This is a genomic window from Aliiglaciecola aliphaticivorans, from assembly GCF_054782055.1.
Map to the genome: position 1 here is coordinate 57,672 of NZ_BAAGTF010000021.1, position 57,671 is coordinate 115,342.

Sequence of the window (57,671 nt, forward strand, 5' to 3'; positions counted from 1 at the left end):
CTTGGCTCTTGTTTTTTGTTTCGGGCATTTCTCGGGGCATTTCTCGGTTTTGTAGCATGGTCTTTAGGCCATGGGTTTTCTCGGGGCATTTCTCGGTTTTGTAGCATGGTCTTCAGGCCATGGATTTTCTCGGGGCGTTTCTCGGGGTTGTAGCATGGTCTTTAGGCCATGAAGTTTCTCGGGGCGTTTCTCGATTTTGTAGCATGGTCTTTAGGCCATGGGTTTTCTCGGGGCATTTCTCGGTTTTGTAGCATGGTCTTTAGGCCATGGGTTTTCTCGGGGTATTTCTCGAGGCATTTCTCGGGGCTAAAGCACCCGACTACAGGATTTTTGTATAAAAGTTGTATTTGTAGGGATTCTAATGATAATTTCGTTTCTGGAATAGAAATCACTAGAAAAATTGTATGTACTAGTGATGTTGGGAATCTACAGAGGAATAAAAAAATGGATAATAATGAAAATAGCCCGTATCAAGCGCCGGAGTCTGATCTCACTTCGACCGAGGCACCTTCTGGAGAGTGGGTTTATACTGGGCCATCAAATAAAGCTGTTGGCGATGGAATGACATGGATATCTGAGGGCTTTAGTTTATTTAAACAAGATATAGGAATGTGGATAGTAACAATGATTGTTGGCTTTATTGTTGCAATCGTTATCAATATCATTCCGTTTGTTGGTTCCCTTATTAGTATGTTTTTAACCTATATTTGGGTTGGTGGACTAATGCTGGGTTGTCAGGCTGCCGCAGAAGGCAAACCCTTTGATATTAAATATCTGTTCGCTGGGTTTTCTTATCGCGCTGGCAGGCTGGTGGGACTATCTGCAATTGGCGCCGTTATTAGTATCGTCGTTATGTTTGTTGCTATGGGGTCGGTATACATGGATATCCTTGCAGGAGAAAGTAATCCTGAAATGATGGGTACCCAATTTTGGTTATCATTTTTAGTCGCAATGGCATTAATGTTACCAATGGTCATGGCGGTGTGGTTCGCCCCTGCTTTAATCGTTTTACAAGATATGCCGGTTTTCGCAGCAATGAAAGCGAGCTTTATCGGCTGCTTTAAAAACGTGATGCCATTCTTAGTTTACGGCATAGTGATGTTAGTGCTGTATATTTTAGGTGCAATACCGCTGGCGCTAGGATTGTTGGTTGTTATTCCTTTGTTGTTTACATCCATGTATGTTTCTTATCGTTCAATCTATCTAAGTAAAGCGGTTTAAGTCACTAGTTATCATTGGATTCACTAGCAGCTAGTGAATCCAATGTTTAATATTAAGACAGGTAAGCCCCCATTGAAGCGATGAAAATGAGCATTAAATGAGGCGCTAAAACTGTCGGCGTCAAAGCATTGGTTAGGTAACTAGCCGCTAATTTCGTGCTGCTAGGACGATTAACTTCCCACAAACTATTATATTGCATGCCATCGTCTTGAATTGGATTCAACAAACCTTTTTCAACGATTAACAGACGATCCGATATTCTGCCTTGAAACGTTTTCCAAATGCCGTCCAACATCCAAAATACACCACATAGCAATGGGATGATAAAGTCTAGTTGTACATGCAAGACTAAAAAACTGCATATCACTCCACTAAACACCTTAATCAATAAAGAAAACTTCTCATAGCTGTCGTACTGATACTGTAATGTTGTCCATTCTTGATGAAGGGCGTTAGGTGTCATTGTATTCAACGTTCTTTCCTTATTATGAATGGGTAAAGTCAATGGTTTGACTGTTAGATATCAGTATTGCAGACAAAAAAACGGCTCACAAGGAAGCGTTGTATATTTAGAGTGCTCCCCTTCATTTAAATGCGTAAATCAAATCTTTTCAATTGGACCTAATCTTAATTCTGATAGTCAGTTTAGGAGATTGAAAACTGTCTTTATATACAGCTTTTGTGTTAACATTATTGCCATTGAAGGATTCAATTTGAGACATGGAAATGCACAATCTAAAAACTATTTTGGTGATAGCAACTGCCTGTTTTATAGGCTTGATTGTTGTGCCGTATGCGCAAGTTATTTATTCAGGAGATCCAAATTTGAACACTGAAATGGTCAAAGGCAAGTTCGAAGTCACCATGCAACCACAAACCGACGTAGACTTTTCAATGGGCAGAATGACCTTGGATAAAACTTACTATGGCAAGCTTGAAGGCAAATCGACAGGTCAAATGCTAAGCCATATGACAGAAGTGAAGGGATCTGCTGGTTATGTGGCAATGGAATCGTTCACTGGCACCCTTGAGGGCAAGACGGGTGTTTTTGTTTTATTGCACAAAGGTGTTATGAACAAAGGCGAGCAGTCTTTAGAGATTATAGTTGTTCCAGACTCTGGCAGTGGTGACTTGTCAGGTATAATAGGCACAATGAATATTGAAATTGAAGACGGCCAGCATTTTTATATTTTTGATTACAAATTGCCTTAGTGATTTAAAGGGCTGTTGAAAGAGTCTCTTTCAATATAATAAAGTGGCACACCCAGCCGCGACGTTCTAATCCTTAATTTCTATTTAAGTAAAATAATAAAGTGAATTGATTTGATTGTTTTACTTGCATTTATATATAAGCAGTTATATAAATGTTTATATAGAGAGGTTTGTATGAACGAAGATTTTTTAAATGAATTAGGTGAGCTAGCATTAGGCAGTCGTTTAAAGCGGGTCAGCGAAAGAATGATGGCTGATGCCGCGGCGGTTTATCAGCATTTTAATATGAATATCCAGCCCAAGTGGTTCACATTGCTGGCTTTATTAGACAAAAAACAACAGGTAAGTGTGGTTGAAGCCGCCAATTTATTGGGCTTAACTCAACCTGCTCTGAGTCAATTTAGTCGACAACTTGCATCTAAAAAACTCATTAACATTACCCTAGACAGCGAGGATTCAAGAAAAAGAATACTTAGCTTGTCACTTTTAGGCCGCCAAAAAGTAGACGAAATGCGTCCAGTGTGGGTGGCTGTTGATAAAGCGGCTAAAGATCTATGTGCAGAATTTGAAAATCACTTTTATGGCTCATTACAAACTTTCGAGAAAGCTCTTAAAGAGCGTTCATTGCTTGAGCGTAGTAAAGATCATTTCGAACAATTAAATTCCTTAGAAAATACCAATATTGTGGATACTGACATGAGAACAAGCCCCCTCACCTTTCTAGAGTTTGAACCTGAATTAGCGCCATTCTTTGAGCAAATTAACCGTCAGTGGATTGAAAAAATGTTTGTTCTCGAGGACGTCGACAAACTCGTTTTAGGTCGGCCTCAGGAATACATTATCGATAAAGGTGGCAAGATTTGGTTTGCTAAGCATGCACAATTAGGAGTTGTTGGCGCTTGCGCATTATTGAATAAAGGGGATGGTGCATTCGAGTTGACCAAAATGGGCGTATTAGAGAATGCACGTGGCTTAAAAGTAGGTGAGAAACTTTTACAGCACGTGATTGCCCAAGCGCAATTGCTAGCAGTGGACTGTTTGTTTTTATTGACCAATGGAAAATGTGAAGCCGCTATTCATCTCTATGAAAAAAATGGTTTTCAGCATGACCGCGAAATTATGGAAAAGTATGGGAAAAGTTATCAAAGGTGCGATGTGGCGATGCGCTGGGTTGGCACATCGCCAGAGTCAAGTTAATCCTATCTAAGCCAAATTTTACTTAATTATAGAGTTTCACACCACTGTGCTAGCTCTGTACTTACGGGCTTATTGTGTTCGGCTAAAAACGCTAAATAGGTTTTTGCATCACGATTGATGATACGCTCAATTGGAAAGCCAATGGATTGTGCATGGGTAATACATTGTTCATAGTTGCCTAAATTGTAGGCAATGTGCGCATCACTTGAAAACACTACTTTCCAGTCGTGTTTATCCACTAATTCCAATATGCGAATACAGTTAGGTTCACTGCCTTGGCGAGATTGAATAAAAGAGCTGTTATTTATCTCAGGCACCACATTATGCTCTTTAGCCGCTAGGATCACCGCCTCATAATCTAGAGGGAAATTTGGATTACCAGGATGGCCTATGATCTGACAATCTCCCGATGCTATGGTGTTAATTACAGCTTGAGTGTTAACGGCTTGCGTTCCAGAGGGAAAGACTGGTTCATGAAAGCTAGCAATCACAAAGTCTAAAAATGGTTTCATTCCTTCTGGCACATCTAAACCTCCCTCTGGCGGTAATATATTGGCTTCGATTCCTTTTAAACACGCCACTCCATCAATTATTCTGGGGATAACGTTACGATTACCAAAATGCCAAGGATGAGGGGAATCGGGCATTTGCGGGCCATGATCCGTTAGTGAAAACATTTGCATCCCTTTTCTTTTCGCTTCAACAAAATACTCATTGACTGTGCTGTAAGCATGAGTGCTGGCGATGGTGTGAGAGTGGGTGTCTACAAGTATTTTCATACGGGTTCGTTTCCTTTAGAAATTTGACGGCATAAATGTTACCGATTAGGGAGTTGAGAATGTGATCTAAGTTGCCCATGGGGTAGTTAACGTTAGAGCAAGTTTATAACTTATTTATATTGCGCCTCCATGACAGGATTTGATTCATAGGAGCTTTGGCCAATGCAAGAGGTGTGTTGCAAAACTATACACAAACAGTATATCAATTTATGCTAGTTTGGTGAATCAAAGAACAAAAAATCAACTTGATAAACACGAAAATATTCAATCATGCAGTTCGTAACTGGTTTTAATACGAACACAACAGTGACGGAGATCTAAATGGATAAATTCATGGCCGCAGCCATTGATGAAGCAATCAAAGGCAAACAAGAGGGGGGGATCCCCATAGGTTCTGTCATTGTTTATCAAAATAAAATAATCGGCAGAGGACATAATCGCAGGGTGCAATCAGGCAGCCCCATTTTACATGGTGAAATGGATGCCTTTGAAAATGCGGGTCGACAAAGCGCTAGTGTTTACCGTGAATGTGTTTTGTACACAACTTTATCGCCATGCTCAATGTGTTCGGGTGCCATTTTATTGTATGAAATCCCGAAAATTGTAATAGGTGAAAATCAGACCTTTATGGGGGAAGAGCAATTACTTCAAAGTAGAGGGGTCGAACTAGAGGTTCTTCAAGAGCCCAAATGTATTCAACTTATGGATCAATTCATAACTGAGTCTCCTGAATTATGGAATGAAGATATAGGTACTGATTAGTAATTATAATTGACAAATAGTATTTTATATTTAACCTGATGTTAAATATATTTGACATGGGGTTTGTTTGAGTATACATTTTATCCAATTAGTCTTGGAGAAAAATGTATGGATATGTCATTTAAAGAAAAAAGTCATTGGATTTCCTTAGTTAGCACAATCTGCATATTTGGTTATTACTTTTACAATATCGTGATGCTTGAAGGTGTTCCTGCGGAGGAAGCAAAAGACGTTGCAAAAACTCTACTCTTACAGGCAATTGTTTTGAGTATTTTAGTCGAGGCAGTGTTGCACGGCATGTTGGCAGCCACTAATCATAAAGCCGCCGAAATGGGAGCCGATGAAAGAGATAAACTGTTTGAGTATCGCGGTAATCAGGTTGGTTATACTATTTTAGTGCTCGGGGTTGTTATCACCCTCGGGAGAATTATTACCCTAGAATATAACCCTGAACTGTCGAATTTCTATCCGTCCAGGCAAATTCCGCTGTTAACGGCGCATATATTGATGTTTAGTTTTATTTTGTCAGAGGTCGCTCGATTTTCTGTCACGTTATTTAATTATCGTAGAGGATATTAAGGTGGCAGGTATACCCATAGTTAATCGTATACGTGAAAAGCGCTTCTTTGCAGATGAAATGACCCAACAAGCGTTGGCCGACAAAGTGGGAGTAACCAGACAAACCATCATGGCCATTGAAAAAGGTAAGTACTCCCCTTCGTTAGAGGTGGCCTTTAAAATGGCCGAAGTGTTTGAATGTCACCTTGAAGATATTTTTCAATATCAACCTGAATAAATTAGTACCATTTTAGAACATCAGCAAAGTATAATACTGCCTATTAACAATGAATTTAAGTTGTTTGAGCAATATTAGAAATGGGGCAATTCCTTTTGAATTGCCCATTTTTTCAAATATTGGCAAACTTCGGAGTAGATAAATGAGCAAGCCCGATAATTGGACAATTGAAGACGCAGAGAAGTTATATGGCGTTAAGCGCTGGAGCGGCGATTATTTTGAGATTGGTCCAAACGGAAATTTGCACGTTACACCTGATGTAACCAATGCTGAAATGCGCATAGATTTTAAAGATGTAATTGAAGAAATCAAAGAAGAAGGTATTCAGTTTCCTGTGGTGCTTCGATTCCATGACATTCTGCGCTCACAAGTTGCACTATTAAATGAAACTTTCATCAGAACCATAAAAAATGCTGACTACGAAGGACAGTATCGTGGTGTTTACCCGGTGAAAGTGAACCAGATGCGCGAAGTGGTTGAAGAAATTGTCGATGCGGGCAGTAAATACGCTTATGGTTTAGAAGCCGGCTCTAAAGCGGAATTGCTCACTGTTTTGGCGTACAACACTAACTTAGATTCCCTCACTATTTTGAATGGCTATAAAGATGAAGAGTTTATGCGTCTTTCACTGATGGCCCGTAAGCTGGGACGCAAAATTATTGTCGTCATTGAAAAGTATTCGGAACTTTTATTATTGGTAAAATTAGCCAAAGAACTGGATATTGAGCCTATCATAGGTTTGCGCTCTAAAATGACCGTGAAAGGCCAAGGAAAGTGGGAAGGTTCCGGTGGCGATAGAGCTAAATTCGGATTAACCAATACAGAGATTATTCAAGCTGCCCGTTATCTTGAGGCTCAAGGCATGGGGCAGTGTTTTAAATTGCTGCATTTCCACATTGGTAGCCAGTTAACCGACATACGTGCGGTGAAAGACGCAATTAGTGAAGGGGCCATGATTTACTCTGAATTGCATCATATGGGCTTCAAACTTGATTATGTGGATGTGGGCGGTGGTCTTGGAATTGACTATGACGGCAGTAAATCCACCAACGATTCCTCACGCAATTATACCATTGGCGAATACGTTGCCGACGTTGTATTTGGAATGAAAGAAGTCTGTGATCTCGAAGGTGTGCCTCACCCAACCCTAGTGACCGAGAGTGGCAGAGCGATTACTGCCCACCATAGTTGTGTTGTTGCTGAAATTGTCGGAGAAATACGCTCCAATAGTGCTGAAATGGAAACGGGTTTTGAAGAACACGAGCATATTCTCGTCACTAATATGCGCGACCAGATACGTTTGTTGGAAACCCAGGAAAACCTCCAAGAAATTTTTAACGACGCATCACAATATAAAGAGCAGGCGGTGTCTGCTTTTAAACTTAGAGTCATTAGCTTTGAGGAATTAGCTAAAATTGAAACCTTGTATTGGCAAATTATGGTGAGTCTGCAAGAGCGTATGCAAACCGCAGATTTTGTACCAGAAGAAATGCAAGAATTGGATTACAACTTATCATCTCAGTATTTGTGTAATTTCTCGGTATTTCAATCGGCAGCAGATACCTGGGCTATTGACCAAGTTCTGCCAATAGTGCCACTGTCCAGAATGAATGAGCGCCCAAATGTAAATTGCTCATTGGTGGATATTACCTGCGACAGTGACGGTAAAATTGACAAGTTTGTGTTAGGTAAAGGGATTTCAGATGTCTTGCCCATGCACAAATTGAACAAAGGTGAAGATTACTATTTGGGTATGTTTCTAACCGGGGCGTATCAGGATGTGATGGGCGATATGCACAATTTATTCGGACGTCTAAATGAAGTGCATATTTTCAGTCATGATGATGATCCCCTCGATTTTTATATCGAAGAAGTGGTGAACGGCTCCTCTGTAGATAATGTGTTATCGATTATGCAATACAATCCTACCTTTATGGCGGCATCGGTTAAGAAGTTAATTGACGCGAAGATTGCTGAAGGAGAAATTAAGCCACGAGAGGGTGTGAAGTGGACAGATTTCTATGAAAACTGCTTGAAAGGTTATACCTATTTAAAAACCTCGTAATACTTCACCAAGGCGGTATTTTGAATGCCGCCTTGAGTTTACTCACCCGTTTGTTTTGCCAGTTGTTGCTTTTGAACAGCATCGTAAGTTTCAAAGTACGCCTGCCAGAATTTGGCGGTAAAACTGTTGATCAGATTTGATTCTGCATTCATCAACATTGCATAACCTACTTCCTGATCGGGTGCGAAAGACACATCGGCGCGATAGCCTTTCACCCAACCACCATGATAATTCAACTTGTGACCGTTAAAGTCGTAAATTCGCCAACCCAATCCATAGTGAGCATCTTTTAAAAATCGCCGCCAATCTCTTCTGCGTAATTCACGTTTTGTTTTAATTCTTTCTGCGGTGACGGTTTTCACAATCTCTGGGGAAATAATCTCTGGGTATTCCCCTAACATTGCGCGTACCCAAATGGCCATGTCTTCTATACTGGCATTCACGCCCGCAGCAGGTCCGAAACGGTAATAATCATCTTGTACTTTGGTTTCACGCCATTTAGAACGAGTAATTGCCACATGGGGTTTCGCCCACTTTGGCGAACTCTGTAAACCTTGTCTACCTGTGCTGGCATGGGGCATCTTTAATGGTTCAAAAATGCTCTTACTCAGCTCTTCGCCATAAGTGCTTTTTTGATTAAAGTAATAATCTTCAAGGACACCAAACAAGGCGTTTTGATAGGTATAACATTTCCCCGGAGAACACAGTGGTTCTAACTTTGCCAGTTGTCCTAGAACGCGTTTTAAGGAGTAATTGGCTTCTATTAAATTGTCGTAAGCATTAGGTATATAGCCACTTGACTGACTCAATAAATGCCCAAGGGTAATGGGGTTGGGATCTAAACGATTAAAACCATATTCGGGTACAATTTCCAGTATGGGGGTTTGCCAAGTGAACTGTTTTTCAGCGACTTTTTTGGCCATCAATATACCGGCGAATGTTTTCGACACAGAAGCCAATCTGAAAACCGTATCGCCGTCGATTTTCTCACCAAAATTTTCTGTTAGGCCATAGCTAATTACTTTGGCTGGTTCGCCTTTACGTACAAAAACCAGAATATAACCAGGAACATTATGCTTCATAGCTTGTGCTTGGGTTTTTGAGGCAAAGTCGTACAACCAACTATCTTCCTTTGCAAAAGCAGAGGGGCAGGTAAATACGGTAAACCAAAAAAGGATAATTAAAGTTAAGCTTCTCATCCCTATAAGGATACTAGGTGAAGGAAGGCGAAACAACAGACAAATCCATTCACAAGATTGATGAACCAAAAATATATCAGTTCCGTTTTCAGCGCGTGTTATTCAACTTTTGCAGGTACACTTGGGATATATAAGGTAAAAGTGGCGGTTATGGATACAATTCAAATATATCAACAAGCGCGTAAATCACGTGATCCTCGTTTTGACGGTCAATTTTATGTTGCTGTAAAAAGTACCGGGATATTTTGTCGACCAATCTGTCCCGCACCTTCACCGAAAGAAGAAAATGTTGAATATTACCAACTTGCACCGCTGGCCATGCAAGCTGGTTTTCGGCCTTGTTTACGCTGTCGACCTGATAGCGCGCCAGGGTCCTGTGCATGGAAGGGCACTACCACAACACTTGAGCGGGGTATTAAATTGCTGCGTGCTCACCCAGAATTAACAGTGTTGGACATTTGTGGCAAACTAGGCGTAAGTGATCGCTATTTGCGTGAGCTTTTTCAGCAAAAACTCGGAATATCACCGAAAAAGTTTCGTTTGTTTGATCAGTTGTTGATAGCTAAAAATCTGCTGCATAATAGTGAGTTAAGTATCGAAGATGTTGCAATTGCCAGTGGCTTCTCCAGTGCTCGTCGATTACAAGCTCACATGCACGCTACTTTGCAGCTTACGCCAACACAAATCCGCAAAAATGGGCGTACCAAACCGCTTTCTTTGAATAAGAGTGAGGCTGCTTCACTGCACATTCAGCTGGCTTATCGAGCGCCCTATAACTGGACGCATTTAAGGGACTTTCTAAAATTACGTGCCATTGCTGGTATCGAGACAGTAACAGAAAATAGTTATACAAGGAGTTTAACTTACGGTACAGCAACGGGAGTATTTACTGCCACACATAACTCAAATAGGCATTGTTTCGATATTGAACTGAGTATCAGTGATTTAAGTTGTTTCCAAGGTGTTGTGCTGCAAATCCGCCGTTTATTGGATTTAGATTGCGATCCTCAGGTCATTTATTCACGTTTACTCGCAACAGGTTTACCGCAAAACGTGATTGCTTCAGGAATACGCATTCCCGGAGTTTGGAGCGTTTTTGAGGCCAGTTGCCGTGCGGTTTTGGGCCAGCAAATTTCAGTTAAAGCGGCGGTGAATTTGGTTTCTCAATTAGCTCAAGAACTGGGTGGAACGTATAACCAACTGCGTCTTTTTCCGACCCCAGAGGCTATAGCAGAGTCAGATTTGAGCTTTCTCAAAATGCCCGACAAGCGCCGGCAATGTCTGCGAGACTTAGCTACGTTTTATAGTCAAAAAGGTGAGTGGCAAGATATGCAAAGCATTAAAGGCATTGGCCCTTGGACTGTGGCGTATGCCGAGATGCGTGGGCTATCTAATCCGGACATCTGGTTAGATTCTGACTTGATAATTAAAAAGCAAATTCAACAACATTCATTAACACCCCAAGACGCCGCACCTTGGAGAAGCTATCTTACTTTTCAATTATGGAATATGGCATGAATAATATCAGTGATTTATATTACAGTTACTTAGACACACCCATTGGGCAAATAGAAGTGTGCGCCAATAACAGCAATATTGTTTCCATATATTTTTCTGATCTTAAGCAAGATTTTTATCAGGGCAATCCCGTTACAACGGAAGCTGTTACTCAATTGAAAGCCTATTTTAAAAGACAGTTAACACGCTTTGAGTTGCCCTTGAGCGCCAAGGGGACAGATTTTCAACTTCAAGTGTGGCAGGCATTAGCCACTATTCCCTATGGCGCGACATGCAGTTATGCCGATATAGCCAATACATTACAAAACCCTAAAGCCGTGCGCGCGGTTGGGGCGGCGAACGGCAAAAATCCACTTTCTATTGTTATCCCTTGCCATCGTGTTATTGGCAAAAATGGCACCCTCACAGGTTATGCTGGGGGCCTAGCGCGAAAATCATGGTTGTTAGATTTTGAACAGCGCTCCTAATCTCAGTAGTTCAAGGAAAGGTAAATGAAACAATGCGATTGAAAGACATTTTTGAACTCGTACTTTTGGGGGCGCTTTGGGGCTCGTCATTTTTATATATGCGTTCTGCAACGCCAGAGTTTGGCGCGTTTGCCCTCGTGGCGGTGCGGACGGGGATCGCGGCATTGTGTTTACTTCCCATACTATTTTTGCGTAAAAAAGCCTTTGTGGTTAAGCAATATTGGCGACCAATTTTATTTGTAGGCCTGGTCAATACTGCCATTCCTTTCGTTATGTTTAGTTATAGTACGGTGTTGTTGGGTGCAGGTATGGCTTCTATTCTAAATGCTACCGCTCCTATGTTCGGTGCCATAGTTGCGTTTTTGTGGCTTAAGGAGAGATTAAACGAACTGGCGGTGTTTGGATTGTTTATCGGTTTTAGCGGTGTCGTGGTCATCAGTTTAGTTCGTACCGGGGTTGAATTGCACATGTCTATCTTGCCTATTTTAGCGGCGTTAGGCTCAACCTTTGCCTATGGAATAGCCGCCTGTTATACCAAAAAACACCTTACTGGTATTAATACTCTTGCTATCGCTACTGGCAGTCAGGTATTCGCTACCCTAGCTTTAATTCCCTTTGCTGTGGTGCTTTGGCCGCAACAAATGCCTTCTACCCATGCTTGGCTACAAGTAGTCGTATTGGGAGTGGCTTGTACTGGTTTTGCCTATATTTTGTATTTTAGATTAATTGCCAATATAGGGGCATCAAAAGCCATTACCGTTGCTTATTTAGTGCCGGTTTTTGGCGTACTTTGGGGCGCACTGTTTTTACAAGAAGTAGTAACGCTAGGAATGCTGCTGGGAGCGGGATTAATTTTGCTTGGTGTGAGCTTAACAACGGGCGTTATCAAATTTAAATTAAAACTGGCCTAGGTTGAGTTAAACGAATAGTAAGTACTCACACTTACTACTCGGATTTTGATAGCTGCATTCTCACAATGTTACGCCCATCTCGTTTGGCTTGATATAAAGCGTCGTCGGCGTAGCCTACCACTTCGGTTAGAGGACGTTGGGTATCGGTATGTGAAACGCCGAAACTAGCGGTAACTTGAAGAGAAGCAGAACCCGTAGAAGCAGTCATTTGCGACATATATTCACGTAGCTTCTGAGCAACTTCGTAGGCCTGTTCAGGGCTGGTATCAGGTAATAAAAGTAAAAACTCTTCACCTCCCCATCGGCCTACAACATCGCCATGACGCAAATGGTTATTCAACATATTAGCAATTTGTTTAAGAACGTTGTCGCCTGCATTATGGCCATGGGTGTCGTTGACAGCTTTAAAGTGATCAATGTCAATCAAGATAAGCCCTACCTGTAGTCCTTTATCCAGCATTTCGGCATAACGCAACTCAACTTTATTGCGGTTAGGTAAACGGGTTAGTGGATCTGTCTGGAAATTTTTCTGCATGTCTTGCTTGAAGTAATAAAGCAAATGATAGATGAGCATGAATAATGCGAATATGATCACTAATAAGGTTACGACACTGATGATGAAACTACGACTGATTTCGGTTTGTCTGTCTTGTAGGGGAGTTAATAAGTACATTGTCCAACCGAATGGATCAACTTTAACTTCAGCAATGAGCGCATCCATCCCTGACGTCTTTACCAATAAATTGTTCAAAGAACCTTCGGGTAGACTGTCTACATCTATATCTTGATACCAATCTAAGCTTTCTAAGGTTTTGAATGTCGCATTTTCAACGATTAAATCGGGATCAGAAGATAGGGCAATATTGTTGTCTTGATCAACAAAAATGAAATCATAGCCATACTGGCGTTTATACTGGTCGAAGATATCTACAAAGCTATCGAGGCTCTTACTCGTTCCAAAAAATCCTAGAAATTCGCCTTTGCTATCATATATTTTTAAATCAATATAAAAGTGCGGATCTTGCCATTGGCCGATATCTGCGATTGCGTCCTTAGGGACTTCTTTGTAACGAAAATACCAATCAACTTCTCCTTCAACGAGTGCCAATTGAGATCCATCTGAATTATACTGAATACGACTGCTTTCACTGGCAATAAAGAATTCCATATTGAACTCATTTTCTAGCCTTTCGAGCATCGAAAACATCGCGCTTTCGTCGATCTCCTTATTTTTCATTAAATCTTGTAATTCTTTGGCCTTGCCTAAGGTTTTCGACACATGCAAAGGTTCTAATAAGTGATCAATGATGAGAGTGATGGCGGGGGAAATGGATTGTTGTTGGGCTCTGCTTTGCTCAGCCACAATTTTAGACGCAGTGAAGTGCACAAGGGTCACAATAGAGATAACCACTACAGCAAATAAAATTAGTATACTACGGTGTAAAGTTCTAAAGGCGTTCAACGAAATCCACTTTCCATTTAATAATCTCAAGACGCTATCTTAACGATAAGTGGCTTATACTTCTACGAATAAAATTAGAACACAATTTAGTCAGACAAATAATATATGCTTTGGATGATATTACTAGACCTTTTTGTGAGCTTAGTTAGAATAAATAGAATTTTATGATTTAAGGATTCTCTATGACGTTTTCAGTAGTTGTGCTGGCTGCAGGTAAGGGCACACGAATGAAGTCTAAATTACCCAAAGTACTTCACCCCATCGCAGATAAACCTATGGTGCAACATATTATTGATACTGTGAACACCTTGGGGGCTGAAAACATTCATTTAATCTATGGTCATGGTGGCGAGCAACTGCAAGAAGCATTGGCTCATAATCAACTTAATTGGTGTTTACAAGCCGAACAATTGGGTACTGGTCATGCGGTTCAACAAGCAGTGCCTCATATTAACGATGACGAGGATGTGCTTATTTTGGTGGGAGATGCACCTTTAATTAAAGCACAAACATTGCAACAGCTTATTGATGTGAAGCAGCAATCTGATCTCGCACTATTAACCGTTGAATTGGCCGATCCTACAGGTATGGGACGCATTATTCGTGAAGGCGAAAACGTAAAAGCAATTGTAGAGCACAAAGATGCCACAGATGCACAACGGCAAATAAAAGAAATTAATACCGGTATGATGATCATGGGCGGAGCTGATCTGAAACGTTGGTTGTCTGCGCTAAATAGCGACAATGCTCAAGGGGAGTTTTATCTTACCGACGTGATTGAAATGGCCGCCAATGAAGGAAAGGTGATTAAAGCATCCCATCCCAGCAGTTCAGTGGAAGTTGAAGGGATTAATAACCGCAAACAATTAGCCATGATTGAAAGAGCTTATCAACTAGAAACCGCTGAAAACTTGCTAATGGAAGGCCTGTATATTTTAGATCCCCATCGTTTTGATTTGCGTGGTGAATTGTCGTTTGGCGTAGATTGCAGCATAGATATCAATGTGATTGTAAAAGGAAAGGTTGTTTTAGGGAACAATGTGAAAATTGGTCCCAACTGTATCCTAATTGACTGCCAAATAGGCGATGATACCGTTATCGAAGCAAACTCGATAATTGAACAAGCCGAATTGCATAACGGGTGTAGTGTTGGTCCTTATGGTCGGTTAAGACCTGGAGCGGTGATGCATGACAAATCTAAAGTTGGCAATTTCGTAGAGATGAAAAAAACCGTGTTGGGTAAAGGTTCCAAAGCCAATCACTTAACCTATTTAGGTGATACATTAGTGGGTGAAGGGGCGAATATTGGTGCAGGTACTATAACCTGTAACTATGACGGCGTGAACAAATCCAAAACCACCATCGGTGATGGCGCATTTATTGGTTCTAACAGTGCCTTAGTTGCGCCTGTCACAATCGGTAAAATGGCCACGGTTGGTGCAGGTTCAACGGTAAGCAACAATGTAGACGATCATGAACTGGCCATAGCGCGTAGCAAGCAGCGCAATATTCAGGGTTGGAAACGTCCGACTAAAAAATCCTAACGGATTCGCAAATAAATGTTTTAAAAGTAATACAATATTATCTATTGCTAACTAAAAACTTAAAAGTGCTAAGCTAAGACAGTCGCCAAGTATTTAAAGGCCTGAAAAAGGTCTTTAAAGCAAATAATTGGAAATAAATTCGAATATGTTTGAAAAACTCATTTCTAAATTGTTTAAGCGCACGGCGCCTAAACCTAAGCTTAAGCCAGCAACCAGCCCATCCTTAGCCAGTCAACCACTCACTAAAGGGGTTCCAGCAGTGACTTCGGCAAAGCCCGAGTCAGGGGAAACTACAGAACAGACTAGCCTTACAGAGCCCAATGTGTCTGACATTCCACTCCCGACAAAAAGTATTAAGATTAGCGTTACCTCATTTAACCGTTTGGAGTTTTTGTTTTACGATTATTTATTAGGGCCCTCTGCAACCACTACAACCTTAAACCCCTTGGAGCAATACATACTGACCCGGGTAAATCACGCCCTTAAAAGCCCGCAAGATGTGCTAACTCACTTTCCTGTTTTACCCCAGTCTGTATTAACGCTAACTAATTTATTAAATGATCCTGACTTTAATTTAACTGAATTCATCAAAGTCATTGAACAAGAACCCAGTATTGCCAGTGAACTGATGAAAAAGGCTAATAGCCCTGCTTATAAACGTGGCGACACTGAAATCACCGATCTACAAAAAGCGTTTATGTTGATGGGGGCCAAAGATATAAAAGAGTTTGTTTTAAATGGTTTTGTGAAAAAGTTATGTCATCAAAAGCCGGTATATTTTAAAGCATTTGGAGAAAAAGTTTGGTTGCACAGTCAAGAGGTTGCAGTGCTTGCAAAGTCTCTAGCCAAAGCTCGCAATTTAAATGCCGATGCAGCTTATATTATTGGTTTGATGCATGATTTGGGCAAAATCGTAATTTTTCAATTTATGGTGGAGGCTTTTCAAAAGAGTCACCCCGACTTCAAGCAAGATTCACTGGTGTTTAAGAAATTTCTGAGTCAGCGCTCAATGTTGCTTAGTGTGGAGCTTATGAAAATATGGGAAATGCCATCATTAATCATTGATGTGGTAAAAGACCAAACTATCTCTATAACTAACATCTCAGAGTTATCACCGCTTTCTGCAACACTTTTTGAAGCCAACCTTATGAGTGAGATCAGTCTCACCTTCCAAGCAGGTGATTACGATGAAGTAGCGTTAGAAGAAATGCTTGCAGAAGCATTATTGAGTGACCAAGCTAAAGACCTGCTCAGACATAAATTAGATATTTCCCCGTCTGTTGAAACTTAATGTGAAAATATCCAATAATTGTTATCTATCCCGGGTTAAATAACTTCTTAAAATCTCGGCTTCAATATCACCCACAGTAGGCTGATTATCTGGTGAACTTTCCATAAACATGGGGTTGTCAGTTTGAGAACCAAATATGGCTTCTACACCAGTAACACTAGAGGATTCTGATGCTAATGGTATATCTAAGCGTTGTTGTCGACGTTGTAATTCGTTCATTATTCTCTCTCGTTCCGCTTGTTCTCGTCTGCGTCTGCGAGCTTGCTCTTCTTGTATCTGACGTTGACGTGCTCGTTCATTCCAATAGCTAGCTCCCCCCCCAATGAGTCGATTTCCTAGCCAACCCACAGCTAAACCGGCAAGCAGACCAACCCCAAAGCCAATTGGACCTCCTATGGCGGTGCCAATTGCTGCTCCTGCCCAAGCTGAACTGCCACCAATCACAGCTGCACGGCCTGTTCGAACCACAATCTCAGTGGCAGAATTTTTTCTTCCATCGGTGGCAATATTGTAGGTTTCCATAACCGCATCTATTACCCCAGGCACAGCACGAGCACCTAATCGAGCCGCAACAGCTTTGGCCGAGGTAGCTTCTAGCCCCTCGGTTATTATCATTTGACCGGCTCTGGTACGCATGTAATGTTCACCAACTTCTGAAGCCGCGCCTGCGCCTCCCTCCAATAAGCCTAATTTGATTAAATGTGCTCGATAAGCAGGGTCATTTAAATTTGCTTGGTCATTCAATAGGTAATCTGCACCCACACCGATTGCAATTCCCAATCCAGTTGCTCTTGGTGCTTGTCGCAACGCAGTTGTACGCCTTGCTTGTTGCCAGTCTCCGGCTGAAAATTGCGCATCAGGCAGGTTAGCTTGTTGTATTCTTCGCATTTCTTCAATTGCTTGAGCGGTACTGGTATCAATACCTGCTCGCATATCTGTTGGAGTTCTATTGGGTAAGGTATCTAAAAAGCTTTCATACCATCTAATGGTGTTCGTGTTGAAATTAGGTATGGCAACAGCTCTTGATGCTGCCTGTTGTCCAATTTGTTGAATCAGGTTGTCGAACTGCGCTGGTGTGATTCGTCCGTTTTGCCTAGCTAGGTAGAGTTCAGCACCATTTCGTAGGGGGGGCGAACTATCGTTTAATTCAATTGGCCTGTTAAAACGGGTTGCTTTATAGATTGTTCTCATCGGTTCTAAATTCCAATTGGGTGATCTAGAAACTGTCCCTGAGTTGGTAAAGTCGGAACCTGTAGGGTTATTAAGTAGTGCTCTGTATTCGGCTAGATGATTTTCAGGTATCGCCAAACCTAATCCGTCACTCACTTGAGATAAAGTCATGTCAGGACGATAGGTACTAGCAAATCGCTTAAATTTTCTGGCGTCAGTATTCAGAATATCTTTGTGGCCACTTAGATAAGTCTTGAACCGGGTTCTCGCGCTTGGGCTGCTATAACTGGCTGTACCAGGGCGTGTTACTTTCACGGATAAATCTTGAAATGGTGAGCCCGAAGTCACTCGTATATCAGCAATTGGCACATTGCCCCGGGTAGCTCTAAATGGACGTAGCGGATCTCCCGACCATGTTCTGCCCGCATTATTGTAGTTGCTACCGGTTAAGCCTCTATTTAAATCTGATGGTGTAAATGCCTCACCTATATCTCCTGCTCTAACGTTAACGTTTCGGTAGGGGAGTGTTTGCTGTATAGCGCTGGCGCGAGGATCTATTAAGGAATAACCTCCGCTGTACGGGCGAATTCTGTCTTCATTACGATAGTTAATAGGAGAGGGCGAGCCAAATAGACTATTATCATTTCCCCCCGAATATAGGCGTATAGCCTCTGATTCTTCACGTATCAGGGCGGCCTCAGAAGCTCGTAGTCTGGCCACATATTCAGCTTCAGACATAATAGGAATATCGATGTCGGATAAATGATCCTGAAACTGTTGCTCTGACATAATTGGATCTGGAAAAGAGCGGTTTGGTGTACCAATAACGGATTCCGGATGTATGGAGATAATAAGGGCGACGCCATTATTATCTTTCAACATATAGAATTTTTCTGGTGTTGTTGAGGTGGCTGTTGTCATCCACAAATGTCCATATTCAACCCGCTTGGTCCGTTCGGCTTTCAAACGTCTTCGAAAAGTTTGATAAGCTGGAGTTTCCGGTAGGCTTACATTGCCATTACTAGCAAACCATTGCTCAACTCTAATCGATTCTACATTTAGCGTGTCGTTGCGCATTTCCTCTACGTTGTAATCATCTGGATTGAAGCTAAATTCATTTTCAGCAGGTTCACAAATTTCATCACCAGAATATTGTTCAACAGATTGTTCACTAAACAAGGAAGCTCCATCAGCTTCAGATGTTTGATTTACAGATTGAGCAAGGGACTGTGATTGCATGGAGGGTTCCAGTTCACAGATATCCTCTTCCGGGGTTCTTTGAATTTGCTTAGTACTGGATTTTTGTTGGGTATGGGTAATTTCGTGAGCCATTAGCCCTATATCGCTAGAACTTTGTTTTGATCCAAGAAAGATATGATTACCCAAGGTAAATGCTTTGGCGTTTAGATCCTTTGCTGCTCTGTTTGAGGCTGAATTATGGTGTACTCGGATTTGTGATAAATCATTGCTTAGAACTCGAGAAACTGGATGTTTGATGTCGTCAGAAACAGGACTGCCTTGATCGGGGTTTTTAACTATATTCTCAACTTGCTTAGTGATTTTGGGCTGGGATGAATTACTTCGCTGTTTTGTTCTTATCACTTGTGGATAGTGATCTGTGGATAAATTTACTTGAGAAGCGCGCTTGTTGGAATAACTAGGCTGATGCAAAACACTTTGTGCTACGGCGTCAGCCTCTTTTTCTAGAGAACTATTTGGATTTCCTACCTTTATAGTCGACGGTGGATGACCGTCGTTTGACCAGGTATCATTTATATAAGCAAGTTTCTGCCATGTAGGGTTGACCTTTGACGTTTTAAACTTAGGTTCTACCTTTACACTTTTGGATGGGGGTGTTTCATTGCTTCCCTTTGTGTTAGTTTTGCTAGTTGGATAGCTTGTTGTAGACACCTAGAACGATCCTTTTCACTTGTATGGTCCCCAGTACAATTAATTTTAGTCTAAAGCATACTGGTTGTACAAAAAACAATCAGGTTGTGTTCCTTAAACTTTTTCATCCGTTAAAAATACCCATGTATGAAACTAAATACTTGCAATTCGTAATTAATTATCTATTATTTCTTTCGTTTCGAAATTTAATTGCTTTCATCAATGGATATTATCGTGCAAAAACGCAATACCCAACAACGTCGTCGAGCCATCATCGAACGCCTAAATGAACAAGGGGAAGTGGCTGTAGAGGCTTTGTCTAAGTTATTTTCAACCTCAGAGGTGACAATTCGAAAGGACTTGTCTGAGCTCGAAAGTAATGGCTTACTGCTTCGAAAGTTTGGTGGTGCTGTGTTATTGCCTTCAGAATCTTCTGAATTAACCAACGAAAATCTTTCGAATCGAAAGAGAGCCATTGCGATTGCCGCTGCAACCCTTATTCAAGACCATAATCGTATTATTATTGATAGCGGAAGCACCACAGCAGCCTTAATACCTCACTTACCTGCTAAAAGGGGCTTAGTCATTATGACTAACTCACTGCAGGTGGCCAATACGTTATTGGAACGGGAAAATGAACCGCAAGTGTTAATGACGGGTGGTACTTGGGATCAGCAGTCTCATTCTTTTCAAGGGCAAATGGCAGAACAAATGCTGCGTGCCTATAATTTCGACCAAGCCTTTTTAGGTGCTGCTGGTTTAGATACCCAAAGAGGGTCTACCACATTTAATGAGTTAACGTCATTGAGTCGTACTATGGCAGAAGTGTCGAAGCAGGTCATCGTCATGGCAGAATCAGAAAAATTGCAGCGCAAAATACCCAATGTGGAATTGCCCTGGTCAAAAATATCGATATTGGTTACCGATGATGGCATCGATGACCAAGCTAAACATCAAATTGAACAGCACGGCGTAAACGTGATTTGCGCTCCAACCCTTGAAACACATTAGGAGAAGATTATGTGTGGGATAGTAGGCGCAATTGCCGAACGCAATGTAGTTGAAATATTGTTAGAAGGACTTAGACGTCTTGAGTATCGTGGATACGATTCTGCTGGTGTCGCTTTGCTAGATGGTAACGGACAATTAACTCGGGAACGTCAAATTGGTAAAGTGCAAGCATTGAGTGACGCCATAAAAGCCAACCCAATAAAAGGTTCTACAGGCATTGCTCATACACGCTGGGCTACCCACGGTGGGGTCACTCAGAAAAACGCTCATCCCCATTTTTCAGACGAACGTATTGCCGTGGTGCACAATGGCATCATCGAAAACTATGAAGATCTGCGCGCCGATTTGCAGAGTAAAGGCTACACCTTTGGTTCAGATACCGACACAGAAACCATTGCCCATACCGTGCATGAAGAACTGAAAAAAGGGAAAGATTTATTGCAAGCCGTGCAAGATTCTGTGAATCAGTTTCACGGTGCTTACGGTACTGTGATTATGGATAAAATGGACGCAGAACGAGTCATTGTTGCTCGCTCCGGTAGCCCATTAGTAATAGGTTTAGGAATTGGTGAGAACTTTATCGCATCAGATCAAATGGCTTTGCTACCCGTGACGCGCCGTTTTATGTTTTTGGAAGAAGGCGATGTGGCTGAAATTACTCGCACGTCCGTGAAAGTTTATGCAGCAGATGGTACTTTGGTCGAGCGTGATGTATTCGATTCAGATATTGAACATGATGCCGGTGACAAAGGTGGTTATCGCCATTACATGCTCAAAGAAATCCATGAACAGCCTACTGTTGTGCGCAATACACTGCAAAATCGATTAGGCGAAACCGATCTGGTAGAAGGGATATTTGGCGCTGGTTCAGAAGCGATTCTAAAAGATATTAAACATGTTCAGATTATAGCTTGTGGTACTAGTTACCACGCAGGCATGACTGCGCGTTATTGGTTAGAGCAATATGCAAATGTCTCGTGTAACGTCGAGATTGCATCAGAATTTCGCTACCGTAAATCTGTTGTGATGCCAAATAGCTTGTTGGTGACCATTTCTCAGTCTGGTGAAACGGCTGATACTTTAGCTGCCCTCAGATTAGCGAAAAGCGTGGGCTATATGTCGAGTTTGGCAATATGTAATGTGCCAGGCTCATCGTTGGTACGTGAATCCGACATGGCCTTTATGACCTTAGCGGGTGCAGAGATAGGCGTTGCCTCTACCAAAGCATTTACCACTCAGTTGACCGGCTTTTTAATGCTGACATTAGCTCTTGGAAAGTACAATGGTATGTCTGAAGACGATAAAAAGTCTATCGTGAGTGGGCTACATAGCTTGCCAGCTAAATTGGAAGAAACACTGAGTTTAACCGCTGGAATTGAAGACCTAGCCGAAGAGTTTGCCGACAAACAACACAGCCTTTTCTTAGGTCGTGGCGATCAATATCCCATTGCCATGGAAGGCGCGTTAAAACTCAAGGAAATCTCCTACATACATGCAGAAGCCTATGCATCAGGCGAACTAAAACACGGTCCATTAGCGTTAATAGATGATGAAATGCCAGTAATCGTTGTAGCACCGAACAATGAGCTACTCGAGAAGTTAAAATCAAACGTCGAAGAAGTCCGCGCCCGTGGCGGAATCATGTACGTATTCGCCGATAGACAAGCAAAATTCGCCAGTGACGACACCATGCGCGTGATAAACGTCCCACATTGTGAACCGGCTATCGCGCCTATCGTCTACACATTACCTCTGCAATTATTGTCATATTACGTTGCAGTGATAAAAGGCACGGACGTAGATCAACCTCGAAATTTGGCCAAGTCAGTTACTGTTGAATAGAGACTAAAAGGGCCGAAAGGCCTGTTGTGGGAGTGTAACAAAGATTCATACTAAGTAAAAAAGTATCATACTGAGTAATAGAGTTTCATACCGCAACGATCGCTTTGTACCAACACCACCGCACAAGCGGTGGTCTGCTTCTTAAAGTTTCCCAGAGTAATATGGACAACATATGTAGCGCACCGAATAAAATTAAGTTGTCTACTCAGTCACTGGAATTCGGTTAAATTTAATACCCAACTTGCGCATCTTTGACCGTAACGTGTTTGGATTAAGTCCAAGTAGCTGGGCTGCCCCTAAACGTCCCTCTACACGACCATTTGCGGCATGAAGCGCGCTGACTATATGTTGCTGGATTACTTCATTTAGTGTCGCAATACGCACTGGTGCATCACTCCTCATTTCGTCCATGCTTAATCTATTGTTGTTAACTGACGCTGCCTCTTTGCCCAGCGCGGCATCAAGTTCCAGTGTCTTACCCCGACCTAAGATTAGTGCTCTTTCGATAACAACTTGAATTTCACGCACGTTCCCAGGCCAGCTATATTCAACCAGCGCTTGTAATTGCCTTTGATTCGGATACACAGGAGGGAGCCCGAGCTTGATTGATGCACGTCGAACCATATGCTCAGCTAGCTCGGGAATGTCTTTAATTCGCTCACGGAGTGAGGGGAGATAAATAGGGAAAACATTGAGGCGATACCACAGGTCCTCCCTAAAATTTTTAGCCGCCACCATTTCGGCCAAATTTCGATGAGTTGCCGCAATGATTCGTACGTTTACATGCACATCGGCTTCACCACCGACACGGGTCAGGGTGCCTTCCTGCAACACTCTGAGCAAACGGACTTGGGCCTGCATCGATAGTTCGCCGACTTCATCGAGGAACAGTGTTCCGCCATTCGCTCGCTCAAACCATCCGCGCCGAAGTTTCTCTGCCCCACTAAAGCTCCCACGCTCATGACCAAATAGTTCAGAGTCTACTAGCTCGGGTGAAATTGCGCCGCAATTAACGCGAACAAAAGCTGCTTTTTTTCGTTCGCTTAAACAGTGTATGCGGCGAGCGATCACTTCTTTTCCAGAGCCAGTTTCGCCAAGTATTAAAACAGTGGTATCAGTTGGGGCTACAAGCGATGCTTTACGTAAAGTGTCAAACAGGCCGGCATTTTCACCGATTACTTTATCTTCAAATTCATCTTTTTCTGGATATTGAAGTGTCTGTCGCTGATTGGCTTCCAAGTTCCTAACCTTGTCTCAATAAAATTAAATCTACTATATATAACGGGAGTATTTTATTAAACTGCAATTATGAAATAAAAATGAATTTATTATTTCATAATTTAAAAAAAACCGTTTTTTCAATAAGATATATATTGGTATGTGTTGTGCTATGTGGTGGTTACTTGGACACAAATCAATGAAGCGAAAAAAATGCAAAAATTTGAAAAGCACCTTATATCGATATCTCTATCAGCGGCATTTACCCTTATATCTGCTCTTCCAGCTTATGCTGAAGATGATTCGGATGTCTATAACTTGGCAGCCACTCGCAACATGGAGACAATTTCTGTTACAGCGAGGAAAACTAACGAAGCGGAGAACACTGTCCCTATTGCGGTCTCAGTGTTTGATGATGAAGTACTCAGGGAGAAAGGCATTTTCAACGTCAGCCGTGTAGCTGAATTTACTCCTAGTCTTCAGTTTTATTCATCAAATCCCCGCAACACGGCTATTAACATTCGCGGCCTTGGATCACCCTTCGGCCTAACAAATGATGGCATCGAACAAGGTGTAGGAATGTATGTCGATGGGGTCTACTTCGCACGTCCGGCACTGGCCACCCTCGATTTTGTAGACGTTCAGCAAATAGAGGTGCTGCGTGGGCCACAAGGGACGTTATTTGGCAAAAATACCACTGCCGGTGCCATAAATATCCGCACACAGCAGCCTGAGTTTACACCTAACGCTTCAACAGAAATTAGCTTGGGAAACCTTGGCTATACACAAGTCAGGGGAAGTGTTACTGGCCCCATTTGGAATGATAAATTAGCCGCAAGAGTCTCTTTTTCAAGTACAAATAGGGATGGGGTGCTCTATAATGTTCGAACAGAGGACGACCTTAATGATTTAGATAATCTCACTCTGCGTTCCCAATTTCTCTATGAAGGCGGAGAAACGACCACGCTATTTAGCGCAGACTATACGCGTCAACGCCCAGAGGGATATGCTCAGGTTTACGCAAGAACCGCTCCGACGTTGCGACCGGAAAATCGTCAGTTAGAGACGATTATTCAAGATTTAAACTACCAATTGCCGTCTAAAAATCCGTTTGACCGGCTCACTGATACTGACACCCCTCATCGCTCTTATCAGGATATAGGTGGTGCTGCACTTACCATCACAACTCCTGTTTGGGGAGGAGAGTTGACCTCTATCACAGCCTATCGATTTTGGGATTGGGACCCAAGTAGTGACAGGGACTATCTCGGTTTGCCTGTAACTACAGTATCTGCCAATCCGTCTAGGCAAACACAATGGACGCAAGAATTGACCTATCAAGGGAGTCTCACCCCCTCTTTGGATGTCGTAAGTGGGTTATTCCTGTTCAATCAAACTATCGATTCTACTGGTAAACAGCAGCAGGGCGCGGCAGCAAGCCGCTTTTTACTGAACCCCACAGCCGCAGGCGCTGACAATCCCGCGTTACTTGACGGACTGACTCAGCTTTCAGATATTCAGTCTGACTTCAGTAGTTTTGCACTTTATACGCAGTTTATTTGGGAAATCACCGATGCATTAACCTTCAACCCTGGCGTGCGTTTTAACTACGATAGAAAAAGCGTCGATTTTAATCGAGTAGTAACAGGCGGACTTGAGACAAACGACCCCGCACTTATTGCCACTCAACGCAGCATTCTTCGACCGCAGCAGTATGGAGCAAGTAACTCAGACAGCAATATTAGTGTGAATCTTACGTTAGATGCCAAGTTGTCAGATACATGGAACAGCTATGTTACCTATGCCACTGCTTTTAAGTCTATAGGTCTGAATTTGTCAGGCGTGCCAAATAACGCGGATGGCCAACTGGCTCTTGAAGCCGCAACTGTTGCGCCTGAAGATGTTCGTCATTGGGAGTTAGGGTTTAAGTATGCATCAGGCAACGGACTAAACCTTAATATTGCAGCCTTCGATACCTTGATAGAAAACTATCAGGCCAATGTAGTGAATGCGCAGTTGGGGGTATTACGCGGCTTCTTAGCTAATGCAGAACGAGTGAGCGTATCAGGTGTTGAAACCGATTTTCGCGCCGAATTCGGTTCTGGTCTGAGTTTAAATGCCTCAGTTGCGTATACAGATGCACGCTATGACCGCTTTGTCGATGCACCCCCACCTATCGAACTTACTGGCGGCGTGCGTGTTTTTGATGCAAGCGGAACACGTTTGCCCGGTATATCTAAGTGGGCATCCACTGCAACATTGACAAAAGTATGGTCTGGGCAGCTATTTAATAGCTATGGGGAGTGGTTTATAAGCACAGATGTACAGTATCGCTCTGATTTCTCATCATCACCAACTTTCTCTGAATTTATGGTGGTTGATGCATATACGCTGGTAAATGCACAAGCTGGATTTAAAAGTGATAACCAGTGGAACGCCTTTATATGGGCAAGAAACCTTGCTGACACAAATTACTTCCAACTTCTATCGGCTGTATCTGGCGGTTCGGGCATGATCGCTGGACTTCCCGGTGATCCGCGTACTTTTGGTGTGACGCTCTCTTACCATTGGTAACAATCGCTTTTTGCAAATAGGATAACGCGGATTACACAGAATAGAGTCCGCGTTTTTTTAATTTTATCTGGTCAGAAATTATAAATTATGGATGTATCTGGATGGTTTACGTTAGCCCTGACATTCTCAGTGCTTTTAGTCTTGATAACAACAAGAATAGCTCCTCACGTTGTGATGCTCGCTGCAATGACTGTATTAAGCGTTACTGGTGTTTTATCACCTGCTGAGGCGCTAGCAGGGTTTAGTAACTCGGGATTGATTACCGTTGGGGTAATGTTTGTGATTGCTGCAGGCATTCATCATTCGGGAGGGATAGATATTTTAGTTAATAAATTCTTAGGCTCTCCCAAAAATCTGCGTACTGCACTGCTTCGTATTTTTATTCCGGTAGTACCTCTAAGTGCTTTTTTAAATAATACGCCAGTTGTTGCAACCATGATCCCAGCGATAATGACTTGGGCGAAAAAAAATGAATTGTCTCCATCTAAGTTGCTGATACCACTGAGCTACACGGCAATATTGGGAGGAACAATCACACTTATAGGAACAAGCACGAACTTAGTAGTAAACGGCCAGTATCAAAGCATCACCGGCAATCCTGGATTTGGCCTGTTTGATATAACGTTCATTGGTTTACCTGTTGCGATCGTTGGAATGATTTTTATCTACGTTATTTCTCCGTTCTTATTACCAAACACGCAAGAAAATAAACCCTTTTCAGAACTTAGAGAATTCACGCTTGAAGTGTGCGTTACTGACAACGGTCCACTTGTAGGCAAGTCCATCGCAGAAGCAGGCCTGAGAAATTTAAAGCGACTTTATTTAGTTGAAATAGAAAGAGCAAGCAAAACTCTCAGTGCAGTTTCGTCTGACGAAATACTGTATGGCAATGACAGACTAGTATTTGCAGGTCAGACAGAAGCGATTACCGATCTTTTAAAAATCAATGGACTTGAAGCTCCGCCATATCAGGGGGAGCCTGTATTAGACCAAAAAAAATCAGGTAGAGTGTTAGTAGAAGTTGTCGTTTCAACACATTGTGAGGCCGTAGGAAGCGCGATTAGGGATTCAAAATTTAGAAACAGGTATGGTGCAGCTGTGCTTGCGGTAGCGCGAAATGGGGAACGCTTAAAATCTAACTTAGGCGGCATAAAGATACAGTCTGGCGATACGCTACTTTTGGAAGCCAGACCTGCTTTCATATCGAGACAAAAGTACAGTAAAGATTTTCTACTAGTTAATGCTTTAGAGCACGAGCAGCCCAACCATGAAAAAGCTAACTTATCGTGGGGCATATTAATATGTGCTGTGTTATCAGCTTCGCTTGGCCTGACATCAATGCTAAATGCCGCACTTATTGGTGCTGGACTTATGTTAGCAACCGGATGTTTATCGATAAAGCAGGCAGAGAAAAGTCTCGATCTGGCGGTAATATTAACAATAGCAGCCTCTTTCTCGTTAGGACTTGCGTTGCAAAAAACTGGTGTTGCCAGTTTCATTGCGGATAACATTATAAGTATAAGTGCTGGCAACGCACTTCTATTATTAATATTGACCTATATTACAGTTTCAATACTTACCGAAATCATAACTAACAATGCTGCCGCTGTTTTAATTTTGCCGATTATTATTGAGATTACTGACAAGGCTACACTAAATTCTGAGCCTTATATCTTCGCTATCATGATGGCTGCTTCCGCTAGTTTTGCGACACCTTTGGGCTATCAGACCAACTTGATGGTGTATGGGCCCGGCAACTATGGGTTTAAAGACTTTTTAAAAATAGGCCTTCTAATGAATTTAATCATAGCAATAGCCACAGTGACAATATTGTCTTTATTTTGGAGCTTAGAGATAACCTAACAATGAAATTAATTGTTCGAAAATTTCAGGAGAAATAATGTGCAATGAGAAGCCGAATTCGTGGGAACTCCTAACCCAAATTAGTAATAAATATGGTACGATTTCCAAGTAATAAAGTTGCATACTAATGCAGTAAGGCCTATTCTCGCTTAACGGAGAAATGTGGGCAGTTTATACATGGCCTCAAAAGGCGGCGGGTTTTCTGAGACGCAAATTGCAAAGAGAATTAAGGAAGGCAGAGGTCTAGGGCTGAATTCTGGTTATAAACCTTGGTTAACGGTTAGAGACTTGCCGTCTTTAGGAAGAGTACACCGTGTATTTGGTCACAAGTCTAAACGTACCCACCATTTGCTATCAGATCTTGAACTTTCCGTGTTCCTGATGCTGGAGTGGCATAAGCAAATCACCCAAATCCGAGAGCAATTCCCTCTGGAGCGTGATACTACCCGACAGTTGGCGGATGCAACAGGCATTAAACACCCTAACGTCGCTGGCGTTGATCAGTATATGTCGTCGGATTTTCTGGTTGATTCAGCCAATGATAATGAACCCAGATTCGTATTGCAGGCAAAATACGCGTCGGCTCTGCAAGATCCCAGAACGGTGGAGAAGCTGGAGCTTGAGCGCCGATACTGGCAGGAAAAGGGGCTTCCCTGGTACCTAATTACAGAGAAGGATGTACCGGCCGTGGTGACCAGAAACATCAATTGGATGTATCAGGCTCAGCGGGAAGAGGCAGATATGGAGCTGGCATTACAGCGGATCGAATTCTATTCCCATCATTTTGAAAAAAGCCCGACCAAGACAATTATTGCCATCTGCAAAGAACTGGACGCCGCCTACGATATGCCACTGGGTGAATCACTTTATGAGGTCAGGCAGCTGTTAGCAAAGCGCTACTTCACTTTTGACATTTTCATACCCACAACCAAACTCAAAGCCAGGGATTTACGGGCCGGAGATGTTGCCTTTATCCGGGAGGTGTATCTTGTTTCGAATCAATGAAATATTGAAATTCGGTGATCAGCGTTACCGGGTGCTGCAACCACTGGGCGAGTATCTGGTTTGGATCGATATCGACGATGATTCAGCCTTTCCCGAAATAGCGTCAGTTAGTGACTTGGCAGAAGCCATCGAACAGGAAAACCTCGATCGCATTGATGACCCCTATAAGGAGCTGGCTTTCGAGTCGCCTAAAGAGGGCACCACGGCCAGAACCAAGCGGGACAGTAATTATCATCTGATTAAACCATTACTGGACCTGCCTGACTTTTATGACCCCAAAAGCCGCGGTGCTGCCATCACAAGCATTCTTGCCGAGAAAGGCTCTACCAAGCAAACCCTCTATCGGCTTGCCAGACGTTATTGGCAACGTGGACAGACTCCAAATGCTCTGCTCCCCGACTACAAGAATTCTGGTGGTAAAGGTAAAAGGCGAATCGCCAAAGACAAGAAACTGGGCCGCCCACGCAAATACACACCGGGTGTTGGCGCTAAAGTAGATGAGTTTGTTGAGCGCCTGTTTCGCATTGCCATCGACCGTTACCTGTTGAAGGACAAAGGGCACTCCTTTCCATACGCCCACCGGCGTTTCAATACCCTGTATCTCAACTATTTCCCGGATACACCAGAAGAGGAATTGCCCAGTAACTGGCAGATGATGCATTTCTACAAGCGTGAGTACCTTCAGGCAGAAAAACTCAAAAAGCGCATTTCAGCCAATGAATACAACAAAGATATCCGGCCTCTGCACAGCACAGCAAATACTCAGGTGCTTGGGCCGGGTAGCCGTTACGAGATAGATGCCACTATTGCCGATGTGTATGTCGTTTCCGACAGTGAACGGGGCAATATCGTTGGTCGCCCGGTGGTTTATATGGTGATCGATGTATTCAGTCGGATGGTAGCCGGTTTCTATATCGGCTTCGAAAGTGCTTCTTATGTTGCTGCGATGCAGGCCTTGTATATGGCCGTGACGGATAAAACCAGTTACTGCAAGGAGCTGGGATTCGACATAGAGCCCGAACACTGGCCCAATGTGGGACTACCGGATGCAATCCTTGCAGATCGTGGCGAATTGCTGGGGCATCAAATAGAAAATCTGGAAAGTAACTTTGCGGTACGGATAGAAAATACCCCTCCATACAGGGGTGACGCTAAGGGCATTGTAGAGCGCAACTTTAAGACGGTTCAGGCCTCATTTGGAGCCTTTGTGCCAGGTTATGTCACCGGAAACCGGGTTAAAAAGCGCGGTGGTAAGGATTATCGGCTGGATGCTAAACTTTCAGTTAAAGAGTTTGCACAAATTATTCTGTCCTCGGTGCTCTATCACAACCAGTACGCCGTGCTTGAGAAGTACGACAGAGACTCCGACATGCCTACGGATCTGCCGACAACTCCAGTCCATTTGTGGAATTGGGGGCTGCAGCACAGAACTGGCCGCCTACATCATGCCGAGCCGGACGCATTGCGGGTTGCCCTGTTACCCAGAAAAACGGCGAGCATTTCCGAATTGGGGGCCTGCTTGTTTGGCCTCTACTACACTTCACCTGAATTTCTGCAACTGGGCTGGACGCATCGAGGCAGAACAGTGAAACGACCAGCAACGCTGGAAGCCGCCTACGACCCATTGGTTGCCGACCAGATTTACCTGTTCCCTGAGAAAGGCAGCAACAAATATTGGATCTGCAACCTGGCTGACCGCTCCCGGGAGTTTCGGGGAGCGTCATTCTGGGACGTCTGGCAGGCCAGAGATGAACAAAAGAAAACAACCGGCAAAGCAAAAGTGCAATCCGGAGCCAAAAAACGGCAACACGAAGAATTTGTAATAGACAAAATCAGTCATGCAACCAAAGTGGCACCGGATACTTCCGGTATACCCAATGCGCAGCGGGTCAGAGCGATTAATGAAAACAAGCGTCAGGAGAAAGCCAGAGAAAGAGCAGAAAAGGCGCGCCGCCCGGATGCTGACAGTAATCGCCGCCCAGGCAAAGTGATTCACCTGTCCGACCCCGAGCCAGATCTGGACTATCCGGATTATGTCGATGAGCTGTTTGGAGACGACGACTGATGCCTTTACCAGAAAACTATGTTGAGGCCGTATATGCCGACCCTGGGCTTGAGCGCTATCGTGGCAATCCATTGATCGAGGCCTTACCGCCAATAATGGATCTCCAGGCCCTCAAGGTAAAACTCACCGGTAAAGTGGAGTTTAATCCACATGACTGTTTCAGCAAGGGGCATCTTCGTGCTCACCAGATCAGTGCATTGCTTGATGATTTCTTTCAGCCTCTTTCCATCCACATACAACTGGAAGAGAAAATTTCCGTCATGATCCGGGGCGGTTATGTGGGGCGCAATATCGCCGATGGTTCGCTGAATAAGAAGATGCAGGAAGGCTACCAACGGATCATGTCAGGTGTCACAAGTGATTTCAGGTTTTCACAAACCAACTCCACAGCCAAGAGCCTGTCCCTGATTGGTTGTTCCGGCAGCGGTAAAAGTTCGACTATTAACCGCATATTGGCAACCTATCCGCAGGTCATCTATCACCAGGATTACAATGCCATTCAGCTGCCCTACCTGAGGATCGAATGCCCCTCCGATGGCTCCCTTAAAAGCTTGTGCCTGAACTTTTTCCGTGAGGTAGATCGCACTCTGCACACGGGGTACGAGGAAAAGTATGCCCGTAAGCGTCACAGCACCGAAGTGCTGCTCTCTTTAATGGGCCAGGTGGCAACACAACGGGCGGTCGGCGTACTGGTTATCGACGAAATTCAACGCCTGACACTGAAGCGCTCCATCAGTAAAGAAGCCATGCTGGAGTTTTTTGTGGCGCTGGTAAATGTTATCGGTGTACCCGTAGTAATGGTGGGAACTCCAAAAGCCAGGCCCATATTCGAAATGGAATTACAGGCCGGTCGGCGCAGCGCCGGATTTGGCTCATTGTTCTGGGAGCCGATGAAACCGGGGCCGGTCAGAATTAACCCCAAAACGGGTGAGCCAAGAAAAACAGAGTGGCAGGCCTTTACCGACAAGCTCTGGCAATACCAGTGGCTGACTAACCGGGATGAAATGCTGAGCGATGAAATCCGCGACTGCTGGTTCGATTTGTCGCAGGGTGTGCTGGATATCGTCGTCAAGCTGTTCGTACTTGCACAGATGCGGGCTATATCCACGGGCTTAGAGCGAATTACCGTAAAACTGCTGCGCACCGTGTACCAGCAGGAACTGAAGCCTGTACATCCCATGCTTGATGCTCTGCGCAGAGGCGACCCCGAACTTATCGTTAAATATTCGGATTTACAGTTGCCCGATATGGACAAACGCCTGCTTGAATTAAGGCAGGTGATTGATGAGCGACAGACCGAAAAAGAGCGCATCCCGGCCTTTGGTAGTAATGAAAAAGCCTTGCGTCTTTATACCATGCTGCAAGGGATGGGGTGCGAATCCGGATTACTGGAGCCGTTGATCGAAAATGCTTTCCAACAGCACCCAGATCTCTCGTTGCCCGAACTGAGCCGTATCATACTGGATTGGTATTCCAGTCCGCCCAAAACCAGCAAACCGAAGGCAGCAAACGTCAAATCAACCAGTTGGCATACGCTGCCCTCAGACGATCTGAGATTCAAATTTTCTCAGGCAGAAAAAGGCCGTTTTTATCACGAACTGCAATATGGCAAGGAACTGTTTGATGTGCCTAATTGGCTGAAAGACGTGGGTTGATATGCTGGGCTTTCCCCTGCCTTACCGCGATGAACTGCTTTACAGCACCATCGCAAGGCATGGGGTTCATAGCGGTATCGTCTCACCCAAAGAGCTGTTGCAGGATGTTTATGGTGATACCAGAGTTATCGCAACATCTGATCTGCCCGGGCATTTGAATCGCATTGCAGCACTTTACCCGGAAAAAGCCGGTATAACGCCTTGTGATCTGCTCTACCAGAATACACTCTTTCCCTTGCATGCGCTCTTCATGGGCGAAACCCGGCGCAAAGCACTTATCCGGGAACTGACCACAGATGGAAAAAGCGCAGTCCATTTAACGTCAGGCGCAGCGGCTTCGCGTGTTAAGCAACCTGAATACCTCCGATATTGCCCTGGGTGCATTAAACAGCAACTGCACGAATTTGGAGAGTGTTACTGGCGGCGGGATTGGCAAGTGGCTGGTGCAGACAGTTGCCCGATCCATGGAAGTCTTATTGACTCAGACATTCGTCGCCACGATGTTCACCGCCACCAGTATACTCCCGCCGATAGAGATACCTGCATACAGGCAGAGCAACAGCCGGGTTGCTGGCAAAGCGATTTAATAGCGCAAAGCATACATGAGCTTCTGAATCTTAAGCAGATTGCAGTGCCTGAACTTGTGCAATGGGGTTATTGGTATAAAAAGCTGGCTGCAGACCATCAGTTCAATCGCGGGAGCCAGATACACCATGAACAGGTAAGACAGAGAGTCATCGCATTTTGGGGAGCAGACTGGCTGACCCGCCAAAAACTCATGCCAGACAGCAGTGAGTCAAACTGGCTGCAGAATATGTTTCGCAAACACCGCAAAGCATTCAGTTATCTTGAGCATCTAATCGTCCTGCATTCCTTTCTGAAGCCCAGGTGGAAGCTGGCCGATGTGGTTACTTTTGTTGCGCGACTCCAGCCGAAAGCCAGGACATCAACCACCCCTCTGCAGGTAATAGATCAAACACACTTGGAGGACTACCGCAGCCGATGGCTGGACGCCCTAGAAAAACACGGAACCAAACTGGCCCGCCTTAACGGATACGGAGACGTGTACGCCTGGTTGTATCGTTATGACAGAAACTGGCTGATAGAAGTCAATCAGGGCCACAGAATACCTCTACCGGGACACCGGCCTAAGGTGAGCTGGCATAAGCGAGACGTGGATACGGTCAAAGCCCTGATAGCATTGCGCAACGAAAGCGAATGCAGACTGCATGCTCCCCGACTCTCGAGGAACTGGTATCTGAACCAACTGAAGCACAAAGCTGGTATAGAGAAGCACCTGGAACGACTGCCTTTGTGCAGTTTGTTTTTTGATCGTTACTGTGAAAATATATTTGAGTATCAGATTAGAAGAATAACCCGTACCGTTATGTGCACAGTGCAGGACGGTCAGCCACTTAAACGCTGGCAGGTGCTGAGATGGTCCGGGCTGAGTGAAGAACGCCTCACCGAACCGGCCCGCCGGTTTCTTAAGGAGATACTCGGGATTTGACTGGTAGTACCCGATTAAAAGGATTCAAAGACGATACCTGGATTAACGGTATCGGTGAGCTGTTTTGCAGAAAAGACGGTAACCAGTGGGGTGTTAACCTGAGCATTTATCCCAGCAAGGAGAAAGGGAAAGATGCGATTACCCTGTCCAATGCGCCCATCCTTATCCGCAAAAGAATTATCAACCCCACTAAAGATTACTACCCCAGGGGAGTGGAAAAGACACTAACCATAGCGACAACCCGCAATTGGCAGGTTGATGTCATCGGTAATTGCCCGGCCCGTGACAGGCCATTGCCAAAGGAAGCGAAGCAGCATTGTTTCGTGTTCCAGTTAACCGACGGCACAACTATTTACCTCCCCCAATTTGAACTGTCTAGGGCGCTTTTCTTTCATTACGGCTATCTGGCCCGGTCAGCCGTAGTTCACGACTTGCTGAACAATGAATATATCCTGGATTACGACGCAGAGCACGAAAGAGCGGTTATCACCGTGCTGGAGACTTTCTCAGGCAATTGGGAGCTGTTTAACGATTACAGTTTCCGGCGGATGCTTGCCTGGTTGCTGATGGATGAGGAGGCACGGCATTCTTACGACAGTATTGGACATTATCAGTTGAACGACGGATACGATCAGGGGCTATATCGCCGCTGGAATTTCAGGTTCGAGCCTCCGGAACTGAAAGATGTGACGTTGAATATAAGAGGCAACTTCAACGCCGACAGTCAAACTATGCTTGTTTATGAAATCACCGGCGTAAGAAACATCCCCGTCAATATTCCCGACCACGTTGATTTTTTCAGCCCCAGATTCGTCACCCAGGTGCAGGGGCAAGGCAGCGGTTCAGGGAGTGATGCTGCAAGGCCTCCCGGGCACAATATTGATGATGCCGCAGAGGGCAGCCGAGAGAATAAGCCGGTTATGCTCAGTGAGAATACGACAGTGTTTGAGTTTAAAAACGCAGTGGAAACATCAAAAGTCAGCAAGAAAAGAAAAGCTGTAGGACGGGGCGAAAAGGACGACAACGAGCCAGGCGAAGCCTCCCGTGATGTCAGCACCGAAGAGCAAGGCCCGGAAGGGAGCTTGCCCAGCGCCGAATGGGATAATCTGGACGATCAAACCTATGATGCACACCTTTATCTGAACAAGTTCGCCAGCTACTTTGAGATGCTAAAGTTGCTCGAAGAGAACCATGACTGTAAGGTCACCCTATACCCGCTCAGGAAATTGCCAGCGATTGGTAAATGCAGGATGCATATCCTGAAAACTGATAGCAACCCGAGATGCATGTCGGTAGCTCATGTTACAGCGCAAGGTATTGGGTATTACTTGTTGGAAGTGGATACGTCAGACGCGAAAAAAGCGCTATCGACCAGAATGATCCTCGCCAACACTATCGGAGACATTGAGCCTCACCTTTATGAGATCGAGAAACAGCTGCTGAAGGCATCCCTATCCTGGCCAAAGGAGCACTTGGACAAGTTAGTCGGCGCCGATAACCACTTCTGGGTACCGCATCAGAAGTCGGATAAGGCTGGTGCTTTAACTTCAGAGGATATCAAAAAATGGGCCGCTAGGGTGCACAGGCAATTAAGTTAGTTGCTGCAACACTCTGTTAATCATAAGGGTTACGTTATCTTTGATGTCAATGTATTCTTATGTGCATTAGGGAGTATAAACGAATACATAGGACGGAAAGCCGTGTCAAACGAGAAGAAAAATTGGTGGGAAAGCAGAGTATTGCGGTCAGTTGATAATCTGAAACTGTGGCATGACAATCCTCGCCTTGACCCATCTAACAAGTTAGTTACTGTTCGAGATTATGTAGAAGAATTAATTGCTGATCCAATTGATGAGCAAAACTTCTTAGCACTTATAAAGTCCATAGCAGCTCGTGGATTTATGTCTGTCGACCCTGTCGTAGTTTGGCAAAATGAAGATAAACAATTCGTTGTTGCCGAAGGCAACCGTCGTGTCATGGCGCTCAAATTATTACGTTCTCCCGAAAAAGCTCCATTATCAATTCGTAAAACCGTGGTGCATTTATCTCGTACAATCGATCGAGATGAAATTGAAAAGATTAAGGTGTGCTTAGCCCCTTCTTACGAGGAATCACGTTGGTATATCTTGCAGCGCCACTCTCTTGCTAGTAATCAAATCAGATGGCAGCGCTTGCAGCAGCAACGTTTTATAATTAGCGTTTATGATTCTGTAGGGCAGGATATTGATGAAACTATTAGTGTAACTGGATTCAAAAGAGCTGCAATTATCGACGCCTTGCGCTATGTGAAAATTCGAGATATAGCCACCCGCCAGGAAGTTACCGCATATTTGGCAGTCGCGGAACGAGAGTTAGTTTATAGCCACCGTATTAATATGACAGTTTTGGAACGCTGGTTTGGTAATAGTCAAGTACGAGAAGCGTGGCATATTAAATTTGATGAAAATGGAGCTACAATCAACGCAGAGCCAAATAGCTTCTATGCTGCGTATGCAAAACTTTTAAAGTTGATGTTCGATAAAAACAATGAGCTTGGTTTTATTGTTAATACGAGGACCATAGACTCGAAGTTCCAAGAAATTTTTGACTACTTACCCAAAGTACAATCAATAGATGAAGCTGCTGATAATACAGCTTCCCCTTTACCTGTCCAAGATGATCCTTCTGAGCATTCCGTTGACACACCATCAAGTAGTAAAGATGGAGAGCCAAAACCTGATGTTAAAGTGTCATTGAAAGGAGATCCTAAACGTAGGCAACTTACAGATAAGTATCATGCTATTACGTCTAAAAGTTATAAGCTTAGGTCTTTGTTTGATGAGTTACAGAAACTACCTGTTTACAGATACCCCAATGTTTCAGCTGCATCGCTCCGTATTTTTTTAGAGTTAGCGGTTGATGAATATATAGCCAACTGCGATTTAAAAACAGAGATGGCCAGAAGGGAAAGAAAGGGGTATCATGAAATTACACTCAGCCAAAAACTAAAGATCTTACGCGGGGAATTTATAGATGACCGTGATGCAAACAAAGTGATTGATCAGCTACTGCAAAATAGTAACGACCATAGCCTCAATACTCTAAATGAGTATATTCATGGTAGTAAGGTACACAAAGTTGAAGCTCAGTTTCTTAATCGGTTTTGGGACATGCTAGCTCCACTGTTTAGTGTATTGATTAGTTTGAAGGAAATTTGATGTTCTTCTCTCCTTTAAGATACCCTGGTGGAAAATCTAAGTTGACAGCGTATGTGCTGGAGACAATGAAATTAAACGACCTCGAAGGGGCTGCTTATGTTGAGCCTTTCGCGGGGGGATGTGCAATCGCTTGGTATCTTTTACTCAATGGTCATGCACGAAAAGTATATATAAATGACTTAGATCCTGCCATTCATGCATTCTGGTATTGCGTACTGTATAAAACAGACGAGCTTTGCGAATTAATTCAATCCACCCCTGTTTCGATGGATGAGTGGTATCAGCAACGTGAGATTTATAGAGAAAAACCTAATGATTACCTGAGACTTGGTTTTGCTACTTTTTTCTTAAACAGAACTAATAGGTCAGGAATAATAAAAGCTGGTGTCATAGGTGGGTTGAAACAAGAAGGAGAATATAAGCTTGATTGTAGATTTAACAAGGAGCGCCTTGTTGAGCAAATAAGGGCTATCGCTGAAAGAAGGCATGATATAAGGCTAACGAATTTAGATGCAACTCAATTTATCGAAGAGCATATTCCCGATATTGAGGGGCCGGCGTTTGTTAATATTGATCCTCCTTATTACGTCAAAGGGAAAGGGTTATATCAGAACTATTTTGAACATGATGATCACTATCGACTATTTGAAAGCATAAAACGAATTACTCAACCATGGATAGTCACTTACGATGACACGCCAGAAATTTGTGGGATTTATTCTGAGTATGCACCAGAATCGTTTGGTCTAACTTATACGGCCCAAACTAAGTGCAAAGGTTCTGAGGTCATTATACATTCACCAGAATTGGAGAAAACAGGATTTAAACCTGATGTGACATTTGCAGAGGTTAGGAAACATTATCGTAAAAAGTGCTCTCCTAAGGCGTGATTATTGTTTGAAGGACTTGCTACCATTTTCTTACAGGAAAAATAGCCGTTTCACATTGGAAGTATAAGAATAAATTATGATTATTAATAAAGTGAGCATAAGCTTATTTAGAGGCTTCAAAGACGTTGAATTCTCCCTTGGAGATTATATAACATTAATTGCGGGCCAAAACGGAACTCAAAAAAGCACTTTATTAGGTATTCTCACACAAACATTTACCATTCCCTCTGCTGGGCACCCATTCTCAAATGAAAAGCCTTTAACGGGAGGCTCTTTTCGCTCAGCATTTCAGGATAAATTCAGGCTATCGCCAACCCTTGATTTACCAGGAGAGCATAATTGGACTCTTTATCTTAGGGATAAAAACATGCATCCTGATACTGATGAACATGGAGGGTTTGCAATTGAGAGTATAGTCAGAAAACATCAAGGCAAGGAAAGCATTCGTTTTTGGCAAAAAGGAAAGCGAGATGCTGGTAGTGGATATGTTCAATTACCTGTTATATTTTTAAGCTTAAAGCGTTTGATACCTATAGCGGAAGCAGGCAGAGTACAGGAAAAAGATATCCAGCTATCTCAGAAAGAAACAGATTGGTTTTCAGATAATTACAATAAGATCCTGTTGAGCAATGATAACCTCGAATCCGTAGATTACTTGGAAAGTAGTAATAAAAACACCATAGGAGTTACTACGGACCATTATGACTGGAATTCTAACTCTGCGGGACAAGATAACCTAGGGAGAATTCTACTCGCAATTATTTCTTTCCAAAGGTTAAAGAGTAAATATCCAGATGATTATAAGGGTGGAATTCTTGCAATCGATGAAATCGATGCAACCTTGTATCCAGCATCTCAAGTCAAGCTTATGGAAGTCTTGAGTTCGGTTTGTAAAAAGCATGATATTCAAATCATAGCTACAACCCATTCCTTACACATGCTTGAGCGGATTTCTGAACTAAAAAGTGGAAAGGGCCGAAATGAGCAATTTAATACTGTTTACCTTAAAAAGGTTGACGGTGAAGTATGTGCGGAAGAAAGCCCAAGCTTTGAGCAAATTACACATAATCTCAATGTTACAATAGGAAAGGCTGCTAAAGTACCTAAAATTCCTGTTTACACTGAAGATAAGGAATGTATTCACTTCGCAAAAGCGCTACTTGGGAACAAGTTTAAAAACCTTCAATTCCCAGAAATAAGCTTGGGTTGTGGGAACCTTATTCAGTTAGGCCAAAAGAAAGTCACCAGTTTCTCTTTCCCCAACTCCATAGTGATTTTAGACGGGGATGCTAGAGATAAAATTAAAAATGCAAGGTTAAAAAATTATATTTGTTTGCCAAGTGAACTCAATCCTGAAGGAATTTTGGCCAACTTTTTGTCAGATTTATCCGACAAAAGTCCTTTTTGGGAAGAAAAAGTAGTAGGCTATTCTAAGCAAGTCTGCTTTAGAGAGTATAGGCTAAATGATATTCTAGGGTGCCGTGTTAAAGCTAAAGAATGGTATAATCAGCAATTGGATAGCGGGGCTTGGGGAAGGCAAGGCCGCAACGCATTTAAGTACCTTATAGAGTCAATCCCTGAGGGAAAGCAAAGCTTCGAGGAAGATTTCCGCAAAGTGTATGAGTTGACTATATGCACCGATAGAAGTCAGAACTAATTCACTTGGTCAGTATGAAACTTTATTACTTTAAATAAGCTCCGACATGGAGCTTATTTAAGTTTCAGTATGAAACTTTATTTTTTCGGTTTTGATTTTGTCTGCCAAAAAGTAATATCTGCATTATATCGCAGTATGATACTTTATTACTCTCCCACACCTGTAGATTCTGAATAAAGTTGGAAATGTCTAAATAAAGATGGAAACAACTGAATAAAGTTGGAAAGTGGAAGTTCTGATTGAGCTTCCACTATTTCAACTTTATTTTAGTTATGCTATGTAAGTAAAATACTGATATTATTAAATTAGTTTCTCAACCCCTGAAACTTTGCAAATGCTTCTTGAGCATTAGCTTTTCCTTCAATAAAGGTTTCTTGTTCCCAATGAGCGAGTTCTTCTGCTAAAAAGCGCTTTTCATAAGCGTTAGCTTCTTTATTATTGCCTACAGCTAACAAACAGTTGGATAAACTCGCTAATATCCACTTTCTATCACTTCTTTCCGCGAGCTCTTCATCGTCGGCGACTATTTTTTCCAACGATTCTATAATAGTCAATCTGACTTTATATGCTCTCATCCTGTTGTATATGATTTCATTTGAATCATTGCTGTGATCAGCTAGCATATCTAAACATGCGGCATAATTTTCTCCATTATAATAGTCTCGCCTGATTTCGAACCCTCTGCCGTATTGCTTTATTGCTAACTTTAAATCATCAGCATTACGATGGATTTGCCATAACCTTTTATGAATCGCTCCCGTTAACCCACATGTTTCAGGATCATTGGATTGATAAGGAGCCAGCTGTTTAGCTATGTCCAATGCATTCGCTAAAGCGGCTTCTTTGGTTGGAGATTCTGACTTGTAGGTAGCTAACACTAACTTTTGGAGTACACTTGGTTCATGTTGTGCCATTTCAGCTGCGGCCTTATAAAAGGCAATTGCTGAGCTGAAGTCGCTATTATTCAATGCTGTTTTTCCTGATTCCAACAACATATGTAGATGATCACCCTCTTTTTCCAATTCTTCGACTTTTTCTTGGAACTGTTGTTCAGATAGCATGGGATACTTAAGAGCTGGAAGGTATGTATATACAGGACTATCAACTTTTTGTTGCTCATCAATGGCAGCCAAAATTAAACCTTTTAATGCGCTACAAGCCCGTTTAGCCTCTCTTGAGCCAATATCTTTACCCAAATGTTCATACTGGAATGTACTAGTATGGTCTAGGTCAAATGAAAATCTTCCATCTTGTTCTTTCATTATTATTGTTGAACTTGGCTTTAATGCATGCCTCACTCCCAACTCATATACAGCATTTACATTTCCAGTGGTGATGTCTGCTATAACTAAGTCAGCTTGATAAAGCATCATATACATTTCTGTATCAATAATACCTGAATGTACTATTTCATCAGCACGAACGCACTTTAACCCAGCCTCTTCTACGGCGGGCTTAATTATAGCTTCAAAAGTTGCATCTAAGTCAAAAGTCTTACCTAACTCATAGTCTGTCTTTTCACCAAATCCCATTACAACAAAGCAAACTTTTTGATCCATATATTTGTTTTCCTCAATCTAGAGCGTTTGATAAATTTGACCAGGAGACTATTTTTGACGCGTTAAGCCAGCTAGGGATATTCCCGTTAAAATTATCGCCTTTATGGACTGCAATTACTTTCTTTCCGAGAGCATGACTTTTTTCAACTTCCCATTTAACCCATTGGCTCTTAGAAATGTTTTCAGTCAAGTAAACAACTGTTGTTGAAGTTCTGTTTATGCGTTCTGTGATTTTCCGTTTTATGTACTCGGCTACTTCACTATTGTATGCAGATCTCACTGAGTGATCGTTAAATTCTATATCACTATTTTCATTTTTTGTTTGGCCTCGAAGTAAGTTTACTTCGTTCATATCTTTGGAAGAAAAGCTAATGAATACATTTTTCTTTTTAGGCTGAAGCGCTAACTTTGCTTTCTCTTCAAGTGCTCTTACATTGCCAAGCCTACTCCAAGATCCTGATGAACTGCCTCCCATCTCTATACCTCCATCTCAAATTCTTTACATGCAATACACTTACCGCATGGTTCTAAATTACCTGTATGGCATGAATATGTTTTAGTTATTCCCTTTAATTTTGCTAACTCGATAACATCAGGCTTCATCAACCACAATGGTACCAAAAACCTGATCATTTATTGCGTGCGTTTGCAGCAGAGTTTATGGAACTCTTCACGCGATACCCAAATGATCGGCTCGCCGATATTGCCGAGTACTTAGAGCTTAATACAAAACGGGCTAGGTTACAGGAAGGTAATGGCTTGATGCTCTTACTTCAGCTGTTTGCGAAGCACTATCTTACTTTTGACTTAATGGTCTACTTCACTCGACTCAAAGGTCGCGACATATCATTCAACAAAAGCAAAGTTATGCAGGGACGAGTTAGCTAATGTTCCAGATGAATGATGTTTTTAAGATGGGTGACACGTTGTATCGAGTACTGGCTTTACCTATCGACCATGTTGTCTTATTTAATATGGATGACCAAGGAGCAATGCCCGAAATACATAAACGGAATTGCTTGGAAGAAATGGCATTTGATGCTGATTTAATCCGTGCTGAAGATCCATTCCTTGAGCACGTCGCTGCGGCAGAGTTTGCTTCTGATAGTGATAAAGCTATACGCGATCATAGATTTAGTGTAATTCAGAATATTGTTGAAGATCCTGAATTTTACATTTCATCTCGCCGGAAAGAGTTGTTTAAAGACGCTAAGTCTAAATTTAATAAGCAAGCGAAATTTCTATGGCAGAACTGTCGTTTATATTGGCGAAAAGGTCTCGTGCCAAATGCGCTAATCGGTCAATACTGTAACAGCGGGGCAAGTGGCAAGACGAGAAATTGCAATAAACCTCGAGTATGGAGGGCAAGGGAAGGTACCGGTGATGAGAAACCTATTGCTGTAGTGAAAACTCAAACCCGAGAATACTTTGACAAAGTAATAAAGCGGTATTATTTAGCACAACGAAAGACATTCGCGCAAACGCATGAAAAACTACAAGCACTGTACCAAACGGTCTACCGCGATATTGCTGATGAGGATATTCCAACAATAAACCAACTGCGCCAGCACTATAAAATGACTTATATTGAAGTCGAGGTGCTTAAACAGCGTATTGATAAGCACAAATATGAAAAGGATGTTAAAGCCAAACGTTCGACTGTTAACACGGAAGTTAACGGTCCAGGTCACATATTTGGAACGGATGCAACCAGAGCAAAAATCCATCTCGTTTCAAAAATTTAACATGGACAGCCACAAACTGGACCCTAGGGAAACCCACATCAACTATGCTTAAAGTATTCTTAATTCAAGGAATGAATTATGCCATTACCTAGGAAGCGCCAAATCAGTCTTTCAGACACCCCTTATTATCATTGTGTATCCCGCTGTGTTCGACGGGCCTTTTTGTGTGGCGAAGATAAACTGACTGGAAAAAGCTATGAGCATCGTCGCCAGTGGGTGTAAGACAGGTTGTTGTTTTTAACTACCGTATTTGCCATTGAGGTGTGTGCTTATGCGGTGATGAGTAATCACACCCATGTGGTACTGCATGTTAATTCTGACAAAGCAAAACATTGGACGGATAAAGAGGTTGCTCAGCGCTGGCATATGCTTCACAAGGGAACTCTACTTTCACAGAAGTTCACATCTAAGCAAACTGCTGAACTGATTGAGGCAGAGCTCAGTGACGCTGAACGCATCACACTTAATTCAACCTTGTCGGTTTATCGAAGTCGATTAATTGATATCAGCTGGTTTATGCGAGAATTGAATGAGCCTATTGCCCGACAAGCAAACCAAGAAGATAATTGTACGGGACATTTTTGGGAAGGGCGATTCAAGTCACAAGCCCTGTTGGATGAGCATGCTTTAGCTGCATGTATGGTGTATGTAGATTTAAATCCAATACGCGCTAAAATGGCAACCACCCCAGAATCATCTCATCACACCAGCATAAAGCGCCGCATTCATGATTTTAAAAAAGGGTATCAGCCCTCTACGTTAATGCCTTTTGTTGGCAATCCAAAGCAGCCACAACCGGCAGGACTAACGTTCGATTTAGTCGACTATCTACAATTGGTGGACCTATCAGGGCGCTTTATCAATCCTGACAAACGAGGTGCAATTGATATGTATGAATCGCCCATATTGCAACGCTTAGGATTCGACGAACACACCTGGCAAGATATGTTTTTAACCTTTGAAACACATTTTAGTGTGGCTGCAGGACAAGCAGACACTTTAAAGCACTACAAACGAAAGCGTCGGCAAACGAGTACATTGGGTTAACGCCCTTCTGAATCACTTTTCATTTCAGGCATTTTTTTCACAAGAGGCAGGCCTAGCCTCGTACTAAATTCACCTCAAAAGCACTTACCCAACGCAGATACCGAATCGCTGCATGCATTTATCTAAAATAAGAGCCGATTATAGTTTTTTGTTGGTACTCACTAAAAAATATTAAGTTGTTATCACCACAACCTAAAAAGATGCCTGTCCATATTGATATGATCCGTTTACCATCTTAAAATACATGATGTAAAACGTATTGATTAAATTATGAAGAGTGTCTTTATAAATTTATTCACCAATGGCACCGCAGGCTAGCGCACCGCTGGCGTTAGAATTGGTTAATTTATTGCTCAACTGTACTGCTTTAAGCGCAATGTTCACGGGGCTTACTTTTCATTGAACTGGCATGAGAGGCTTATCGATAACAAGGTGGTAAGTCGTGATCAGTCGATGCCTATCGTTGCACAAACGAGTCATTTTTATCGTCATTTCCCCAAAAATTGATTGAAAAGTAATCTCTTCTCGGCAATATATGCAAAGTACGGCAGCATAGTAGCGGTTTTTATGGGGTCGAATTTAACTGTGAGAGTTATTGGGGGCCTTGTTACGAAATTGGTTACATGGTGACTTTGCGGTATGCAATGCGGGTGTGAGCTCAAGTGATATGGAAAATCGACGAAGAGTACGCGGCGTAAAAGCGTCGCGACAAAAATTAGAAGCCGCCATGGCGGATAAAGGCTTTAGTACGCAAATTCAGTTAGCCAAATACTTGGCTGAGCTCGAGAATTTGTCGAGCCCGCCCAAAGATTTGATCAACAAGGTGTTTCGCGAGCAACCTGTATCTTTTCACAACCTCACGCGGGTAGCAAAAGCCTTAGGCGTAAAGGTTTACACTCTCATACTAGCTTCTGATGATCCGTCAGTATTTACCTTGGCAAAAGGACAAAGCGCTGAACAAGACACCGGCGCTGAAAAGGCCGAAAGTGACGATGGCGACCAGGTTAAACGTACTGAGGCTAGGTCAAGAATAAGGCGCGCATTACCTTGGTTGGCGTTTGCATTTGTCAGTACGGCGATTATTGTAAGCCTGATAGTTGGGCTAATACCACAAGATAGGGGTGACAGTACGAACAGTACGCATTTCGCCAGCTTGGTTCCCGCTATTGGCCCTACTCGTGTCATAGTGATTGCCGATCTTGAGCTGCGTGGCCTTGGCGCAAAGTTTGTTGAGTACACTCACGACAAGCCGACCATTAATGCTGTGCTTATTGACGATAACGATGCCACGTCGATGAGCAACAAAGCCGCTATTGAAATGTGGGATGCACACGTGGTGATACGCTTGCAACATACTCGCGCAAAACACTACTGGGGGATCACAGTTACCTTGGCCTCAGCGCGGCATAGTTTGGTGGCGTTACAAGAGGTTTTTCATCCCGAGGCGCAGCGCGCTCGCACAGAAAATATTGTTCGTACGCTTTTTAAACGCTTAAATCGAGTGCTTGTCGGTAAGGCGTTAGCGCCGCAATCTATTGCTCAACCCGCTGCCTTTCGGGCCTATGTTGAAGGTGTAGATCGCAGCTACACTAGCTACAATATGTCCCATTACCAGCGCGCCTTAGCGAGTATTGAACAGGCTCGAGAGCTCGACCCTAATTACGGCTTAGCCTATGCAGAGTCTTGTCGAATCAAAGCGAATATGAGTTGGCAGGGAGAAGAAGCCACATTATTAGAGCGGGCGGCTAGCGATTGTGCGAAGGCCGGCGCGCTCGCAGCCCCTCATATTTCGGTCATTCTTGCCAAGGCCGAGCTACTATCGCGTTTGGGCGAAAAGGCCAATGCACTGGCCATGGTGCAAGCAGCCCTGGTATCCGCGCCTCATAACGCCGATGCCTTGAGTCTTTTAGCAGAATTGACCTTGCAGATATGGAGTGGCAACGAGAGTAGCGCTGTATCGGATGAGAATATTCCACGCTTTATCAACCGAGCGCTGGCTCTGTCTTCTGACAACTGGCATGCATACAATACCCTTGGCAATTACTATTTTGCCAAGGGCAATATTGAAATGGCCTTAAAAAATTTTAAGGCTGCCAATCAGTTTGTGAAGCAAGAGGTGATCCTTTCTAATCTGGGAATTATACAGTTGTGCTTAGACGATCTGGCTGGGGCAAAAGCCACTTACGGCGAACTCATTACTCATTTTGAGCACAGTGCATTGGGCTATGAAAACCTCGGCACCGTGTTTTACTATCAGCACAATTTTCACACCGCATTAGACTACAAACTAAGGGCCATTAGTAAACGAAAGGCTGTGAATATTCATCAGGTTTGGGGCGATGTTGGTGACGTTTACTGGCAGTTGCAGCAAGTTGATAATGCCATTAACGCATATCAGCAGGCCTTATTATTGATTGATAAGGACGAGCTGTTAGGCAATGCGTCAGTGAGTCAGCAAGTTGCTAAAGCTTATTATAAAGCACGCCTAAAGCAGTTAGGCGTTACGCAACATGTGTTTCCCCATTTTGAGTCTATCGTCAGCCAATTGTTAGCCCATGGCGAGAGGCTTAACGTTAAGTCGAAAACGTATTTAGCTTGGTTGGCACAGCAGTTTGGTCAGACACGAGCGGCGCAGGAGATTTGGGACGCACTGACTTCTACTTGTCCGGTGTATGACCGCTATCCGTTAAAACAGTAAAAAGGGTATTGTGCGTTAGCATCAATACCCTTGAGTGTTTTTACTCGTTAAAGTGAATAGCTTATAAATCGGGGTACAGTACAGCCCTGACCGCGGTGCCTCCGCCCAGAGCAAGAATGGCTATTTCGGCCGAGTCATCTAATAACAGCACTTGATCACCGTCGTTAATAATATAATCACTTTCGATGAGTTCATAATCCTCTACGCCAAGTTGGGTGTGTAAGTACACATAACTTCTTAATATTGGGTAGCCATCATCATCGTAATACCACACTGGGTGTGTGTCGTCTTGCACGAGTTGCACGCCGGTGTTGTTAGTAAAGGCGAAACGGATCCCCGGCGAACCGTTCACGTACAACCACTCCATATAATCCGGGGTCAGTGTGGTGTAGGTGGTATTGTCGGCCACTATGTTGTATTCAGCTTCTAAGGCAAGCGTGATTCCAGTGACCTCGGGAAAGCTAAGGTCCTCACTGGCTGTAACTGCGTATTGGGAAAGTGTTAAATGGATCATGGTAGAGCCGCCAGGTGGTAAACAATCTAAACCAGGAAAGTTGACGCGATTAAAGCTAGTAAAATCATAGCTGTATTCGGTGTCATTAAATGAGTAGGCAACCGTTACCGATTTCGTTAACTCGGTACCGTCTGCTTTCATCATCTGCCAATTGTCGGTATCTTCCAAGCAGAGCTCGTAATCACTGGTATTGGAGATAGCAAAAGCCCCTTCTATGATAGTCTCAAAATAGGCTTCATCGTTCTCGCCGACGTAAGCAACGCCCTTGTCTACTGTGCGAGCATACACTTTTACATTGCTATCAATACTCAAGCTGCCATCGCCGGCACCGTCACCGGTTGTCACTATGGTCGCGGTTAGCGGTTTGGTAAATTTACTATTATCAACGCTTAACAGGCCAACACAGTTTCCGTCATCGGTGGTATAAGACAAGCCGCCATCTAATTGCGCTGCTGTGCTGGTCGCTAGGTTAGTGGCGCAAAACGTTGACTCAGTTGGCGCCTCAGAGCCCACCCAATCTGAGGTATCTACGTATTCATCACTGCTTAACCATTCGGCTGAGCCGCTAACTAAAATCGAATCGTTGCCGTCTTCCCAGATAAATTCTGAGTTAGCGAAGGTGATCAACTGCGCCTCGATATCAATAGTAATTTCGCAATTTACGGTGCATTCAAAGTTATATTCAACCCCGTCAACCACCGAAATAATGCTTGCTCCCGTGATGTTGGTGCCATCGGCAAAGGCAGCTACTAAAGCAAACCCATTATTGGGTGACGCGGTTAAATTGCTCAAGGTTTCAACAGAGTCAATATCTTCGCCACCCACTAAGAGAATAGACGTTTCAACGCCGGTAAACTCCACGTAGCCTACGGCGATGTCGCGAACCTCTAAGTAGTCCCAAAAATCGCTCAATGCGCCGTCATTACTGGTAACACTGAGGCTGGTCGAAGAACCTGTATCACTGTCAGAGCCACCACCGGTGTCAGTGTCGTCGTCACTGCCAGTGTCTGTGTCGTCGTCACTGCCAGAATCATCGCCAGTGTCCGTGTCATCGTCACTGCCAGAATCATCGCCAGTGTCAGTGTCGTCTTCACTGCCAGTGTCATCGCCAGTGTCTGTGTCGTCGTCACTGCCAGAATCATCGCCAGTGTCCGTGTCGTCGTCACTGCCAGAATCATCGCCGGTGTCCGTGTTGTCGTCACTGCTAGTATCATCGCCGGTGTCCGTGTCGTCGCTATTGGCTTCATCATCAATACTAGTGAGAGTGGTGTCTAAGTGCGCAACGGCATTGTCTATGGATACCATGCGTTCGTAGTTATATTCTAAGTGGCTGGCGAGTTGTGCGAGGGCAGCCGTGACTTCACTATTTTCGGCAAAGGCTGCGCTAGCAATATCAAAGCTAATGGTATAATTCTCAGCTTCTAGGCGCACGTTTTCACTAATCTCTATACCATTTGAGGGATCTCCGTCGAGATCCAAAGTTTGTAAAAATCGCGCAATATTAATGGCGATATCCGTAGAGTTTGTGGTTGCAAATGAATAGGGAGAAACAATGGCATCGCCAGTCACCGTGCCAAGTTGAATATTGCCTATCGAAAAGGTAATTGTATCACCTTCACTGTATAAAAATGTACCTTCGTCGTCAGTGATCCCCGAAGTTGTTCCCGTGGTGTATTGTAAGCCCTCTACTGCACTGTCTAGAAATACGCCCTCTATTAATTCACCACTGTCATCACTATCACTACAAGCTGTCAGTGTTAATGCGACTGAGGCACCAACGCAGATGCGCAAAAATTGATTAAACGTAGCTTTCACGATTTTTTCTCCCTAAATATTTCAGTGAACACAGTGCGAATCTATCCCCATGAAAAATATAAGTTAGCGCAGCGCTGATCAATGAAATTTACGCTCGTCGGTTTTTAAGTAGCGTTAACTGGCGTTAAATATCGCCGAGTATTTATACCGAGTTCACGGTGAAAGGAGATGTGTGGGCCATGAGAGATTGCAGTATTTAGCGTATCCAATATGTAAACGTATTGGTTTTACCGGGCTTGAAGTTTAGGCTACCGCCATCAGGAATTGATGGATATCACAGATTCGCAGTGGTAAGCAGTTTAGCTACCAAACCGATGGCTACTCCTTATTCGATACCAGCGTGTCTTACTTTTTAGATATACGTATTTAAGATTTTCTAGTGTATCTGAAAGGGCGCTAATCTGATCGATACTGAAGCCAAAGTACATATCTCGCTCCTCAAGGATATTACATCTGATCAACGTAGACAGCCACATGAACGTAACATGGACAGCCACAAACTAGACCCTCAGAAAACTAACTATGTTGAAGTTTGCTTAGTTGAGATTCGACATATTCTGCTTGTCAACTTTACCCAGATTTTCGGTCATTGCTTTTAAGAAATGCTTTTAGGCTGGAGTTACGTTTTGGTTTAAGTAGCCATATGAATAAACATTTCCATAGTAGGCATGGCTGAATACATTAATTTGAGACAAAAAGGCATTAATTTTACAAGGGGTGAGGTGCGCCCGCTTTATTCTTTTTTGGATGGTTCGCTGCAGTACTTGTAAAACAATTTCGAAAAAGCCGACAGTGAATAAGAACTTGTGACAAAGAGTTGTTTCCACGTACTTACTAAAAAATTTACTATTTCAAGGTTGGATGCCGATATATCACTCTATATTTCCCTGTACCAATTGCACTCATGGCCAAGTTACACCTATATTTGATGGCAAAGATGTTTCACAAAACCAATATGATGCCAAATTTCAGTAGCTTAACCCAAGCAATCAGCCGACTTTAAAGAAGGGCGCAGAGCTTATTTTATCGGTTTCACATCTGCCGGGAATGTATGAAGTGGCAACATGCCTTCTTGCGTCGCAAGGAACAGCACTACATGACTTGAAACCAATTCATATTGATATTCTCTAGCTGTCAGTTTTTTTTCAGTCAGAATTCGCTGTTTGTAGGCTTCGTGGTCTTCTGGAATGAGTTCAATAGTCATAAAGGACGCATAGCGTTTATTGTTAATTTGGGCTTTGTTTATAAGCGTTTCTGCTTCGTCTTCATCCATAGGCACATAGGCACCATGGGACCCTCTTCCTGATAATCCCATTTTGGGTCCGATGTACATAGTTTCAAACACAGCATATTTCTCTTTGAATTTACGGCTGTAATCACTGGGCGATGTGGTTACGATTTCACCATAGGGATAGAAACCATAATCAGTGAATAGCTGAACTAGAAAGCCTTTGTCGTCGAAGCTATATTCAGACATGAGCGACCAGTTAAGCACAGCAACACGGGTGATATGTTTCAATGGTTCGGCGTACTGCATAAGTTCAGGTATTGCTTCGTCTAAAAAGGTCCTCAGTAATCGTCTTTGCTCAAACGGATTGCCATTAAATACGCTACAACGGCTAAGTGAAAAATCTACGCTTTTCATATTTATATCGGGGCAGAAGTACTTGTGTATATGTGCAACCTCTGCAGAACTTAAAAACGCTTTTTTTACCCTTTCTAGCATCCAGTCTGCGCGGCGCTTGGCTAGAGCGACATCATAGGAGGGGGCACCGCCATTTTCACCTTTTGGGGTGGTTTTATACCACTTCACCAGTTCGTTTTTGTCAATAAATGAAGCAATGTCTAGAAAATCTCTAAGGGCTCGAAAACGTCCTTGCCAGTCAGGTACATTAGATGGAGTATAATTGGGTTGATAAGATGGCGCTGCTTTTGTCCCCGTGGAAAGAAGTCCGTTGCTGACCAGTGCTGGGATACCCTCATATACCGGCAAATGAAATGTTTTGTAGTTGAGGTTTTTGAGAGTAAAAGCGTGATCCGCGGTGGCCCATTGCTTACCAGCATTGCCTAACGGCTTAGCTGGCGGAGCATTGTGTGGTGGTTCCAACGTTTGGGTTGGCGCACCTTTAGCTACTTCATGCTGTTTAGATTTTTTTGTTGCTGGGGCAGGTGGTGTCACGTCGAATCGCTTCGCATTCTCTGCAATAATTGTTTGGCCATTCAACTTTAATCTTGCGCCACCTTGTGGCTTAAATAACGCGTTTACACTATTTCCATTCTCAAAGTGAATGCTGCCTCCCAATAGTTTTGGCTTTATGGCATAAAAATCAATAGTGTTTAACCCTAATGCACGGCACCTTTCCAGTTGTTTCTCATTGCGTATTTTCCCTTTTTTATTAACGCGATAGAAAGGAGAAAGAGATACCGAAAATGACATCTGAATTTTGTCTTCTAATGCGGTTACTACCTCAAAGGTACATGTCTTTCCATTTACCACTGCGCTAACAGTACCGAATTTAGCGGATCTTAAAAAAGGTGGGTTATTGGGGGTTGGCGGAATTTTAAGGGAATTAAAATTAATGATGATGTTTTGTTGTGAGTTTTCATCCGCCTGAATTCTGGTTACCCAAAAGCCACGGATACCTTTCGCAAATACCGAACTGTCCGGTAGGTTTACTGATTGGTTAGCCGATTTTGCAGAACTTGTCATGTCGCTCATGGTGTTACTAAGGGCATTGTGAGGTATTGCGTAAATCGTGACGATAAGTATTAGTAAAATACTACGAAGTTGTATTGGGGTCATGGTCTATTCCTTAGAGTTTACTGTGCGCTAGATACGCTTTCCTGTTCGCCAGTTGAAGGAAAAGTAAAGTTCATTAAATTGATTATTCGAGTAACAGTCGATCTGATCACTTGCCGACTCCCAAATAGGCATAAACGTTTTACCCCTCAATGTGGGATCAATGCTGTCTGCAAATATCCAATCGAGAGTTTTTATCTTAGCGAGGCAGCGTACACCGTTGTTTATGTATATTTTTTCCGCAAGTACCTCATCGACCTCTATCGCGTAAATGCTCGTTGCACGATCCAATATTTTGATTATCCCGGTTTCTGAAGAGGTGTTATTTTTATCGTAAAGCGCGGGGTTTTCGTATATTGCGGTATGCTTTAATAGTTGGGTTTTATCTTTTGGCTTGTACACACCGCCAGCATAAAAGCTCAGTGATATTTCAAGCTTGCCGGTGGCAAAGTTATAGCTACTGTTTCCATTAGAAATGATATACGCGTACGTACTATCAACAGGCAGCGAAGCGTTTTCGATAGCAGGAAACGCCTCGTTCATGAACGTTTGAAAGGTTCTTTTTTGCTCAAATTGATTGGCACCGTTTCCACCCCATCGCGAGGGCAGGCGTTTTTTTCCTGGTTTGCAATTATTACCGCAAAAATAATGCAAATAATACTCATCGTTGAAAAGCGCCCAGGGTAATACATAAACAACCATTCTCGAAAAAACATCATTATTTGGTATCGTGACATTTATATAGCGTCTTTTTCGCCCATCTGAGCGTTTGCGGTAATTATCATACTCGCGGTTTGGCTGTGCGTTACTTGCACTTACTGTATCCCGCTCGAAGTAAATTTTGTTTTGATGGTAGCCTACTAAGTTAAGATACGCATCTGTGTCTTCACCCTCTATTATCAAGGTGTCTTTATAGATTGGTAAACACAAAGGGCGAAACGCCGGATGGGTGGAAACCATAATGCGTTTGTGAACAGCGTAACCGTTTTGGGCAGTATCACTATGCTGACAATCGTATGCCATGTCTTTCTGCTTACTGTGGGAGACGAAGGCTATTTGAGATAAAAATATCGCGATGCTTACTGAAATAAAACTAGTATAAAATGATACTCGTTTCACTGCTCTTCTCCTTAAGGTCAGTACTGCATCTCATTATTGTGAGTAATCTAGGACGTGCCAAATAGAACAATAAATGTACTACAGTAAATAGCGTACCTCAACAAAAAGTACCTATTAACATGTATTAACATGGACAGCCATAAATTGTATGACTATTAACATGGACAGCCACAAACTAGACCCTAGGGAAACCCACATCAACTATGCTTAAGTATTCTTAACTCAAGGAATGAATTATGCCATTGGCAAGGAAGCGCCAAATCAGTCTTACAGACACCCCTTATTATCATTGCGTATCCCGCTGTGTTCGACGGGCTTTTTTGTGTGGCGAAGATAAACTGACCGGAAAAAGCTATGAGCATCGTCGCCAGTGGGTAGAAGACAGATTGTTATTTTTGACCACTGTCTTTGCCATTGACGTGTGTGCGTATGCGGTGATGAGTAATCATACTCATGTGGTATTGCATGTGAACTCTGACAAAGCAAAACATTGGACGGATAAAGAGGTTGCTCAGCGCTGGCATATGCTTCACAAGGGCACGCTGCTTTCACAAAAATTCACATCTGAGCAAGCTACTGAGCTTAGTGAGGCTGAACGCATCACACTTAATTCAACCTTATCGGTTTATCGAAGTCGATTAATTGATATCAGCTGGTTTATGCGAGAATTGAATGAGCCCATCGCCCGAAAAGCAAACCTAGAAGATAACTGTACGGGGCATTTTTGGGAAGGGCGATTCAAGTCACAAGCCCTGTTGGATGAATATGCATTAGCTGCATGTATGGTGTATGTAGATTTAAACCCCATACGGGCTAAAATGGCCACCACCCCAGAATCATCTCACCATACAAGCATAAAACGTCGCATTCATGATTTTAAAAAAGGGTATCAGCCAACGCCCCTCATGCCTTTTGTTGGTAACCCACAACAGCCACAACCGTATGGATTAACATTCGACTTAGTCGACTATCTAAAATTAGTGGACCTATCAGGGCGCAATATCAATCCTGACAAACGAGGGGCAATAGATATGAGTGAATCGCCCATATTGCAGCGTTTAGGATTCGACGAGCACAGCTGGCAAGATATGTTTTTAACCTTTGAAACACATTTTAGTGTGGCAGCCGGACAAACAGACACTTTAAAACACTACAAACGAAAGCGTCGGCAAACGAGTTCATTGGGTTAACGCCCTCCTTAATCACTTTTCATTTCAGGCATCTTTTTGCACAAGAGGCAGGCCTAGCCTCGCGCTAAATTCACCTCAATGATACTCAGTCACCAGAAATCGATGATTGCCGTATCTATTTACCTAAAATTCGAACGCGTTAAAACGTTTTGTTAAGCCACACTAAAAAAAATAAGTCGATATCACGAATACCTTAATAGTGCCTGTCCATGTTTAAACTCTAAAAAGATGCCTGTCCATGTTTAAAGTATAACTTAGCTTTTTTCCTTGATGAGCATGCCGTTAACTTTAGCAAAGCTTGCTTTTATGATCTTTCAGTAATAGTAGTTGGCTTTCAAAAATATCTTTATAAAGGTTAATGGCGATAATTAAATCCGCTCTGGACCCTGACGATGATACAGCCTCATCCATCGGTAAAACTTGAAGTAAAGAACCTAGCCGTACAAGCGGTGTCACATATGGCCTTGACCACTCACGACTAGCTTGGCTTGCGTGCAAGTATAAGTTTGTTAAAGAAGCATGGTTCACAAGTTCAGCGCGTAAAGATTCGTTGTTTAAAACGCTCATATCACCGTTGGTTATAAGCTGCTGGTATGTATCTGAATGGCCTTCAGGAGGGGGCAAGTTGAATGCCGTTTCAAAGAAACTTTGCATCAGCTCCAAATCCGTACCTTTGGGATAATTGACAATTTGTTGCTGGAACTTTTCTATTATCGGTGCGTTAACCTCAAGAAATTCAATATACTCGTCGGTATTTTTCTCAAGCATCGTAAAGTCGGAGTGTAACCGTTCTATGATTTGTTGCTCACGTTTGTTGTCTTTGCGTTCTTCATTCCAACTGGTGATTTGAAAGGCAATCAAGATGCCGGCCACGACTATGAAAAAATCGATGGCAACAGCAAACCAATTCTGTTCTTTGACGTGTTGTGAAATTCTTCGTAATAACAAATCGAATCCCTCCTGATGTGTTTGCCAAGCTTAGCACAGTAGTTTTGCAATAAAGAATACAATAATAAAGAAGACACCCACCTTTTAAAAATGATCTTGAAAACAGATTAATGGGTTATAGAAAGGCTAAAATTACCTCCGTTTTGGTATAGTATTTACAGTGCCAATATGACTTTTAAGTTTAAAGTTGATTGTGATGAAGGTGTAAGTCAGTGCAATTAAAAAGTAAAAAAAACCGTATATCAGAATTTATTCTCTCGTTGTTGGATAAAACCTCATACACTAGACATGAGCTGGACAAAATAATTGTCGGTTCAATTAGTCGTCGATATTTGTCTGAGCCGATGTATGCGGTAGATCACTTACGAAGAGCACTTGTTGATTACGGATACATGTCAAAGGATCCTGTTACCGATATTTACACCATAACAGAAACAACCGAAAAGCTGCAGGTACAGCATCATCGTATTGAAAGTGGACTGCAAAAGGCAATAGACGACGTACCCGAGGTGAAAGTGCAGTGTGAGTTTTGCGATAATAAAGCTAAGCCATCAGCAATGCTGAACCACTATTATAAGAAGCATTCACTGAAGGATTATTTAGATACGATTAAACAAGAGTTTGGTAATTCTTACATCAATGGTTAACTAATATCGCCAATTACATTGTGTGTCTTTAATCAACGACTGACCTGGTATCTGAAGAAGGTAGAGACGTGTCATATCAAGGTGACAGGAATCTGAAAAGCCATGATGACAGCCTTGATTGCAGCCTTGATTGCAGCCGATAGATTGCAGCCCTAATTACCTGAGTAATAGTGACACGAAAACTGTGTTAATCAAACTTGCGCTTTCGTTGCTTTAGTCACTCTTCGCGCTTTTTTCTCTGTTTTATTTTATCCCGCCAAACAGAGACAACGATTGCAACAATTATGGCTACAAACAAAAAAGCAATGCCCACTCCAGACCAAAAACACAATTGCTCGTAAACACATGGTAAGCCAATTTGAATTTCAGTGTTGTTCACAATTTTTGCTTACTCCAAACGTAATACTTTGTGCCAATTCGCCAGATGTAAGTGACTTATCATTCTGACCATTTTTACTCTTGATAGAGTAGACCTGTTTTTTGTCAAAAACCTTTCTGTTTCTGCATTATTGCGATCAAATTCAGTAGGAATCAGTAATATTAGGAAAGTCGACGACACTAAGTAGATTCAAATTTTACTTTCAAAAGCAGGGAGCCTCTTAAAAGTTTTGAAAGAATTTAAACGTGCTATTAACTCAGTAGTTTATCCCGTTAAACATGACCTAGATCAATATATAAGGCTGCCTAAGGCGTACACTGAAATTGTCAAATTTAAACCATAAATATGAGGTAAATTGCAGCATGCAAGTAGAAAAACATACGCTTAGTCATGATCTTCCAGAGCATAAACACACTATCCGTCATCTTAAAATGAATGATAGACACTTTGTTAAACAATTTGATCAGTATCATGATGTTAATAAGGAAATTCATCACATCGAAGAGCAAAATGAAGCTGTTTCAGATGATTATTTAGAGTCGTTAAAAAAACAACGAGTAGTACTTAAAGATCAATTGTTTGCGCAAATAACTGAGACTGAGAAAGCGCTCTAATTTTTAGCAAGCTTTTTGACAATGACAAGGCGGGTATAAAATGAAAATGCACAAAGGTTTAATGGTTTTCTCTGTTTCCCTTCTGCTTTTTGGCGTTATGTTCATCCAGGGATGCACCAGTCAGATGGCCACTAATCTCAGAAAAGTTACTTACCCGCCAGATTTTAAATACGTTGAACCGTCGAAATTGCGTTCAGATATGGATCGCCTCGCACAACAAATGCGTGTTTTAGAGTTTGCGTTAAGCCAGCAACATGAGCCGCAAAGTGTGGGGTTTGCTAATCAACAGCAGCAAGTATTAACTACTTTACACAATATTGAAAAGATTGCTTCTGGACTGCGTGCTGGAGATGCGGGTGCCAGTCACCCTTTTCTGCAAGATTATATGCGTGACTTTGTCAGTAAAGTTGATAATGCACGCATTGCCGCCTCTTTAGAAAAACCGAGTTATTATTTGGCTGGTAAAGTGTCTGGCGCATGCACTAATTGTCATAGTGTAAATCGCTGAAGCAGTTAGAAAGTGAGTGGTTATGAACTACAGCTAAATGCTTCTTAGTGATGTTGATTAGTCACTAACTTTAAAAAAGCCCCTACCTCTTCAACCCTTGTCACCCTATAAGCGTGA

At 42.9% G+C, this 57,671-nt stretch carries 44 protein-coding genes and 1 pseudogene; 32 read left to right on the forward strand and 13 right to left on the reverse strand.

Features of this window, described 5'->3' with window-relative positions; all coding sequences use genetic code 11:
* Positions 1-444 precede the first annotated feature (444 nt).
* The gene (locus ACYVIL_RS12605) at positions 445-1,221 is read left to right on the forward strand and encodes a BPSS1780 family membrane protein (protein ID WP_303476229.1); all 777 of its coding nucleotides are present in this window, start codon (positions 445-447) and stop codon (positions 1,219-1,221) included.
* A gap of 52 nt (positions 1,222-1,273) precedes the next feature.
* Here ACYVIL_RS12605 and ACYVIL_RS12610 read toward each other — a convergent pair whose 3' ends face one another.
* Positions 1,274-1,693: a hypothetical protein gene (locus ACYVIL_RS12610; RefSeq protein WP_303476232.1), complete on the reverse strand. Its 420-nt coding sequence runs from the start codon at positions 1,691-1,693 to the stop codon at positions 1,274-1,276.
* Positions 1,694-2,046: 353 nt separating this feature from the next.
* On the opposite strand from ACYVIL_RS12610, the gene ACYVIL_RS12615 reads away from it, so the two are divergent.
* Together ACYVIL_RS12615 and ACYVIL_RS12620 are read left to right on the forward strand one after the other, a co-directional pair.
* On the forward strand, positions 2,047-2,433 hold the full coding sequence (locus tag ACYVIL_RS12615) for a DUF3224 domain-containing protein (protein ID WP_460312705.1): 387 nt from the start codon (positions 2,047-2,049) through the stop codon (positions 2,431-2,433).
* Positions 2,434-2,607: 174 nt separating this feature from the next.
* Positions 2,608-3,630 carry a bifunctional helix-turn-helix transcriptional regulator/GNAT family N-acetyltransferase gene (locus ACYVIL_RS12620; protein ID WP_460312654.1) on the forward strand — a complete coding sequence of 341 codons (1,023 nt, stop codon included), beginning with the start codon at positions 2,608-2,610 and terminating at the stop codon, positions 3,628-3,630.
* Positions 3,631-3,656: 26 nt separating this feature from the next.
* On the opposite strand, the gene ACYVIL_RS12625 is transcribed toward ACYVIL_RS12620, so the two are convergent.
* A complete protein-coding gene (locus ACYVIL_RS12625) occupies positions 3,657-4,409 on the reverse strand; it encodes a PHP domain-containing protein (protein ID WP_460312655.1) in 753 nt (250 codons plus the stop codon).
* 321 nt (positions 4,410-4,730) lie between these two features.
* Between ACYVIL_RS12625 and ACYVIL_RS12630 the strand changes: the two genes are divergently transcribed.
* From ACYVIL_RS12630 to speA, 4 genes are all read left to right on the forward strand, one after another.
* Complete coding sequence (locus ACYVIL_RS12630; RefSeq protein WP_303476241.1) at positions 4,731-5,171, forward strand: nucleoside deaminase; 441 nt, start codon at positions 4,731-4,733, stop codon at positions 5,169-5,171.
* A gap of 108 nt (positions 5,172-5,279) precedes the next feature.
* Positions 5,280-5,750, forward strand: coding sequence for a hypothetical protein (locus ACYVIL_RS12635; protein ID WP_460312656.1), 471 nt, complete (start codon positions 5,280-5,282; stop codon positions 5,748-5,750).
* Position 5,751: 1 nt separating this feature from the next.
* Positions 5,752-5,967 carry a helix-turn-helix transcriptional regulator gene (locus ACYVIL_RS12640; protein ID WP_303476245.1) on the forward strand — a complete coding sequence of 72 codons (216 nt, stop codon included), beginning with the start codon at positions 5,752-5,754 and terminating at the stop codon, positions 5,965-5,967.
* Between the two features lie 142 nt (positions 5,968-6,109).
* On the forward strand, positions 6,110-8,032 hold the full coding sequence (gene speA / locus ACYVIL_RS12645) for a biosynthetic arginine decarboxylase (RefSeq protein WP_460312657.1): 1,923 nt from the start codon (positions 6,110-6,112) through the stop codon (positions 8,030-8,032).
* Positions 8,033-8,070: 38 nt separating this feature from the next.
* On the opposite strand, the gene ACYVIL_RS12650 is transcribed toward speA, so the two are convergent.
* The gene (locus ACYVIL_RS12650; protein ID WP_460312658.1) at positions 8,071-9,231 is read right to left on the reverse strand and encodes a serine hydrolase domain-containing protein; all 1,161 of its coding nucleotides are present in this window, start codon (positions 9,229-9,231) and stop codon (positions 8,071-8,073) included.
* A gap of 150 nt (positions 9,232-9,381) precedes the next feature.
* Here ACYVIL_RS12650 and ACYVIL_RS12655 point away from each other — a divergent pair, with 150 nt between their 5' ends.
* The 3 genes from ACYVIL_RS12655 to ACYVIL_RS12665 are packed head-to-tail and all read left to right on the forward strand — an operon-like array spanning position 9,382 to position 12,127.
* Positions 9,382-10,749, forward strand: a complete 1,368-nt coding sequence (locus ACYVIL_RS12655; RefSeq protein ID WP_460312659.1) for a DNA-3-methyladenine glycosylase 2 family protein — start codon at positions 9,382-9,384, stop codon at positions 10,747-10,749.
* On the forward strand, positions 10,746-11,216 hold the full coding sequence (locus ACYVIL_RS12660; RefSeq protein WP_460312660.1) for a methylated-DNA--[protein]-cysteine S-methyltransferase: 471 nt from the start codon (positions 10,746-10,748) through the stop codon (positions 11,214-11,216). The genes ACYVIL_RS12655 and ACYVIL_RS12660 overlap by 4 nt, the downstream gene beginning before the upstream one ends.
* Before the next feature lie 32 nt (positions 11,217-11,248).
* Positions 11,249-12,127, forward strand: a complete 879-nt coding sequence (locus ACYVIL_RS12665) for a DMT family transporter (RefSeq protein ID WP_460312661.1) — start codon at positions 11,249-11,251, stop codon at positions 12,125-12,127.
* A gap of 34 nt (positions 12,128-12,161) precedes the next feature.
* On the opposite strand, the gene ACYVIL_RS12670 is transcribed toward ACYVIL_RS12665, so the two are convergent.
* Positions 12,162-13,589 (reverse strand): sensor domain-containing diguanylate cyclase, encoded by a 1,428-nt coding sequence (locus ACYVIL_RS12670; RefSeq protein ID WP_460312706.1) that lies wholly within the window; start codon positions 13,587-13,589, stop codon positions 12,162-12,164.
* Positions 13,590-13,771: 182 nt separating this feature from the next.
* Between ACYVIL_RS12670 and glmU the strand changes: the two genes are divergently transcribed.
* A complete protein-coding gene (gene glmU, locus ACYVIL_RS12675; protein ID WP_460312662.1) occupies positions 13,772-15,133 on the forward strand; it encodes a bifunctional UDP-N-acetylglucosamine diphosphorylase/glucosamine-1-phosphate N-acetyltransferase GlmU in 1,362 nt (453 codons plus the stop codon).
* Between the two features lie 145 nt (positions 15,134-15,278).
* Positions 15,279-16,424, forward strand: a complete 1,146-nt coding sequence (locus tag ACYVIL_RS12680; RefSeq protein ID WP_460312663.1) for an HDOD domain-containing protein — start codon at positions 15,279-15,281, stop codon at positions 16,422-16,424.
* A 21-nt stretch (positions 16,425-16,445) separates the two neighbouring features.
* Here ACYVIL_RS12680 and ACYVIL_RS12685 read toward each other — a convergent pair whose 3' ends face one another.
* Positions 16,446-19,505 (reverse strand): eCIS core domain-containing protein, encoded by a 3,060-nt coding sequence (locus tag ACYVIL_RS12685; protein ID WP_460312664.1) that lies wholly within the window; start codon positions 19,503-19,505, stop codon positions 16,446-16,448.
* Positions 19,506-19,718: 213 nt separating this feature from the next.
* On the opposite strand from ACYVIL_RS12685, the gene ACYVIL_RS12690 reads away from it, so the two are divergent.
* Both ACYVIL_RS12690 and glmS read left to right on the forward strand, forming a co-directional pair.
* Positions 19,719-20,495 (forward strand): DeoR/GlpR family DNA-binding transcription regulator, encoded by a 777-nt coding sequence (locus ACYVIL_RS12690; RefSeq protein ID WP_460312665.1) that lies wholly within the window; start codon positions 19,719-19,721, stop codon positions 20,493-20,495.
* A gap of 9 nt (positions 20,496-20,504) precedes the next feature.
* Positions 20,505-22,337: a glutamine--fructose-6-phosphate transaminase (isomerizing) gene (gene glmS, locus ACYVIL_RS12695; protein ID WP_460312666.1), complete on the forward strand. Its 1,833-nt coding sequence runs from the start codon at positions 20,505-20,507 to the stop codon at positions 22,335-22,337.
* 201 nt (positions 22,338-22,538) lie between these two features.
* Here the strand turns inward: glmS and ACYVIL_RS12700 are convergent, their stop codons facing one another.
* Positions 22,539-23,576 (reverse strand): sigma-54 interaction domain-containing protein, encoded by a 1,038-nt coding sequence (locus ACYVIL_RS12700; RefSeq protein ID WP_460312667.1) that lies wholly within the window; start codon positions 23,574-23,576, stop codon positions 22,539-22,541.
* Positions 23,577-23,768: 192 nt separating this feature from the next.
* On the opposite strand from ACYVIL_RS12700, the gene ACYVIL_RS12705 reads away from it, so the two are divergent.
* The 10 genes from ACYVIL_RS12705 to ACYVIL_RS12750 all read left to right on the forward strand — a co-directional run bounded on the left by ACYVIL_RS12705 (position 23,769) and on the right by ACYVIL_RS12750 (position 39,971).
* Positions 23,769-26,129, forward strand: a complete 2,361-nt coding sequence (locus ACYVIL_RS12705) for a TonB-dependent receptor (protein WP_460312668.1) — start codon at positions 23,769-23,771, stop codon at positions 26,127-26,129.
* 87 nt (positions 26,130-26,216) lie between these two features.
* The gene (locus tag ACYVIL_RS12710; RefSeq protein WP_460312669.1) at positions 26,217-27,992 is read left to right on the forward strand and encodes an SLC13 family permease; all 1,776 of its coding nucleotides are present in this window, start codon (positions 26,217-26,219) and stop codon (positions 27,990-27,992) included.
* A gap of 177 nt (positions 27,993-28,169) precedes the next feature.
* Positions 28,170-28,997, forward strand: a complete 828-nt coding sequence (locus ACYVIL_RS12715) for a TnsA endonuclease C-terminal domain-containing protein (protein ID WP_460312670.1) — start codon at positions 28,170-28,172, stop codon at positions 28,995-28,997.
* The gene (locus ACYVIL_RS12720) at positions 28,981-31,062 is read left to right on the forward strand and encodes a Mu transposase C-terminal domain-containing protein (protein WP_460312671.1); all 2,082 of its coding nucleotides are present in this window, start codon (positions 28,981-28,983) and stop codon (positions 31,060-31,062) included. The genes ACYVIL_RS12715 and ACYVIL_RS12720 overlap by 17 nt, the downstream gene beginning before the upstream one ends.
* Complete coding sequence (locus ACYVIL_RS12725; RefSeq protein ID WP_460312672.1) at positions 31,062-32,717, forward strand: AAA family ATPase; 1,656 nt, start codon at positions 31,062-31,064, stop codon at positions 32,715-32,717. The genes ACYVIL_RS12720 and ACYVIL_RS12725 overlap by 1 nt, the downstream gene beginning before the upstream one ends.
* A gap of 1 nt (position 32,718) precedes the next feature.
* Positions 32,719-34,227: a TniQ family protein gene (locus ACYVIL_RS12730; RefSeq protein WP_460312673.1), complete on the forward strand. Its 1,509-nt coding sequence runs from the start codon at positions 32,719-32,721 to the stop codon at positions 34,225-34,227.
* Complete coding sequence (locus ACYVIL_RS12735; protein WP_460312674.1) at positions 34,224-35,825, forward strand: Tn7-like element transposition protein TnsE; 1,602 nt, start codon at positions 34,224-34,226, stop codon at positions 35,823-35,825. Before ACYVIL_RS12730 ends, ACYVIL_RS12735 begins: the two co-directional genes overlap by 4 nt.
* A gap of 102 nt (positions 35,826-35,927) precedes the next feature.
* A complete protein-coding gene (locus ACYVIL_RS12740) occupies positions 35,928-37,424 on the forward strand; it encodes a hypothetical protein (protein WP_460312675.1) in 1,497 nt (498 codons plus the stop codon).
* Entirely contained in the window at positions 37,424-38,314 is an 891-nt protein-coding gene (locus ACYVIL_RS12745; RefSeq protein WP_460312676.1) for a DNA adenine methylase, read from the forward strand. Before ACYVIL_RS12740 ends, ACYVIL_RS12745 begins: the two co-directional genes overlap by 1 nt.
* A 76-nt stretch (positions 38,315-38,390) precedes the next feature.
* Complete coding sequence (locus ACYVIL_RS12750; protein ID WP_460312677.1) at positions 38,391-39,971, forward strand: AAA family ATPase; 1,581 nt, start codon at positions 38,391-38,393, stop codon at positions 39,969-39,971.
* A 305-nt stretch (positions 39,972-40,276) separates the two neighbouring features.
* On the opposite strand, the gene ACYVIL_RS12755 is transcribed toward ACYVIL_RS12750, so the two are convergent.
* From ACYVIL_RS12755 to ACYVIL_RS12765, 3 genes are read right to left on the reverse strand one after another with little or no spacing between them, the layout of a single operon-like run.
* Positions 40,277-41,530: a tetratricopeptide repeat-containing protein gene (locus ACYVIL_RS12755; protein WP_460312678.1), complete on the reverse strand. Its 1,254-nt coding sequence runs from the start codon at positions 41,528-41,530 to the stop codon at positions 40,277-40,279.
* Between the two features lie 13 nt (positions 41,531-41,543).
* Positions 41,544-42,005: a TIR domain-containing protein gene (locus ACYVIL_RS12760; RefSeq protein WP_460312679.1), complete on the reverse strand. Its 462-nt coding sequence runs from the start codon at positions 42,003-42,005 to the stop codon at positions 41,544-41,546.
* A 2-nt stretch (positions 42,006-42,007) separates the two neighbouring features.
* Positions 42,008-42,163 carry a 7-cyano-7-deazaguanine synthase gene (locus ACYVIL_RS12765; protein WP_460312680.1) on the reverse strand — a complete coding sequence of 52 codons (156 nt, stop codon included), beginning with the start codon at positions 42,161-42,163 and terminating at the stop codon, positions 42,008-42,010.
* Positions 42,164-42,190: 27 nt separating this feature from the next.
* Here ACYVIL_RS12765 and ACYVIL_RS12770 point away from each other — a divergent pair, with 27 nt between their 5' ends.
* The 4 genes and pseudogenes from ACYVIL_RS12770 to ACYVIL_RS12785 all read left to right on the forward strand — a co-directional run bounded on the left by ACYVIL_RS12770 (position 42,191) and on the right by ACYVIL_RS12785 (position 47,020).
* The gene (locus tag ACYVIL_RS12770) at positions 42,191-42,418 is read left to right on the forward strand and encodes a hypothetical protein (protein ID WP_460312681.1); all 228 of its coding nucleotides are present in this window, start codon (positions 42,191-42,193) and stop codon (positions 42,416-42,418) included.
* On the forward strand, positions 42,418-43,275 hold the full coding sequence (locus ACYVIL_RS12775) for a hypothetical protein (RefSeq protein WP_460312682.1): 858 nt from the start codon (positions 42,418-42,420) through the stop codon (positions 43,273-43,275). The genes ACYVIL_RS12770 and ACYVIL_RS12775 overlap by 1 nt, the downstream gene beginning before the upstream one ends.
* A gap of 78 nt (positions 43,276-43,353) precedes the next feature.
* Positions 43,354-44,322: pseudogene (locus ACYVIL_RS12780) on the forward strand (transposase).
* 604 nt (positions 44,323-44,926) lie between these two features.
* Complete coding sequence (locus ACYVIL_RS12785) at positions 44,927-47,020, forward strand: tetratricopeptide repeat protein (protein ID WP_460312683.1); 2,094 nt, start codon at positions 44,927-44,929, stop codon at positions 47,018-47,020.
* A gap of 61 nt (positions 47,021-47,081) precedes the next feature.
* On the opposite strand, the gene ACYVIL_RS12790 is transcribed toward ACYVIL_RS12785, so the two are convergent.
* The 3 genes from ACYVIL_RS12790 to ACYVIL_RS12800 form a co-directional block, all read right to left on the reverse strand.
* Positions 47,082-49,349 carry a hypothetical protein gene (locus ACYVIL_RS12790; protein WP_460312684.1) on the reverse strand — a complete coding sequence of 756 codons (2,268 nt, stop codon included), beginning with the start codon at positions 49,347-49,349 and terminating at the stop codon, positions 47,082-47,084.
* Positions 49,350-50,367: 1,018 nt separating this feature from the next.
* Positions 50,368-52,152: a hypothetical protein gene (locus ACYVIL_RS12795; RefSeq protein ID WP_460312685.1), complete on the reverse strand. Its 1,785-nt coding sequence runs from the start codon at positions 52,150-52,152 to the stop codon at positions 50,368-50,370.
* A gap of 27 nt (positions 52,153-52,179) precedes the next feature.
* On the reverse strand, positions 52,180-53,268 hold the full coding sequence (locus tag ACYVIL_RS12800; protein WP_460312686.1) for a hypothetical protein: 1,089 nt from the start codon (positions 53,266-53,268) through the stop codon (positions 52,180-52,182).
* A 236-nt stretch (positions 53,269-53,504) separates the two neighbouring features.
* On the opposite strand from ACYVIL_RS12800, the gene ACYVIL_RS12805 reads away from it, so the two are divergent.
* Positions 53,505-54,458, forward strand: a complete 954-nt coding sequence (locus ACYVIL_RS12805) for a transposase (protein ID WP_460312687.1) — start codon at positions 53,505-53,507, stop codon at positions 54,456-54,458.
* A 288-nt stretch (positions 54,459-54,746) separates the two neighbouring features.
* Here ACYVIL_RS12805 and ACYVIL_RS12810 read toward each other — a convergent pair whose 3' ends face one another.
* Positions 54,747-55,406, reverse strand: coding sequence for a DUF6090 family protein (locus ACYVIL_RS12810; protein ID WP_460312688.1), 660 nt, complete (start codon positions 55,404-55,406; stop codon positions 54,747-54,749).
* Between the two features lie 212 nt (positions 55,407-55,618).
* Between ACYVIL_RS12810 and ACYVIL_RS12815 the strand changes: the two genes are divergently transcribed.
* The 3 genes from ACYVIL_RS12815 to ACYVIL_RS12825 all read left to right on the forward strand — a co-directional run bounded on the left by ACYVIL_RS12815 (position 55,619) and on the right by ACYVIL_RS12825 (position 57,554).
* Complete coding sequence (locus ACYVIL_RS12815; protein ID WP_460312689.1) at positions 55,619-56,053, forward strand: hypothetical protein; 435 nt, start codon at positions 55,619-55,621, stop codon at positions 56,051-56,053.
* Between the two features lie 741 nt (positions 56,054-56,794).
* Entirely contained in the window at positions 56,795-57,046 is a 252-nt protein-coding gene (locus tag ACYVIL_RS12820) for a YdcH family protein (protein WP_303475065.1), read from the forward strand.
* A 40-nt stretch (positions 57,047-57,086) separates the two neighbouring features.
* Positions 57,087-57,554: a hypothetical protein gene (locus ACYVIL_RS12825; RefSeq protein ID WP_303475064.1), complete on the forward strand. Its 468-nt coding sequence runs from the start codon at positions 57,087-57,089 to the stop codon at positions 57,552-57,554.
* Positions 57,555-57,671: the final 117 nt, after the last annotated feature.

What these genes read in the sequence shown, in the direction of transcription:
- ACYVIL_RS12605 (WP_303476229.1), top strand. Translation starts at nt 445, where the DNA reads ATGGATAATAATGAAAATAGCCCGTATCAAGCGCCGGAGTCTGATCTC.
- ACYVIL_RS12620 (WP_460312654.1), top strand. Translation starts at nt 2,608, where the DNA reads ATGAACGAAGATTTTTTAAATGAATTAGGTGAGCTAGCATTAGGCAGT.
- ACYVIL_RS12625 (WP_460312655.1), bottom strand. Translation starts at nt 4,409, where the DNA reads ATGAAAATACTTGTAGACACCCACTCTCACACCATCGCCAGCACTCAT.
- ACYVIL_RS12630 (WP_303476241.1), top strand. Translation starts at nt 4,731, where the DNA reads ATGGATAAATTCATGGCCGCAGCCATTGATGAAGCAATCAAAGGCAAA.
- ACYVIL_RS12635 (WP_460312656.1), top strand. Translation starts at nt 5,280, where the DNA reads ATGGATATGTCATTTAAAGAAAAAAGTCATTGGATTTCCTTAGTTAGC.
- speA (WP_460312657.1), top strand. Translation starts at nt 6,110, where the DNA reads ATGAGCAAGCCCGATAATTGGACAATTGAAGACGCAGAGAAGTTATAT.
- ACYVIL_RS12650 (WP_460312658.1), bottom strand. Translation starts at nt 9,231, where the DNA reads ATGAGAAGCTTAACTTTAATTATCCTTTTTTGGTTTACCGTATTTACC.
- ACYVIL_RS12655 (WP_460312659.1), top strand. Translation starts at nt 9,382, where the DNA reads ATGGATACAATTCAAATATATCAACAAGCGCGTAAATCACGTGATCCT.
- ACYVIL_RS12660 (WP_460312660.1), top strand. Translation starts at nt 10,746, where the DNA reads ATGAATAATATCAGTGATTTATATTACAGTTACTTAGACACACCCATT.
- ACYVIL_RS12665 (WP_460312661.1), top strand. Translation starts at nt 11,249, where the DNA reads ATGCGATTGAAAGACATTTTTGAACTCGTACTTTTGGGGGCGCTTTGG.
- glmU (WP_460312662.1), top strand. Translation starts at nt 13,772, where the DNA reads ATGACGTTTTCAGTAGTTGTGCTGGCTGCAGGTAAGGGCACACGAATG.
- ACYVIL_RS12680 (WP_460312663.1), top strand. Translation starts at nt 15,279, where the DNA reads ATGTTTGAAAAACTCATTTCTAAATTGTTTAAGCGCACGGCGCCTAAA.
- glmS (WP_460312666.1), top strand. Translation starts at nt 20,505, where the DNA reads ATGTGTGGGATAGTAGGCGCAATTGCCGAACGCAATGTAGTTGAAATA.
- ACYVIL_RS12705 (WP_460312668.1), top strand. Translation starts at nt 23,769, where the DNA reads ATGCAAAAATTTGAAAAGCACCTTATATCGATATCTCTATCAGCGGCA.
- ACYVIL_RS12710 (WP_460312669.1), top strand. Translation starts at nt 26,217, where the DNA reads ATGGATGTATCTGGATGGTTTACGTTAGCCCTGACATTCTCAGTGCTT.
- ACYVIL_RS12715 (WP_460312670.1), top strand. Translation starts at nt 28,170, where the DNA reads ATGGCCTCAAAAGGCGGCGGGTTTTCTGAGACGCAAATTGCAAAGAGA.
- ACYVIL_RS12725 (WP_460312672.1), top strand. Translation starts at nt 31,062, where the DNA reads ATGCCTTTACCAGAAAACTATGTTGAGGCCGTATATGCCGACCCTGGG.
- ACYVIL_RS12730 (WP_460312673.1), top strand. Translation starts at nt 32,719, where the DNA reads ATGCTGGGCTTTCCCCTGCCTTACCGCGATGAACTGCTTTACAGCACC.
- ACYVIL_RS12745 (WP_460312676.1), top strand. Translation starts at nt 37,424, where the DNA reads ATGTTCTTCTCTCCTTTAAGATACCCTGGTGGAAAATCTAAGTTGACA.
- ACYVIL_RS12750 (WP_460312677.1), top strand. Translation starts at nt 38,391, where the DNA reads ATGATTATTAATAAAGTGAGCATAAGCTTATTTAGAGGCTTCAAAGAC.
- ACYVIL_RS12755 (WP_460312678.1), bottom strand. Translation starts at nt 41,530, where the DNA reads ATGGATCAAAAAGTTTGCTTTGTTGTAATGGGATTTGGTGAAAAGACA.
- ACYVIL_RS12760 (WP_460312679.1), bottom strand. Translation starts at nt 42,005, where the DNA reads ATGGGAGGCAGTTCATCAGGATCTTGGAGTAGGCTTGGCAATGTAAGA.
- ACYVIL_RS12765 (WP_460312680.1), bottom strand. Translation starts at nt 42,163, where the DNA reads ATGATCAGGTTTTTGGTACCATTGTGGTTGATGAAGCCTGATGTTATC.
- ACYVIL_RS12770 (WP_460312681.1), top strand. Translation starts at nt 42,191, where the DNA reads ATGGAACTCTTCACGCGATACCCAAATGATCGGCTCGCCGATATTGCC.
- ACYVIL_RS12775 (WP_460312682.1), top strand. Translation starts at nt 42,418, where the DNA reads ATGTTCCAGATGAATGATGTTTTTAAGATGGGTGACACGTTGTATCGA.
- ACYVIL_RS12795 (WP_460312685.1), bottom strand. Translation starts at nt 52,152, where the DNA reads ATGACCCCAATACAACTTCGTAGTATTTTACTAATACTTATCGTCACG.
- ACYVIL_RS12805 (WP_460312687.1), top strand. Translation starts at nt 53,505, where the DNA reads ATGCCATTGGCAAGGAAGCGCCAAATCAGTCTTACAGACACCCCTTAT.
- ACYVIL_RS12820 (WP_303475065.1), top strand. Translation starts at nt 56,795, where the DNA reads ATGCAAGTAGAAAAACATACGCTTAGTCATGATCTTCCAGAGCATAAA.
- ACYVIL_RS12825 (WP_303475064.1), top strand. Translation starts at nt 57,087, where the DNA reads ATGAAAATGCACAAAGGTTTAATGGTTTTCTCTGTTTCCCTTCTGCTT.